The following is a 56849-nucleotide window of genomic DNA, read 5'->3' on the forward strand; positions in this document are numbered from 1 at the left end:
CCGCGGGGCTCAGACCATGTCGAAGTGGGCCGGGTCCGGGCCCAGACGCTCGCCCCGGTCCAGGCCCGCGAAGGCCGCGAGGTCGTCGGCGTCCAGCTCGAAGCCGAAGACGTCGATGTTCTCCGCGATGCGCGACGGCGTCACCGACTTGGGGATGACCACGTTGCCGGTCTCCAGGTGCCAGCGCAGCACCGCCTGGGCCGCGGTGACGCCGTGCTTGGCCGCGACCGACTCGACCACCGGGTCGGACAGCAGGCCCTTGCCCTGGCCGAGCGGGGACCACGCCTCGGTGGCGATGCCGTGCTTGGCGTGGAAGGCGCGCGCCTGCGCCTGCTGGAAGTACGGGTGCAGCTCGATCTGGTTGACCGCCGGGACGACGGTGGCCTCGTCGAGCAGCCGCCGCAGGTGCGGGAGCTGGAAGTTGGACACGCCGATCGCGCGGGCCCGGCCGTCGGCGTAGACCTTCTCCAGCGCCCGCCAGGTGTCCAGGTACAGGTCACGCGAGGGCAGCGGCCAGTGGATCAGGAACAGGTCCACCCGCTCCAGACCGAGCCGCTTCAGCGAGTCGTCGAACGCGCGCAGCGCGGAGTCGTAGCCGTGGTCGGCGTTCCACAGCTTCGTGGTGACGAACAGGTCCTCGCGGGGGATCCCGGAGGACGCCAGGGCCTTTCCGGTGCCTTCCTCGTTCTGGTACGCGGCGGCGGTGTCGATGCTGCGGTACCCCGCGTCGAGCGCGGTGGTGACCGCCCTGGTCGCCTCGTCGTCCGGCACCTGCCAGACGCCGAGACCGAGCTGCGGCATCGTGACGCCGTTGTTCAGGGTGATGAAGGGGACCTTGCTCACGAGCAGTGGCTTCCTTGTCTCGTCTCGTCGTCGTGACTGCTTTCCGCAGCTCACAACACTTCTCGACCCCCCTCGCATTCCCGCGCCGAGCTCTCTCACGCGCGGGAGGGCCCATCCGTTCGTGCGGCGTCACGCGTGGTACAGGGCCTCGATCTCGGCGGCGTACGCCTTCTCGATCGCCTTGCGCTTCAGCTTCAGCGACGGCGTGAGCAGGCCCTTCTCCTCGCTGAAGCGCGCCGCCAGGATGCGGAACGTGCGGATGGACTCGGCCTTGGACACCAGCGTGTTGGCGGCCACCACGGCGCGCCGCACCTCGGTCTCCACGTCCGGGTCGCGCACCAGTTCCTCCGGCGGCATCGACGGCTTGCCGCGCATCGACAGCCAGTGCTCCACCGCCTCCGGGTCCAGCGTGACCAGGGCCGCCACGTAGGGCCGGTCGTTGCCGACCACCACGCACTGCGCGACCAGCGGATGGGCGCGCACCCGGTCCTCCAGCGGCACCGGCGAGACGCTCTTGCCGCCGCTGGTCACCAGGATCTCCTTCTTGCGCCCGGTGATGGTCAGGTAGCCCTCGTCGTCCAGTGCGCCCAGGTCCCCGGTGGCCAGCCAGCCGTCATGCAGCACCTCGTCGGTGGCCTTGGGGTTGTTCAGGTACCCGGCGAAGACCTGGCCGCCGCGCAGCCACACCTCGCCGTCCTCGGCGATGTGCACCGTGGTGCCGGGCACCGGCTGCCCGACGGTGCCGTACCGGGTGCGCTCCGGCGGGTTGGCGGTCGCGGCGGCCGTGGTCTCGGTCAGCCCGTAGCCCTCGTAGATCGTCACGCCCGCACCGGCGAAGAACAGCCCGAGCTGCCGTTCCATCGCCGAGCCGCCGGACATCGCGTGCCGCAGCCGCCCGCCCAGCGCGTCGCGCATCTTCGCGTACACCAGCTTGTCGTACAACTGGTGCTGCATGCGCAACGAGGCGCCGGGTCCCGGGCCCGTGCCGAAGGCCTTGGCCTCCACCGCCTCGGCGTAGCGCACCGCGACCTCGACCGCCTTGTCGAACGGGCCCAGCTTGCCGCCGAGTTCGGCCTTGCGGCGGGCGGCGCCGAAGACCTTCTCGAAGACGTACGGCACCGCGAGCATGAACGTGGGGCGGAAGGCGGCCAGGTCGGGCATCAGGTCGTCCGCGGCCAGGCTCGGCTGGTGGCCCAGCTTCACCCCCGCCCGGATCGCGGCGACCTCCACCATGCGGCCGAAGACGTGCGCCAGCGGCAGGAACAGCAGGGTGGAGGCCTCGTCACCGGCCTTGGAGTGGAAGACCGGCTCCCAGCGCCCGACGACGTTGTCGGCCTCGGACATGAAGTTGGCGTGGGTGAGCACGCACCCCTTGGGGCGGCCGGTGGTGCCGGAGGTGTAGATGACGGTGGCGGTCGCGTCGGGGGTGACGGCGAGCCGGTGGCGGTCGACCACCTCGTCGTCGATGTGCGCACCGGCCGCCACGAGGTCCGGCACCGCGCCCGCGTCCAGCTGCCACAGGCGCTCCAGCTGCGGAAGCTGGTCGACGACGGCGCCGATCGTCATCGCGTGGTCCTCGTGCTCGACCACGCAGGCCACCGCGCCGGAGTCGTGCAGCATCCAGCCCACCTGGTCCGAGGAGGACGTCGGGTAGACCGGCACCGGCTGCGCGCCGATCGACCACAGCGCGTAGTCGAACAGCGTCCACTCGTAGCGCGTGCGGGACATGATGCCCACCCGGTCGCCGAACCGGACGCCCTCCGCCAGCAGGCCCTTGGCCAGCGCCACCACCTCGTCGCGGAACGACGCGGCCGGCACGTCCCGCCACCGGCCGTCCACCTTGCGCCCGAGCACGACCGCGTCCGGCGCCTCGGCGGCGTGCGCGAACACGGAGTCCGCCAGGCCTCCGGCCTGGGACGCCGTCTCGCACGGCGGCACGGTGAACTCGCGCACTGAACGCTCCTCGGCGGCGCTCCGCACGGCGCCTCGACGGTGGTGCTGTGCCGACGCGGGTCCAGACCGGCTGGTCGAGGGCCGGAGCTGGCGGGCGCGCCGGGCGGGGCCCGTAAGCTACCTGATCTCGCGCGCGCGGGGGAGGGGCCCGCCGCATCCCGAGACGTCCGGATTCTCCCGTCGCCTTACGCCCGTTGTGCGGTGATCACGACGCAAACGCCTGAACTGCCGTGCGGCTACGCAGTTGTGACAGACCGTGGATCTGCACCGAATCTGCTCCACGCGCTCACCCCCGCATTACAGCGGGCGACCCGGACGACAGCGGGGCGAAAGGTGCACCGCTTGCCGTCCGGGTCGAATGGGGCACATCGCACCGGGCGTGAGCCCGCACCGCGCCGTGCCACGAGGGGCGGGTCACACCCCGCTGGACGCCGCCGGTGCCGCCTGCCGTTCGGCCGGCGCGGGGGCCGCCGGGTGCCGTCGCGGCGCGTCGCGCACCATCAGCAGCACGAGCACGCCCGCCACGACGCCCACCGCGCCCGCGGTCAGCGCCGCCGCGTCCAGCCCGGAGGCGAACGCTGCGTGCACCGCGTGCGTGGCGGCCGGGCGGGCGGCCGGCGGGGTGTGCGCCAGCAGTTGCGGCGCCGCGCCCCCGGCCAGCGCGCCCGCGGTGCCGTGCGGGTCGGCGACGTGCCCGGTGAGCGAGTGCGTCATGCGGGAGGCGGCCAGCGTGCCGAACAGTGCCACGCCGAGCGCGTAGCCGAGCTGCCGGAAGGTGTTGACCGCGCCGCCCGCCATGCCCGCCCGGTGCGGCGGCACCGAGGCCAGCGCGGCCTGCGACATCGCCGGGGTGGCAAGGCCGACGCCGAAGCCCGCGACCGCGAGCCCCGGGGCGAGCGCCGCCCAGCCCGAGCCCGCGCCCAGGACCGCCTGGGCCAGCGAGCCCGCGCCGATCAGCAGCAAACCGACGCCGACCGTGTAGCGGGCCGGCACCCCGTGCAGCAGCCGCCCGCCGACCAGCGCCACCACGAACGAGCAGGCCGCCAGCGGCACGAGGACCAGACCGCCCTTGAGCGGGCTGAAGCCCAGCACCGTCTGCAGCCATATCGAGGTGTACGGCAGCACACCGAAGGCCGCCGCGTTCAGCGCGAACGCCGCCGCCATCACCGCCACGAAGGACCCGCTGCGAAACAGCCTCGGGTCCAGCATCGGGTGCGCCGCGTTCCGCTCCGCCAGCAGGAACGCCAGCAGCGCCACGGTGGCCACCGCGAGCGTGCCCAGGGTGCGCGCCGACAGCCAGCCCACCGAGTCGGCCCTGATCACCGCGTACGTCGCGGCGCCCGCGAAGGCCGTCCAGGTCAGCGTGCCGCCGATGTCGAGGCGCTGTCCCGCGTGGCCGCGCGACTCCTTGACCACGCGCAGCGTGAGCGCCACGGCCAGCACGGACACCGGCAGGTTGACGAAGAAGATCCAGCGCCAGTCCAGGCTCTGGGTGAGCAGACCGCCCAGTACCGGCCCGAGCGCGGCGGCGGCGCCGGAGACCGCGCCCCACACGCCGAACGCCAGGCCCCGGTCGCGGCCGGAGTAGTTGGCGCCCAGCAGGGACAGGGTGGTGGCGAACATCGCGGCGCCGCCGATCCCCTGCACACACCGCATCGCCACCAGCATCGTGGCCCCGGAGCTGAGCCCGCAGGCCAGCGACGCGCCCGCGAACAACACGGTGCCGGTCACGTAGACCCTGCGGCGCCCCCAGGCGTCCGCCGCCGAGCCCGCGCCCAGCAGCAGCGCGGCCAGCGCCAGCGCGTAGACGTCGATGACCCACTGGAGGTCGGACAGTGAGGCGTGCAGCGCCTTCGCCATGTCGGGCAGCGCCACGGTCACGATCGTGACGTCCAGCAGCAGCATGAAGGTGCCAAGACAGACCGCGATCAGCGGTCCCCACTTGCGCATGGGATGTTCCTCGTTCCCTTGGTTCGTCGTACGTCGATACGATGACCGCAGAACATGGAAAGCTGACAATCAGCGCCGGGTTTGCGGCGGAAACCGACACACCGAGGGCCGGCACGCATGAAATCCCACGCGCTCGACACCCTGGACCTCCAGCTGCTCCAAGCGCTCCAGATCGACGGCCGGGCGCCGTTCAGCAGGATCGCCACGGTCCTCGGCGTCTCCGACCAGACCGTCGCCCGCCGCTATCGCGGGCTGTGCGGGAGGGGGCTGCGGGTGATCGGCGTCGGCGACGAGGAACGGCTCGGCCAGACCCGCTGGTACGTGCGGCTGCGCTGCACCCCCGACGCCGCGGAACCGCTCGCCGACGCGCTGGCGCGCCGCCCCGACACCTCCTGGATCGGCCTGACCTCCGGCGGCACCGAGGTGATGTGCACCATGCGCGCCCGCGACCGCGGCGAACGCGACGAGTTGCTGTTCGGCAAGCTCCAGCGCACCCCAAGGATCGTGTCGCTCAGCGCGCACAGCCTGCTGCACACCTTCTACGGCGGCCCGCTCGGCTGGTTCAGCAAGTCCGACGCCCTCGAACCCGACCAGGTGGAGGCACTCGCCCCGCCCCCGGTCGAACCGGCGTCCGGCGCGATCACCCTCGACCCGGTCGACGAGTCGCTGCTGGAGGCGCTGGGCAGGGACGGACGGGCCACCCTCGCCGAACTGCAGGCGGCCACCCATCAGTCGGAGTCCGCGGTCAAGCGCAGGCTGGAGCACCTGCGCCGGATCGGAGTCCTGTACATCGACGTGCAGGCGGACTCGGCGCTGTACGGCCACGAGGTACGCGCGGTGCTGTGGCTGACGGTGGCGCCCAGCGCGCTGGCGTCGGTCGGCGAGGCGCTGGCCGGGCACCGCGAGGTCGCCTTCGCCTCGGCGGTCACCGGGCAGGCCAACCTGGTCGCGGTCGCCCTCTTCCGCGACAACGGCGCGCTGTACCGGTACCTCAGCGAGAAGATCGGCGCCCTGTCCGGCGTGCAGCAGGTCGAGACCGCGCCGATACTGCGACAGGTCAAGCAGCTGACGTACGAGGGCCGCCGCTGAGGGCCGTCCTGGGCGCCTGAAGCCCCTGCCGGTCGTCCCGCCGTCCCGCTACAGCGCGCGGTGCAGCCGGTCGCCGGCCGCCAGGATCGCGCGGGCCAGCGCGTCCGCCGGCTCGCGGCCGTCGCGCCGCCGGTCCTCGCGCCGGCCGCGCAGCAGCACGAAGTCGACGTCGCCCAGCTCCGGCAGCCCGTAGGCGTGCGGTGGCAGGCGGCGCAGCCCGGGCGGGACCAGGCCCTGCGCGTGCGGGACCACGCCGAGCCCGGCCAGCGCGGCGGCCCGCACGCCGCTCAGGCTGCCGCTGGTGCAGGTGATGTGCCAGCCGCGCCCGGCCCGCTCCAGGACGTCCAGCGCGCGGGCCCGGGTGATGCTCGGCGGGGGATAGACGATCAGCGGCACCGCGTCCTGAGCGTCCTCCTCCAGCCGCAGGCCGGGCCCCGCGATCCACACCAGCCGGTCGCGCCACACCAGCCGCCCGTGCGTCTCCCCGGCGCCGCGCTTGCCCAGCACCAGATCGAGGCGCCCGTCGGCCAGTTGCTCGTGCAGCGTGCCGGACCACTCCACGGTCAGCTCAAGGTCCACTTCCGGGTGATCGCTGCGGAAGCGCTCCAGGATCTCCGGCAGCCGGGTGAGCACGAAGTCCTCCGACGCCCCGAACCGCAGCCTGCCGCGCAGCCGCGTCCCGGTGAAGAACGCCGCGGCGCGCTCGTTGGCGTCCAGGATCGTGCGGGCGAAGCCGAGCATCGCCTCGCCGTCCTCGGTCAGCTCGACGCCGTGGGTGTCGCGCAGGAACAGCTGCCGTCCGGCCGCCTCCTCCAGCTTCCGCACGTGCTGGCTTACCGTGGACTGCCGCAGGCCCAGCCGCTGCCCTGCCCGCGTGAAGCTCAGCGACTGGGCGACCGCGAGGAACGTGCGCAACTGCCCGGGATCGAACATTCCCCCAAGCTATCGCGCTGCGTGATGACAGTCAGCGCGGCGACCGTACTTCACAATGATCGCGGCAGGCCGCAGGCTGGACCACGGGCCCGCCGCCTCCCCTCGCCGGGCGTCACGCCCGCGCCACCGCCGCCACTGCCGAGAGAAGCCATGCGCCGCCTGACCAAGCCCTCCTGGTTGCCCGTCGACCCGTACATCGCGCTGCTGGTCGCGACGGTGTGCCTGGCCGCGCTGCTGCCCGCCAGGGGCGCGGCGGCGACCGGCGTGGGCGGCGCCTCCTCGGTCGCCATCGGGCTGCTGTTCTTCCTCTACGGCACCCGGCTGTCCACGCGGGAGGCGACGCAGGGGCTCAGCCACTGGCGGCTCCACCTCACCGTCGTGCTCAGCACCTTCGCGGTCTTCCCGCTGCTGGGGCTCGCCGCCCGGGGGCTGGTGCCGTACGTGCTGACCCCCCAGCTGTACACCGGGCTGCTCTACCTGTGCGTCCTGCCGTCCACCATCCAGTCCTCCATCGCCTTCGCCTCCATCGCCCGCGGCAACGTCCCCGCGGCGATCTGCGCGGGCACCTACTCCAGCCTGCTGGGCATGGTCGGCACCCCGGCGCTGGCCGCGCTGCTGATGCACTCCAGCGGCGCCGGGTTCTCCGCGCACGGGCTGCTGGACATCGGCGCGCAGCTGCTGGCGCCGTTCCTCGCCGGGCAACTGCTGCGGCGCTGGATCGGCGGCTTCGTGGCCCGGCACAAGAAGGTCCTGGGGCTGGTGGACCGCGGCTCGATCCTGCTGGTCGTCTACACCGCGTTCAGCGAGGGCATGGTGCGCGGCATCTGGCACCAGGTGACCGCGGCGCGGCTGCTGGCGCTGCTGGGCGTGGAGGCGGTGCTGCTCGCCGTCGTGCTGGGCCTGACCGCGTTCACCTCACGGCGCCTCGGCTTCGGGCGCGGCGACCGGATCGCGATCGTCTTCTGCGGCTCCAAGAAGAGCCTGGCCAACGGGCTGCCGATGGCCAGTGTGCTGTTCGGCGGGCAGGCCGGTCTGATGATCCTGCCGCTGATGTTGTTCCATCAGATGCAACTCATGGTTTGCGCGGTGATCGCAAAGCGGTGGTCAAATGACGGGCACGCCGACGGGGAAGGTAGCCTGCCTGAAGGGCCGTCGTCGGCCGACACCGGGTCCGGTCCCGGTGGCGCCGCCCCGGCCCGCCCTGTCCCAGCCTGAGGAGCCCCGCGTGATCCGCGACCTGTTCACCCCGACCCACCTGCTGATCGTCGTCCTCGTCGCGATCGTCCTCTTCGGTGCCAAGCGCCTGCCCGACACCGCCCGTTCGCTGGGCAAGTCGCTGCGCATCCTCAAGGCGGAGACCAAGGCGCTGCGCGACGAGACGCCGGCGGGCGAGCAGCGCACCGTCGCCGGCCAGGTCGTCGACGGCACCCCGGCCCAGGAGGCCCGCGCCACCCGCTGACCCGGAGGGGTTCCGGCCCCGGCGCACGGGAGCCCGCTTACGCCTCGGCCTCGACCTCGACCTGCACCCGGTGCTCGCCCGCGTAGACGTTCATCGACGGCCCGCGCAGGAAGCCCACCAGCGTCAGACCGGTCTGAGCCGCCAGGTCCACCGCCAGCGAGGACGGCGCGGAGACCGCCGCCAGCACCGGGATCCCGGCCATCACGGCCTTCTGCGCCAGCTCGAACGAGGCCCGCCCCGACACCAGCAGCAGGGCCCGCGACAGCGGCAGCAGCCCCTGCTGGTACGCGCGGCCGATCAGCTTGTCCACGGCGTTGTGCCGGCCCACGTCCTCCCGCACGTCCAGCAGTTCCCCCTCGGGGGTGAACAGCGCGGCGGCGTGCAGCCCGCCGGTGCGTTCGAACACCCGCTGGGCGGAGCGCAGCCGGTCCGGCAGGACGGCCAGGGTCTCCGGCGAGATGCGCACCTCGGGGTCGTCCGCGATCGGCCATCGCGCGGTGGTGCGCACCGCGTCCAGGCTCGCCTTGCCGCACAGCCCGCACGAGGACGTCGTGTAGACGTTGCGCTCCAGCGTGATGTCGGGCAGCGGCACGCCGGGCGCGAGCGTCACGTCCACCACGTTGTAGGTGTTGCCCCCGTCCGACGTGGCCCCGGCGCAGTAGACGACGTTCGCCAGGTCGCCGGCGTCGCCGAGCACGCCCTCGCTGACCAGGAACCCGGCGGCCAGCGCGAAGTCGTCACCAGGGGTGCGCATGGTGATGGCAAGCGGCTTGCCGCCGAGCCGGATCTCCAGCGGCTCCTCGGCGACCAGCGTGTCGGCCCGGTGACCGACGGAACCGTCCCGGATGCGCAGTACGCGGCGGCGCTCGGTGACCCGTCCCATGGTGATCAGTCCCGCTTCCCGGCAGTCTGGACGACGTGCGCCCGTTCGGCGCACACAGCCCGATCATGACACCCCCCGGCGCTCGACGGTGCCGGCGGCCGTCCTCGGGTGCGGCGGCTCAGCCGATGCCCTGCCGGTCGGGCCGCAGCGCGAAGTCCTGCTCCGCGGGCTCGGGCACCGCGCGCTCCACCGCACGGGCCAGCAGTGCGTGGTGCCGCTCCAGCGGTGCCCTGCGCCCGGCGGGAGCCAGCCGCATCAGGTCGTCAAGCGCCGCGACCAGCCGCCGGGTGACCTGAGGGTTGCCCACGGCCGTGATCCGCACCTCCGCGAATCCCAGATCGACCAGGTCCGCCCAGTCCGGCACGTTGCGCACCAGCCGCACCGCCCCGGCCCGGTCCCGGTGGTGCACCGCGCCGAGCGGCCGGTCCGCGAGCGCGGCCAGCACGTGCGTGATGCGGTCGACGGCCTGCACGGCGGTCGTCGGGTCCTGGATCGCGGGGGAGGAGGCCCGCAGTGCGATGTCGGCGAGCTGGCGCAGGCCGAAGCCGAGGTCCTCGCGGTAGGTCCGCTCGACGCCCACGAAGACGGCGCGGCGCAGCGACCGCGCGGGCGGGACCGTGCCGCCGTGCGCCGTGAGCAGGGGGGTGCCCGGCACCACGAAGTCCCCGGCGCGCGGCTCCAGGCGCAGGACGGTGCCGTAGCGCCGGGCGACCCGGACCAGGCGGGCGGCGTTCACGTCCCGCACCACCCCGGCCCGGCCCCGGTACGCCACCGTCCCGACCGCCTCCGGCAGCGGCGCGTCGCCGGGACTTTCGAAGGCGTGGGCGCGGGCCGCCCGGAAGGACTCGCGGGCGATGCGGTCGATGATGTGGCTGACCCGGGTGAGCCGAAGCGTGGAGTTCACGTACGCGACGAACAGCACGAGGCTCACCATGACGAGCAGCACCGCGCACAGGCTGGACAGGAACGGCACCGTGCCGACCGTCGCCGGATCGGTGTCGCTGTCGTACGAGCTCTGCACCAGCAGGCAGAACAGGAACGTCGCCAGGAAGACCGAGAAGGTGCACTTGGTGATCCGGCTGCGCACGTACAGCCGCACCACCCGGGGCGAGAACTGCTGCCCGGCCATCTGGAGGGCCACGAGGCTGATGGAGAACACGACGCCGATGAAGGTCAGCATCGCCGCGCCCACGGTGGTCACGATCGACCGAGAGTCGTCGGCGACGGAGATCAGCCGCTTGACGGCGGCCAGGTCGCCTTCGTGCCGCAGCGCCGAGACCAGCCAGGCGTCTGCGGCGGTCGTCAGCCACGCCAGCAGCGCGGCCCCCACGAGCCCGGCGGCGGGCGCGAACCAGAAGGTGTCCCGCAAGTACTCCCGCACGGGCCCCGGGGCCCGTCGCGTCACCCGTCCCGACAGACGCATACGGGATGAACCAGGCGCACCACCCATAACACCCATGCGTGAAGCTTAGGCCGCCTTCCCCGCCCGGCCCTGGCGGAAGCGCAGGTGAAACGCACTCCGAATCCTTGGTATCGTTGACGCAGTCGCCGCGGCCACGCCGCGCGACGACACCTGGTCCGGGTGGCGGAATGGCAGACGCGCTAGCTTGAGGTGCTAGTGCCCTTTATCGGGCGTGGGGGTTCAAGTCCCCCCTCGGACACTTGTGAAAGCGTCTGGTCAGCGTGCTGACCAGACGCTTTTCCTGTGTGTGGCGCGGTCAGAACGGGAAGCAGTTGCCGCCTCCGGTCGTGGTGATCGTCTGGACCGAGCCCGTGCCGACCCGGTACTGGACGGTGGTCGTGTACGAGACGGTCACGATCTTGTAGCTGCACTGCTCGTCCGTGCCCGGCGTGCCGGCCGTGAGCTGGGTGCCGGAGGTGACGGTCTGCGTGGTGCTCGCCACGATCATGCTGGAACTGCCTTGCGTCCCGCCGGTGTTCTCCGTGAGCGTCACCTGGACGATGGTGATCCCGTGCCCGGTGTCCGCCGTGCCCTGCCCCAGGACCTGCGGCCCGGTGGTGGAGTCGCCCGGCTGCTCCTGGAGGTGCGCGCACACGTTCGCCGCGGTCGGCGCGCACGCGACGGCGAGGTCCGCGTAGCCTCCCGCGTCCGTCGCGGCGACGGCGTTCGGCGCCCCCGTACCCAATGCCAGCGCGGCCATCATTCCTGCCCCCGCCAGCGTCGCCCATCGACTCGTCATCGGAGTCCTCCTCGTGGTCGTCGAGGCAGCGACCCTGCCGCCGGGCCCTTGAGGACGACTCGATGCCATGCTCCGGGGTGGGGAGTCACTCGCCGCGGCGGTGCGGCTCTGCTCGGATGCCGCGTTCTGCGTCACCGGGATCGCGAATGCCGTGGACGGCGGGAGGCACGCCGGAGGTGCTCGGTGCCCAGGCGGCTCCCCCTACCCGGCCGGCGTGTAGTGGGAGGCGTCGCCCGTGATGGCGTGGCTGCGCCTTCCATCGATGGCGACCGGGACGTCGCCCGCCACGGTCACGCGGTGCAGGCGGCGGGGACGGTCGTCGTAGTTGTCGATGGCGTAGTGCTGGGTGATGCGGTTGTCGAACAGCAGCAGCTGGTTCGGGGACCAGCGCCACCGCAGGACGTTCTCCGGGCGTGTCACGTACGACTGGAGCAGGTCCAGGATCGTGCGGGACTCGGCCTTCGACAACCCGACGACCCGATGGGCGAAACCGCCGATGAACAGGCCGCGTTCGCCGGTGAGTGGATGCACCCGCACCACCGGGTGCGCGGTGCGGAACGTGATCGACGTGAACTGCGCGCGCCGCGCCGCGCCTTCGTCGTCCACGTCCTCCTCCGGCACCGCGTAGTCGTAGTCGTTGGTGTGCTCGGCCCACAGCGTGTCCGCGAGGTCCCGCAGCGGGGCGGGCAGGTCGCGGTAGCCGCCGGCCGCGTCGGCGACCAGGGTCTCGCCGCCGTACGGCGGGATCACGATGCTGCGCAACGTGCTCGCCTGCGGCGGATTGACCACGAACGTGACGTCCGTGTGCCAGTGGTTGGACCGGCCGCGTTCGCTGTCCACGGGCAGTACGTTCGGTGCGCCCTCGACCGCCGGGACCGTGGGGTGCGCGGTCGTCAGCTCGCCGAAGTAGCGGGCGAAGCGCTGCTGCCCCTCGTCGTCCAGGTCGACGTCGTCGAAGACGAGGGCCTTGTGCTCGTTCAACACCGTGCGCAGATCGGCGACGATGTCAGGGGCGAGCTGCCGGCCGAGGTCGACGCCCGAGACCCGGGCGCCGATGCGGGCGGTGAGCTTCTCGACGCGTAGGCCGGTCGCGGTCCGCCGCGCGGGGGCGGGGGCGGAGGTGGGGAGGACGGTGGTCATGGCGGATCTCCTGTCCGGTCGGTGACCTCAGAACGTGGCGGGCGGGTTGAGCCGGGAGGCGGGGATGCCCGTGCCGGGGACACCCCACTTGGCGAGGATCTCCTTGTACGTGCCGTCGGCGATCAGCTTGTTGACGGCGTCGCTGAGCGCCCTGCCGAGCGGCGACCCCTTGCGGGTCACGAAGCCGACCGGCGTCGTGCTGATCTGGCCGAGGAACTTCGTGCCGGCGATGTGCGCCGCGTCGTACTTCAGGCCCAGCGTGGGGCCGAAGTAGACGTCCACCGTGCCGTTGGCCAGACCGAGGAAGATCGGTGCGGTGTCGGTGAAGTACCGCACGCGGTACGGCTTGCGGCCCGCCGCCGCGCACTTGGCGGCACCGCTGGTCAGGATCTGCTGGAACGTCGAACCGGGACTCGTGGCGACGGTCAGCCCGCACAGGTCGGTGAGCCTGGTGACCGACGAGATCGTGGTGTCCCGGCCGCCGAGGAACGCCTGGCCGTCATTGAGGTACGTGGCGAAGTCCACCACCTTCTCGCGTGCCGCGGTCACCCCGAAGTTGGCCTGGCCGACGTCGAACCGGCCGTTCTGCACACCGGGGATGATGGTGGGGAACGTCCCGTAGCCCACCTTCCAGCTGACTCCCAGCACCTTGGCGACCGCGTCGCGCAGGTCCACGTCGAGGCCGACGGTGCTGCCGTCCGGCGCCTGGCCCGCGTGCGGCAGCCCGGAGACGCCGACCGCCTGGACGGTGCCCAGGGACAGGGCACCGCTGTCCCGTACGGCGGCGGGCAGTTCGGCTTTGAGGGCCGGGTCCGCGCGGATGCCGGAGACGACGTCCCGGGTGGGGATCGTGGTCGAACTCCCGCTTCCTGATGATGACTTGGCCGGCGAGTCAGAGTCGGAGCTTGAACCGCTGCCGCAGGCGGCGAGCAGGGTGAGGCCGGTGACCGCGGCGATCAGCGAGGCGGCCGGACGTGGGATGCGGTGATGTCGACGGTGGCCGTGGCGTTGGGAGGAGCCGGCGGTGGTCACGTTGCTGCCTTTCGGTGGTGGGATGGGGAACGGCGCCCGCGCCTCGTGTCCACGGCGCCCGTGGGTCTCACGGAACGGCGCCCACGCCTCACAGGACTGCCGCGAAGAAGGCCCGGGCGCGTTCGTGGCGTGGGGCGGTCAGGACCGCCTCCGGCGGACCGGACTCGACGACCCGGCCCCCGTCGAGGAAGACGACCGTGTCGGCGACCTCGCGGGCGAAGCCGATCTCGTGGGTGACCACGATCATGGTCATCCCGCTCACCGCGAGGTCCCGGACCACCGCCAGCACCTCGCCGACGAGTTCGGGGTCCAGCGCGCTGGTCGGCTCGTCGAAGAGCATCAGCCGCGGCTGCATCGCCAACGCCCGGGCGATCGCCACCCGTTGCTGCTGCCCGCCCGACAACTGCCCGGGAAGGGCGTCCTCGCGTCCGGCGAGGCCCACCCGGGCCAGCAGCTCGCGCGCGCGTTGCGCCGCCCGCTTCCTCGGCGTGCCGCGTACGGAGACGGGCGCCTCGGTGACGTTCTCGATCACCGTCAGGTGCGGGAAGAGGTTGAACTGCTGGAAGACCATGCCGATCCGGGACCGCTGCCTCATGATTTGCCGCGGTCGCAGTTCGTGCAGCCTTCCGCCGCTCGCCCGGTAGCCGATGATCTCGCCGGCCAGCTCCACGAAGCCGGCGTCCGGCTTCTCCAGGTGGTTGACGCAGCGCAGCAGCGTGGACTTGCCGGAACCCGAGGGGCCGAGCAGGACCGTCACCTCGCCCTCGCGCACGTCCAGGTCGACCCCGTCCAGCACCACCTGACCGCCGAAGCTCTTGCGCAGGCCCCGTACGCGTACCAACGGACGCTCGCCGCCGGTCACGACAGGCCCGCCAGGTCGCGCCGGGTGGCGCCGAAGAGCGAGAGGCCGGCCCGTGCCGTCTCCCACACACCGCGTCCCGTCCGTGCGGCACTCCCGCCGCTGCCGGATGTGCGGCCGCGTGCGTAGTGGCGTTCCACGTAGTGCTGCCCGATCGACAGCAGCGTGGTGAGGACGACGTACCAGATCGTCGCCACCACAAGCAGCGGGACGATCAGGAAGTTCTGGTTGTAGATGAGCTGCGCCGAGTACAGCAGGTCCTGCACGGCGATGACGCTCACGATCGAGGTGGCCTTCAGCAGGCCGATCAGCAGGTTGCCCGAGGCGGGCACGATCGCGGGCATCGCCTGCGGCAGCACGATCCGGCGGAAGACCCGCCCCCGGCCCAGGCCGAGCGCCTGGGCCGCCTCGGTCTGACCGCGGTCGACGGACAGGATGCCGCCCCGGACGATCTCGGCGGAGAAGGCGGCCACGTCCAGGGTCAGTCCCACGTACGCGGCGAGCACACCACTGAACATGTGGGCCGTGCGGAACGTGACGAACTCCCGGCCGAACGGAACGCCCAGCGACAACCGCGGGTACAGGGAGGCGAGTTCGTACCAGAAGAGCAGCTGCACCAGCGGCGGCACCGAGCGGACGATCCACACGTAGCCGAAGCTGAGCGCGCGCAGGACGCGGTTGCCGGACAAGCGCATGGCGGCGATTCCCACGCCCAGCAGGTAGCCGCTCACCATGACCGCGGCGGTCAGCCACAGGGTGAGCGCGAGGCCGTGCAGGATCGGGGCGCGGGTGAAGTACCGGTCCACCACGTCCCACTGGAAGCGGTCGTTGGTGAGCAGCGTGTGCACGAGCATCGCCAACAGCACCAGGGACGCCACCGCCGACACCCACTGCCCCGGCTTGCGCGACGGCACAAGCCGCGCGGCGAGCAACTGCTCGTCGCACGGCCGCCGGTCGAGCGCGGGCGGGGGTGCCCCCGCCGGTTCCGCCTCCTCGGGCGTGCGCGACGGTACGGACGTCATCGCCGGCTCCATTCCTCCGCCAGGAGCCGGTACGAGCGGACCCGGTCGGCGTGGTCGTGGGTGATCGTGGTGACGATCAACTCGTCGGCCTCGGTGGCCTCCTGAAGCTGCTCCAGCTGGTCGGCCACGCGTGCGGGCGATCCCACGAACTGCGTCTCCACGCGGTCGGCGACCAGCGCCCGGTCCGCGTCGGTCCACACGTGCGCCCGCGCCTCGTCCGGAGTGGGGAACGGGATCGCGCCCTCGGCGCTGCGGATGCCGCGCACCCACAGGCCGTAGCCGGTGGCGAGTTCACGGGCGGTCGCGTCGTCCTCGGCCACGACCACGTCGGCGGAGACGCCGACGTAGGGCTTGGCGAGGTCGTCCGACGGCTCGAACCCGGCCCGGTAGCCCTCGGCGGCCTCCAGCACGGTGGCCGGGCTGACGTGGTAGTTCGCCGCGAACCGCAGGCCGTTGCGTCCGGCGACCTGGGCGCTCGTGCCACCGCTGCTGCCCAGGATCCACACCTGGACGTCCGCTCCCTCGCCCGGCACGGCGTGCGCCTCGACGCCGTCGTCCGAGCGGTACGTGCCGCGCAGCAGCGCCAGGACGTCAGCGACCTGCTCGCCGTACTCCTGCGGTTCGGCGTTCGGCTGGCGCAGCAGGCGCTGGTGGAGCGCGAAGCGCGGGGATCCGAGCAGGTGCTCGAAGGAGAAACGCGGCGGTATCCGCAGCCCGTTGGGGGTACGGCCGTCGACGACCGGTGTGGTCGTCGGCGCGGGGCCGCCCGGCCGAGCCGGTGGGCGCCCGCCCGAGCGGCCGAGGCCGAGATCGAGCCGTCCCGGGTAGAGCGCGTCGATCAGCCCGAACTCCTCCACCGACGACAGCGCGGTGCGGTGGCCCAGCTGGAGGGCGCCGGAGCCCAGCCGGATCGTGGACGTCGCGGCGGCCGCCAGCGCCAGCACGACGGCGGGCGACGTCCCGGCGACGCCCGGGTTGAGGTGGTGTTCGGCGAACCAGTAGCGCGCGTAGCCGAACTCCTCGGCGCGCCGGGCGAGGTCGATGGAGTCGCGCAGCGCGTCGGCGGCGGTCGCGCCGGAGGGGATCGGGACCAGGTCGAGGATCCCGAGGGGTGTGTCCGACATGGTCGGATGCTCCTCAGTCGTCAGTCGTCAGTCGTCAGTCGTCGGTCGGCGGGGTGTCCGTCAGGGGTGTGGCCCTGCTTCAGTCGTCGGCGGGGGCGGGCGACGCCGGGCCCCAGACGAACGGAGGATCGGGGATCTCGCGGCGTAGCACGGGCGCGACGTCGGACTGGAACAGCTCCAGCGAGGCGCGGTGCTCCTTCTTGGGCAGTCCGCCCGCGTCGGCGCTCAGATGGAGCACGGTGTGGCCGAGCGCCTCGTGGTAGCGGTGGACCTTCTCGGCGATCTGCTGCGGACTGCCGATCAGCGCCGAACTGCGTTCCACGAAGTCCTCCAGCGTGGGGAAGACCGGTTCCAGGCCCAGTTGACGCTGGAACGCCAGTCGCGCGGCGAACACCGGCCGGTAGGCGGCGAGGGCCTCCTGCGAGGTGCGGGCCGCGTAGTACCCGGCGGTGCCCGCGCCGACGACCGCCAGGGCCGGGTCGTGGCGGTAGTGCTCCCACCGCTCCCGGTAGTGGCGCACGAGGTCGGCGTAAGGCTCGATGGGATTGGTGACGTTGGCGGAGAACAGCGGGTCGCCGTGTCGGGCCGCCAGGTCGGCGGACTCACGGCTGGTGGCGCTGCCGTGCCACACCCGGACCGGCCGCTGCCGGGGTCGCGGCCACACCTGGGCATCGACCAACGCCGGGCGGAAGCGCGGCGAGGCGGTGACCTTCTCCTCCCGCCAGATCCGGCGCAGGAGTTCGTACCCCTCGGCGTTGCGTTCCCACTGGTCCTCGGGCGTGACGTGGAACAGCTCGCGCTGCGCCGCGCCGTTGCCCTTACCGATGATCAGGTCCAGGCGCCCGCCGGACAGGTGGTCCAGGGTCGCGTAGTCCTCATAGGCGCGCACCGGGTCCAGCAGGCTCAGCGTGGTGACCCCGGTGAACAGCCGGATGCGCGAGGTCAGCGCGGCGATGTGGCTGAGCACCACGGGCGGCGAGGAGGACAGGAACGGCCACTCGTGCCGCTCGCCCACCGCGAAGCCGTCGAAGCCGAGCCGCTCCGCCTCCAGCGCGCTGTCTACCACCTCGCTGAAGCGCTCCGCGGTGGAGGTGCGCTCGCCGGTGACCGGGTCGGGCGCGTTGGCGATCAGGGTGAGCGCGAGGAACCTCACGACGCCGCCCGCTCGTCGACCGACTCCGTCCCCGAAGCCGTGTCCGCGACGGGTTCCGCGTCCGGGTGGGCCAGTCCGAGGTGGTCGCGCAGCGTCGTGCCCTCGTACTCGGTCCGGAACACCCCGCGTTCCTGGAGCAGCGGCACCACGGTGTCGGCGAACTCGTCCAGGCCGCCCGGGGTGATGTGGGGGACCAGGATGAAGCCGTCGGCCGCGTCGGCCTGCACGAACGCGTCGATGGTGGCGGCGACGGTGGCGGCCGATCCCACGAACGACTGGCGGCCGGTCTTGTCGATGATCAGCTCGCGGATCGACAGCTTGTGTGCCTCGGCGTACTCCCGCCACTCGCGCGCGGTGGCGAACGGGTCGCGGAACATCCGGACGCCGGCCCGGCCGCGGGCGATGGTGTGCTCCGTGAGGTCCGGGTCGACGTCGGGTAGCGGTCCGTCCGGGTCGTACGAGGACAGGTCGCGGTTCCACACCTGTTCCAGGTAATGGATCGCGGTCTGACCGCTGACCTGCTGCCGCCGCACCTCGTGGGCGAGTTCGCGCGCCTCGGCGTCGGTGTCGCCGAGCACGAAGGTCGCCGCGGGCAGGATGAGCAGCTGGTCGTGGGTGCGGCCGTGGCGGGCCAGGCGGCGCTTGACGTCGGCGTAGAACTCGCGGCCCGCGTCCAGCGTGCTGTGCCGGCTGAAGATGGCGTCCGCGTCGGCGGCGGCGAACTCGCGGCCCTCGTCGGAGTCCCCGGCCTGGAAGACGACCGGCCGGCCCTGCGGAGCGCGCGGGACGTCGAACCGCCCGGCGATGTCGAAGTGCTGACCGGTGTGCCGGAACGCGCCGGCCCTGGCGTCGCGCAGGAAGACACCGGCGGCCTGGTCGGCGGCGATCTCGTCGCCCTTCCAGGAGTCGAACAGCTCGTTGGCGGTGGCCAGGAACTCCCGCGCCCGCGAGTAGCGCTCCTCGCGCGGGAGGAAGCCGCCGCGCCGGAAGTTCTCGCCGGTGAAGGCGTCCCAGGAGGTGACCACGTTCCACGCGGAACGCCCGCCCGACAGGTGGTCGAGGCTGGCGAACTGGCGGGCCACCTCGTACGGCTCGTTGAACGTGGAGTTGATGGTGCCGGTCAGGCCGATGCGGTCGGTGACGGCGGCGAGCGCGGCCAGCACGGTGAAGGTGTCGGGCCGTCCCACCACATCCAAGTCGTAGATCTTCCCGCCCTGTTCGCGCAGCCGCAGGCCCTCGGCGAGGAAGAGGAAGTCGAACTTCGCGCGTTCGGCGGTGCGCGCGAAGTGGGCGAAGGAACTGAACTCGATGTGGCTTCCGGCTCTCGGGTCACTCCACACGGTGGTGTTGTTGACGCCGGGGAAGTGCGCGGCGAGGTGGATCTGCTTGGCGGGCTTGCCGGGCGTGACGGGCTTGCCAGGTGTGGCGGGCGTGCCGGTGGTGGCGGGCTTGCCGGTGGGCGGCTTGCTCATGGTGCGGCGGTCCTTCCCTGGTCAGGCGGTGGCGGCGTAGCGGCTCGCGGGGCGGGCGAGGCCGAGCAGACCGCGCAGGGTGCCGGCCTCGTAGGCGCGGCGGAACAGGTTCCGGCGCTGGAGCTCCGGCACCAGGCCACGGGTGATCCGTTCCAGGTCGTGACCGGCGACCGCGGGGCGCAGCCGGAATCCGGACAGCCCCGCCGCACTCAACTCCTCCAGCACGTCGGCCAGTTGGCCGGGCGTGCCGGTGAAGACGCGGGCGTCGGAGGTGTACGGCGTGCCCGCGAGGTCGTCCAGCCGTGCCCGGCGCGCGGTCGCCGCCTGGGCGTCGTCGTCCAGGAACACCACGAGGTCGCCGAAGACGTGCAGGGGATCGTTCGCCCTTCCCGCCGCCGCCCGTTCGGCGTGCACGGCCTCGACGGCCGCCCTGGCCGCGGCGGTGTCGTGCGGGGTGACGAAGCCGACGTCGGCGGAGCGGCCCACCAGCCGGTACGCGGCGGGACCGTGCGCCAGCGCGGCGACGACCGGCTGGCCCTGCGGCGGGCGCGGGGTGATGGACGGGCCCTTGACGCTGAACCGGGCGCCCTCGAAGTCGATGTAGTGCAGCTTGTCGCGGTCGACGAAGCGCCCGGTGGCCGCGTCGCGGATCTCCGCATCATCCTCCCAGCTGTCCCACAGCCGCCGGACCACCTCGACGTGGTCGGCCGCCTCGTTCAGCAGTTCGTCCACCAACTGCCGGGGAGGCGGGCTCCCTTCGTCGGAGCGGGGGAAGGTGCGGCGGCCGAAGTGCGCGGCTTCGTGCGGTCGCGCCGACACCAGGATCCGCAGTCCGGCGCGCCCCGAGCTGACGTAGTCGAGGGTGGCGACCGCCTTGGAGACGTGGAACGGCTCGGTGTGCGTGGCCACGACGGTGGGGACCAGCCCGATGTGGTGGGTCAGCGGCGCGATCCGGGCGGCGACCAGGACGGCGTCCAGCCGTCCGCGTACCTGGTCGGTGCGCTCGTCCGGTTCTGTGGGATGCGAGGACTGAAGGCCCAGCCCGTCCTCGAAGGTCACGAAGTCGAGCAGGCCGCGTTCGGCCTCGCCGACCAGGTCGGCCCAGTAGGCGGCGGTGAACAGGTCGTTCGGGCGCGCGCCGGGTTCGCGCCAGGCGGCGGGATGCCAGCCCGTGCCGTCGAGTGCGACGGCGAGGTGCAGCGGGGAGCGGGATGCGGATGCGGACACGGAGGGGCTGCCTTCCTGATCGGCCGTGTGTGGTCGCCTGACCGGTGGCTCGGGGCTCCGGCGGCACGGGAAGGAACTGGACGACGGACACGACGCTGGTGTGGACCACGTACCAGGCGGTGGCGGCCAGCAGCAGCGGCACGATGTCGCCCGGGTAGGTGCTGCCCATGCTCTGCACCGAGCCGAACAGGTCGAGCAGCGAGACGTAGAAGACCAGCGAGGTGCTCTTGACCAGGCCGATCAACTGGTTGACGTAGGACGGCACGATGGCGCGCAGGGCCTGGGGGAAGACGATCCGGCCGAACTGGTACCCCTTCGGCAGACCGAGCGCCGCGGCGGCCTCGTGCCGGCCCTGGTCCACCGACAGGATGCCGGCGCGCACCACTTCGGCGGCGTAGGCGGCCTCGTTGAGGCTCAGCCCGACGACCGCGATCACCAGGTCACTGGCGAGCCGCGACTCGTCGAACCGCACGAACGCGGGGCCGAACGGGATGCCGAGGCTGAGGGTGTGGTAAGGCGCGCTGAAGTTGTAGAGGAACAACAGCACGACGATCAGCGGCACCGAGCGGAAGAGCCAGACGTAGGTCCAACTCGCCGCCCGCAGAGCGGGGTTGGCGGACAGCCTGGCCAGCGCCAGGGCGATGCCGCCGAGCAGTCCGAGCACGGCGCTGAGCGCGGTCACCTCCAGGGTGATGAGCAGGCCGTTGAGGATCACCGGGCGGACCGACCAGTAGGCGAAGCGGTCCCACGCGAAGAAGCGGTTGGTCACCAGGCCGTGCAGGACCTGCGCGACCAGCACCAGGACGACGGCCGTGCTGATCCAGCGGCCGGGGTGCCGCCGGGGCAGGACGCGCGGTGGCGGCGTGGCAACGGCGACGAGGGCCGGCGGGCCCGGATCGGCCTGCGAGGCCGTGCCCGGGTGGCGCGGCGGTGATCAGGGGTTCGGTCATGAGAGGCTCCCGGGAAGGGCGTTCACGCGGGACCGGCCGGGTCGCCGCCGACAGCGACGACTTGTGGGCCGACGGCGGCCGACACGTACGCCGAGGTGGCGCACCCGGTGGGAGGCGCGAAGCACGGGACGAGCGGCGGAGGGGGGTACGCGGGCGGAGCCCACCGGATCACGGGCGGACAGACGCGGCCGGCCGGTCACGAACGAGTGAACGGGCGGAGCGTGTCGCCGTGGACGAGTGGACGGACCCGAGCGGGCGGACCTCACCGCCGGGGCGGACGGGCCGCCTCAGGACGCGGCCGGTGTGGCGTGGGCGGTCAGCGCCGCGGGGCGGCGGGGAGTCCGGCGGCGGTACACAGGGCGCTGCTGACCCGCAGCAGGTCGACGCAGCGGTTGGCTACGAGGTGTGCGGAGATCCGGCCGTGGCGCCGCCGCGCGGTCGCTCCCGGTCCTGTCTCCATCACCGTCACCGCCACCCGTCCGCCCTCGCGGGCCTCGCGCTTACCGAGAGTCTTCGGTCCGGTCGTCACCTGGAGCACACCACCGCGGAGCGAGGGTTGCCGGTCTGCGGGCCAGGGCCTGTCGCCGACACTCATGACCGTTGTGGGCCGTAACGTAGGCAGGGCGCCGAACGAATGTCAATGCGCCGGCGCCGTCCACCACACGCTCCCGGCCGCCTCGCCGCGCGGCCCGGTGGCCGATGTCGTCTCGGTCCTCGGAAGGCTTCTTGACGCCCCCAGGGGGCACGGCCACACTCGTGGACACGGTCATGATTGTCAGCGCCGGCGTCGCGGGAGCCCCGCGGCGGCGGTCACCGGCCCCGGCCCGCTGACAGGCAACCCTTCCACCGCGACGGGGTGCCCCGGGTGACGACCGGGTCCCGTCGGCGCGGCGGGGCAAGCGCGGTCTCGCGTCCCCGCGAGCCCGTGGGAGGGACCGGTGGAGATGTCCAGGATCCTGACCAGAAGGTTGCACATCGATCTGCTGCGGGTGTGCAGCGCCTACGACGAGGCGGCCTGACCCGCCCGTCACACGTCGTCCGTGTCGCGGGCGTGGTGCCACGCGTCGCCCGCACCGCCGCGCGCACCCACGCCGTCGAGCGTGACTGCCGCTACGGCTTCCGGGCGCGGCCTGACGTAGCGTCATCCCGGCTTGCGCAGCACGGCTGTTCCGGCACCGTCGCCTCCACGTTCCCGTGTCCGAGGTGTGCCACGCGGGTGCCCGGAGGCCTCTCACCACGCCTTGGAGAGTCATGTCCCATACCGTTCCCGGCTGTTCGGCGCCCTCTCGCAACCTCCAACTCGCCCCGGTTGGCACCGCGTTGACGGAAGGCGCGGCGCCCGAGCGGTTCCGTGCCCGGATCGGCGACCTGCGGGCGCGCGGCTTCTACCCGGCGCCGCACCGCTACCACCTGTACCTGGAGCAGGACTGCCCCCGCTCGCTGCGCGTGTCGATCACCCTGGCGCTGCTGGGCCTCCAGGACGTGGTCGGCGTCACCGTGCTGTCGTCGAGCGACGAGGGGGCTGAGGCGCTGCGCCGGGCCTACGACGCCACCTGGTACCGCTACCGGGGCCCGCTCACCGTCCCCGCGCTGTGCGACCAGTGGACCGGCCGTGTCGTGAGCAACCACACGCCCGACATCCTCCGCGACCTGGCCGAGCGCCTCGGGTCCCAAGGCCCGCACCCATCAACGGAGTTGCGCCCTGTGGCGCTCGCCGCACGCATCGACGCCTTCCGCGAGCTCCTGGACGAGGAGATCGCGTCGGCGCCGGCCCTGCCGGGGGAGCGGGCCGCGGCGCTGGACCGGCTCGACCGGCGGCTGGCCGGTCAACCGTACGCTCTGGGCGCGGAGTTGACCGCCGCCGACATCGACCTCTGGGTGGCCCTCCTCCACCTGGACTCGCAGCTGCCCGGCGCCGACGAGCCTGACGGTCGCCATCCGCACCTGTCGTCTTACGTGCGACGTCTGTCGGCGCACCCGGCGTTCGCGCAGGCGTACCGTCAGTCCAGTCCGGCCAGGAGCTCCTTGAGGAACGGCACGGTGCGGTCCGGCTGCTCGGCCGTCGCGCACAGCCGGTCCATCACCGCCATGTAGTCGTCCACCTCGTCCGGGTTGTCCAGGTACAGCGCGCTGGTGAGCTGTTCGAGGTAGACGACGTCGGGCAGGTGTGGTTCCTGGAAGCGGAGGATGGTGATCGGCCCGCCCGCCGCCGCCAGGCCGCCGGAGGCGAACGGGGCCACCTGGAGGATGACGTTGGGCAACTCGGCGACCTCCAGGAGGTGTTCGAGCTGCTCCCTCATCACCGCGACACTGCCCGGCACCCGGCGCAGGGCGGCCTCGTCGACCACCGCCCACAGCGTCGGCGCCTCCGGCCTGGTCAGCAACCTCTGCCGTTCCATGCGCAGTTGGACCCTGCGCTCGATCAGCCGGTCGGGATCGTCCGGGTGGCCGAGGAGTATGACCTCGCGGGCGTAGTCGGCCGTCTGCAACAGGCCGGGGACGAACTGGACCTCGTAGGTCCGGATGAAGTCGGTCGCCTCCTCCAGGCCGATCAACGTCTCGAACCAGTCGGTCATCACGTCGCCGTACCCCTGCCACCAGCCCGGCACCCGGGAGCGCCGGGCCAGGGCGAGGTAGTCGGCACGCTCGGTCTCGTCGGCCACGCCGTAGAGCGTGAGCAGGTCCGCGACGTCACGCTCCTTCAGGCCGACCTTGCCGAGTTCCAGGCGGCTGATCTTCGCGTGCGAACCGCGGATGGCCTTGCCGGCGTCCTCCGGCGTGATACCGCGTTCCTTGCGGAGCCTGCGCAGTTGGCTGCCCAGGACGATGCGCAGGACCGTGGGGCCGCTGCCCGGATTGTCCAGGTAGCGCCGCATGGGCTGCTCGCTGTTCGGCAGCGGCATGGCGGTCATTCCGGCTCCCCTGAGTTGCTGGGCGAGCACTCAGTCTGGCACCCACGGTCCCGTCCCGTACAGTCATCTGGTGCTGGCGTGCCCCGAACCGGGGTCACTGACCACCCGTGACCATCGCGTCGAAGTCGCCGTCCCTGGCGCCGCCGATGAACGCCACGATCTCCTCGCGCGTGTAGACGAGTGCCGGCCCCTCGGGGTGGCGGGAGTTGCGCACGGCGAAGCCGCCGCCGGGCAGCGCGGTCATCTCCACGCAGTTGCCGTTGGGGTTGCTGCGCCGGCTCTTGGTCCACACGGCGCCCTCGATCAGGGTGGCGGGCACCCCGTTGTCGTACGTCCGCATCGTCAGGTCTCTCCTTCTGGTCGGTCCACTCGGTGCCCGTGCGCGGGTTCGCGCCCAGGCCGCATCCGCAGGTGCACGCGGTGGCGGCGCCGCCTCCCGAACGGCGGGTGACAGACCGTCAACTCCCCGTGCACGTGCATCTGTACTTGCATGTGTACTTACCGATGCACTTACAGATGCGTTTACGCCCGACTGTAATTGCAGATGTGCTTGCAGCGGGAGCCGGGCGCGCGGAATAGTGGGGTTCGGCAGAGAAACCGTTCGTGACGACGACTGCCCCCAGGGTCTCCGTGGCGACCTGCGGGGGCCTCCGCGGAGAACGTGATGACAACGCATCCGGTCAGCTCATCGGCCGACCCCGCACAGCACGGATCAGGCAGGCACTGGCTGGCGTTGGCCGCGCTGAACGCGCTGCCCGCGGAGGGCGGCGAGCCCGGTCCGACCGGATTCGCCGCCTGCGGCCTGGAGGGTGAGCCCCAAGCGCCGTGCCACGCACGGCGGTTCACCCGCTCGACGCTCACCGGCTGGGGCATGCAGCCCCTCGTGGACGACGTCGCCGTCATCGTCTCGGAACTGCTGAGCAACGCGCTGCGCTACGGGCTGCCCTGTGCTCCCGCCGGCGCGTCGGCGCCCGGACGCATCTGGCTCGGCCTGCTGCGCAGGGGTGCGGGCGTGCTGTGCGCGGTCTCCGACCCCAGCAGCGCCGCGCCGGTCCGCAAGGATGCCGACCAACTGGCCGAGTCGGGCCGCGGGTTGCAGGTCATCGACTCGCTCAGCGACACCTGGGGCTGGACCACCCCGGACCGCTCGGGCAAGACGGTGTGGGCGTCGCTGTCGCTGAAGTGACGGTTGCCGGGTTGAAGTGAAGGCGATCGCTCCCGCCGCGTCCGCTGCGAGTCGTCCGAGGCCGCCGCGGCCCTGGTGCGGAGGACCTCGCGGCCCTGTTCCGCCGCGCGGATGAGTCCCTCGCCGACGAAGTCGGGGGAAGCGGGCGTCGTTCTCCAGGCGGACGGCGGCGGGCGTGCGGGGGCCGAGGATGCCTCCGACCGGGCCGGGCCTCGCCAGGGCGGGGCAGCGCATGAAGAGAGCGCGGGTGCCGGGAGGTCGTCCCCGGCACCCGCGCTCTCGTCGTCGTTCACCGGCCGCCGATCGGGAGGTCAGGCCGATCGGCGGCCCCGGGCTTCGCCGGTCAGCTGCCCAGCAGCTTCGCGGCCAGCGTCGAGGCGTTGTACGAGCCCCAGCCGGTGGTGAAGTCCCAGCCCTTGGCGGCCCGGTAGGCGCCGTTGCTGCCACTGGTGATGTCGTGGAAGCCGGTGCCGCCCGCCGCGTACAGGGTGGGGTTGGCGAAGCCGAGGTTCGCCTTGCCCTTGGCGGCCGCCTGCTGGTTGTACAGCGCGGCGAAGCCCGCCCACTCCGGCGCCGCGGCGCTGGTGCCGCCGACCGGCTCCCACTCGCCCTGGGAGTAGATCGACACGCCCGGGGTCGGGTCGGCCTCGGCCGAGACGTCCGGCACCTGGCGGTAGCCGCCGCCCTGGCTGAGCTGCACCGGGGTCTGCCAGCTCGGGATCTTGAAGACCGACGACTTGCCGCCGCCACCGTCCGACCACGCGGTCTCCTTGCTCCACGCGTTGGAGGAGGTGACGGTCAGCTGGGTGCCGCCGACGCCCGTGACGTACGGGTCGCTCGCCGGGTAGTCGACCGAGGTGCCGCCGTCGCCCGCGTCGTCGGAGCCGTCGTCACCGGAGGCCGCGTAGAAGCCCAGGCCCTCGGCCGCGCCCTGCTTGAAGACCGCGTCCACCGCGTTGATGTTGCTGGTGGTGCGCTGCGACTCCGCCGCGCCCCAGCTGCTGGACGTGGTCGGGATGCCGCTGTCGACGATGGCCTGGTAGGTGTCCACCTCGCCCGCGTCGGTGTTCGGGCCCTCGAAGACGGTGACGTTGGCCTTGGGGGCGATCGCGTTGATCACCTCGATGTCCAGCTCCACCTCGACCTGGCCGTCGCCGAGCGCGCCGGAACCGCCGTCCACCTCCTGCACGGTGGGCGCGGGCGACCCCAGGCCGTAGTGGCTGTCGTAGGTGCTGATGTTGGACTGCTGGAAGCCGTCGAACTCCAGCAGGGCGACCTTCTGCCCGCTGCCGGTGTACGAACTCGGCACGTTGTAGCCGCCCTTGAGCTGCGCCGGGGTGTAGCCGCCGTTCGGGCCGTTGTGCGGGGAGGCCGCCTTGGTGACCGGCGCGTGCGTCAGCTGGGCGTGGTTGTTCAGGCCCGATACGTCGCTGACGATCGAGGCGATGGAGGCCGGCAGGGTGGGCGCCGAGTCGTTGGCGTAGAAGGAGCGCCCGGTCCTGGCGTCCTTGTACGTCGACAGCTTGGTGCCGAAAGCCTTCTCCAGCTGGGCGGCGGTGCCGCTGGCGTCGATCAGCAGGTTGCCGGAGTGGACGGTGCCCACGGTCAGGCCCTGCGAGCGCAGGTAGTCCTTGACCTGCGCGACCTCGGCGTCGCTGCGGCCGAAGCGTGCGGTGAACTGAGCCTTCGTCAGGTAGTGCCCGTACCGGGCCGAGTGCGGGTCGGTGACCTGGGCGACGAAGGTGTCGAGCGCCCTGTCGTTTCTGGGCGCCAGGCTGACGGCGACCGATATGCGGTCGTTCGCCGACACGCTGCCGGTGCGGTGGGCCTGCGTGCCCAGGCCCGGCACCACGTCACCGCTGACCGCGGCGCGGGCGGTGTGCGACTGCGGGACGGCGGCGTAGGCGGCGGGGACGGCGGCGAGCAGCAGGGCGGGGGTCGTCGCCAGGGCGAGCAGCTTCAGACGTGACGTCACTTGGCGTTCCTCCATGGGGGGATGGCGTTCACGAGCGGAGCGGGACGACCACCACGCTAGGAACGCCGAGCCCTCGCCATAAGCGGGGGAACCCTTGCCCCATGTGTTAACGGTGCGTGTCGTATGACGTACGCGTATCGCACGAGGGTCGTACGAGGGCATGGCGTGACGTAGGTGCGAAGAAGGCAGCAGGCGCACGGGGGATCGCGACGCATGTGCCAGGTCGCGGGCCGGGTCAGCGGCGGACCGGCGGCACCGCCGTCAACTGCCGGACCACGCGGCCCGGTTCGGCCGGTTCCGGTCCTTGCGGCGACCGGTCGTCACCGCTCACCGCCCGCGCGGTGCGGGCCGAGGACATCACCCGGGACAGCGCGGTGCGCGACCGCACCCCGAGCTTGCGGTAGACCCGCGACAGCGTGCCCTCGACCGTCTTGACGCTGATGAACAGCTCCGCCGCCACCTCGCGGTTGGTCGCGCCCTCGCCGACCAGCTCCGCGATCCTCGCCTCGGTGGCCGTCAGTTGGGGACCGCCGCCGCGCTCGACCGCGTCCAGCCGGGCCAGTTCCTCGCCGGCCCGGGCGGCCAGCGGCACGGCTCCGGTTCGGTCGGCGATCTGAAGCGCCTCGGCGAGCGCGGCCCGCGCCGCCGTACGGCGCCGGGCTCTTCGCTCCACCGCGCCCAGCGCGATCAGGGTACGGGCCAGGTCCACCGGCAGCGCCAGCTCCCGCAGCCGCCCGGCCGAGGACAGCAGCAGCGCCGCGCCCTCCCGGGCCCGCCCGACCGCCGCCGCCCGCAGCCCTTCGGCGCGCTCCAGGGAGGCCAGCACGCTCCCGGGCACCTGCTCGGGCGCGCGGCGGTAGGCCTCCTCGACCACGCCGGCCGCCGCGTCCGTCTCGCCCAGCATCACCAGCGCCTCGGCCAGATCACCGTGCCAGTGCAGCAGCGGGGGATCGGCGGCGCCCATCGCCTCGCCGATCTGCCGTACCCGGCGCAGCGCCTCCACGGCCTGCGCGGCGCCCTGCGGGTCCCCGGTCTGCAACGCCGACTGCCCCAGCACCGCCAGCGCCCGCAGCAGGAACAGCCGGTCGCCGTCCGCCTCCGAGGCCCGCACCGCCCGCTCGGCCAGGTGCCGCGCCTCCTCGGGGCTGCCGCCGGTGGTCGCGGCCAGCGCGGCGGCGTACAGCGCGGGCGCCGACTCCACCCCGGCCTCCTCGACGGTACGGGTGCAGCGCTCCGCGGTGCGCAGCGCCTCCCGGCACTCACCGGCGCGCACCTGGACGCGCGTCAACGCCACCAGGGCCGCGGTGACCTCCTCGAAGCCGGCGAACTCGTCCATGCAGGCGAGCAGTTGGCCCACCTGCTCGCGGGCCTCGGCCACCCGGTCGGCGTCCAGTGCCAGGATCGCGCGCATCCGCAGCAGACCCCAGCTGCCGGGCCCGCCGTCCTCGCCGCCGGCCAGCGCCAGCGACCGCTCCAGCGCGTGGTCGGCCGCGGCGGTCTCACCGGACAGCGACCGCGCCCTGGCCAGCGTGAACAGCGCCGTGATCCGGGCCTGGACGTCGCCCGCCGCCGCCGCGCGCCGCGCCGCCCGCTGGGCGTGGTCGGCGGCCTGCTCCAACTCCCCGCACAGCAGCCCGCGCACCGCGGCCCACTGCCGCAGCCACGCCTCCAGTTGCGGATCGCCCTCGGCGTCCCGCAGACCGTCCTCGATCAGCGCCTGCGCGCCTTCCAGCGCCTGGCCCACGTTGCGCAACAGCACCAGGCGGGCGCGCACCCGATGGCGTGGCGTGAGCGCGTCGGCCAGCACGAGGCGCGCGACGCGGTCGGTCTCCTGGCGGTCCCCGGCGTCGCAGGCGTACTCCGCCGCCGACAGCCACCGCTCGACCCGATCGCCCGGTCGGTCCTGCGGGGTGCGGCGGGCGGCGAGCGCGGCCAGTTCCGCGGCGGTCGCGGGCGCGCCGCGGTGCCGCGCGGAGTCGGCCGCCGCCATCAGCGTCGCGGCCGTCGCCTCGTCCTCGTGCGGCCGGGCCAGCGCCAAGTGCCGTGCCTGCTCGACCGGTTCGGTGACCGCCGCCGCCAGCAGGGCGTGCGCCTGTCGGCGTTCCTGGCCCGAGGCGTCGGCGTAGACGGCGGCCCGCAGGAGCGGATGGGTGAAGCGCACGGCACCGGCGGCGTCCGCGCTCGCCACCCCCAGCCGCTCCGCCTCGGCCAGCCCGGACCCGGCGTCGTCCAGGCCCGCGGCGCGCAGCAGGGTCAGGCTGGGGCGCGCTGCGGCGCTGCTGACCAGCAGGGTACGGCGGGCGGAGCCGGGCAGCGTACGGACCCGCTCCAGCAGCAGGGTGCGCAGTCGAGGCGGCACCGGCAGGGCGCCGCCGTGCTCGCGGGGGCCGCCGTCGCGCAGCGCGGCGCGGCCCAACTCCAGGGCGTACAACGGGTTCCCGGCCGCGGTGCGCTGGATGGCACGCAGCACCGGCAACGGCAGGTCCCCTCCTGTGACGCCGCCCAGCAGGCGGGCCACGTCGTCGGCGGCCAGCGGCGGCACGGGGATCTCGGCGGTCCCCGGCGGGCAGCAGCGCAGACGTTCCGGCTGACCTCCCTCGGCCACCCGCTCGGCGGCCACCATGCGCACCGGCAGGCCGTCCAGGCGGCGCGCGACGAAGGCCAGCACCTCGGCGCTGGGCTCGTCCAGCCACTGTAGGTCGTCCACCACGAGCAGCACGGGCCCGGTCCGCGCGAGGCGGCGCAGCGACTCCAGCACGGCCAGCCGCACCGCGAGCGTGCTGTGGCCGCCGTCCGGTTCCACACCCCGCAGCAGTGCGGCGCGCAGGGCGGCGCGGGGCTGCGGCGGCAGGCCGTCGACGACCTCCTCCGGCACGTACGCGAACAGGTCGATCAACCCGACGAACGGCAGCCGCGCGTCCTCCGGCGCGGGCGCGCACCGCAGCACGGCCCCGCCCGGGCTCTCCGCGGCCCAGGCGACCAGCGCGGCCAGGAGTGTCGACTTGCCGATACCCGCGGGCCCGCAGAACAGCACCGCCCGGTCCGCCGCGAGGCGGGCGTAGGCGTCGTCCAGTAACCCCCTGCGGCCGGTCAGCGAGGCGTGACCCTCGTTGCCTCGCGTCCCCGGCAGCGCGAGCAGGGCGCCGGGGCGGGCGAGGGCCGGATCCTCGGGGACCAGTGGTGGGGCGGCGTCGTGCGCGGGGCCGCCGGAGCCGTCGCGCGGGCCAGCGGGCCCGGAGGCGGAGGCAGGCAGGGCGGTGCTCCCGATCGAGGGCACGGCGGAACGCGGTCCCGTGGACCCGCCGCCCCAGGCGGCCGACTCCCGCATGACAGCTGCCCACCCTTCGCCCGGCCGGACGTGACGACGTGAGGACGTCACTGACACCGTTGGGCGGCACCGGTCGGGTGCTCTCGCGCCCACGTGTGTGCTCATGACAACCTTGCGGGAAACTCGTTGTCAATGAGGCGTTTCACGCCCGCAACATCGCGGCGCGCGCACCTGCCGCCTTGCGGTTCTGCGGCGCCGCTCAGCGCGGCCACCGCGAACGGTCGCGCCCGGAGCGCCGGTATGGCGGGATATCGCGGTCCACCGGCCAGTACGGCGGGACGTCGCGGCCCGGCTGGTAGTGCGGGCCCTGATGCAGGTGGTGGACGATCACCAGCAGGTCCACCGAAGCCACCAGCGCGATCGCGGCGAAGACGGCCACCCATCCCGGATGACCGGTGGCGAGGAAGATCGCCATCCCGCCGAACGCCCACGCCAGGCCGAAGACGGTCAGCGCGAGCCGCGCCCGCAGCGGACTGCGGGCCTGAGTCGGTTCACTCCCGGTACGCATCGGTACACAGCTCCTCCTTCAGCGTACGTCAGTACGCCGCGGTCGGAGGAGGCCGCGAGGCCGGGGCGGGGAGAGGCCGCCGGCGGCCGTCCGGGCGGGTCAGCCGTGCAGGGTGGCCTGGAGGACCCGGGACCACTGGGCGACGACCGCGGTGCGGCGCGGGGTGTCGTCGCGCAGCAGCGTGGCGAGCCCCAGCCCGCGAGCCATGTCCAGCGTGGCCTGGACGGTCTCCCGCACCCCCGGCAGGCTCTCGTCCGCCTCCAGGAGTTCCACCGCGACCCGGTGCGCCTCCCGTCCGATGCGGCTCTCCAGCGCGGCGACCCGGGGACGCAGGCCCGGCTCGTCGGCCGCCGCGACCCACAGGTGCAGCGCCGCCCGGAACAACTGGCCGGTGAAGACCTCGACCAGCAGCTCCACGACGGCGTGGGTGCGCTCGGGCCCGTGCGGAGCGAGCGGCCGCTCCCGCCGCCGGATCGTGGTCAGCCACTCCTCCGCGACGTGTTCGACGGCGGCGGTGAACAGCTCCTCCCGGGTGCGGAAGTGGTGCTGCGCCGCACCGCGCGACACGCCCGCGTGCTCGGCGACCACGGTGACCGTGCTGCCGCTCCAGCCGCGTTCGGCCAGGCACGCGACGGCCGCCTCCAGCAGCCGCCGCCGGGTCGCCCGGCTGCGGTCCTGCTTGGGGGAGCGGTCGGCGTCGGCGGACGCGGTCCTCACAACGCCCAAGGGGCCTCCCTTCGTTCGAGGAACGCGCGCACGCCCTCGGCCGCCTCGGCGGAGGCGAACAGCCGGGCCGACTGCTCGGCCAGGGCGCGCGCGTCGCGGTCGAAGGACCGTAGCACCGCCGCGCCGGTGAGCCGCTTGGACTCCGCGAGCCCCTGCGGCGAGGCCGCCCGCAGGCCGTCCAGGATGCCGTCAAGCGCCTCGTCACGCGCGCTGACCAGGCCGGTGCGCACGGCCTCGGCGGCGTCGAAGACCTCGCCGGTCAGGTAGTAGCGCTCGGCGTCCCTGGGCCGCATCCGCGGCAGCACGGTGAGCGAGATCACCGAGGGCGCGAGTCCCAGCCGCGCCTCGGTGAAGGCGAACGTGGCGCGGGGTCCGGCCACCGCGATGTCGCAGGCCGCCAGCAGACCCAGCCCCCCGGCGCGCACGTGCCCGGTGGTGTGGCCGACGACCGGCTTGGGCGACTCCACCAACGACCGCAGCAGCGCGGTCAGTTCGGCAGGCCCCGTGGGACGGTCTTCGGTGAGGTCGGCGCCCGCGCAGAAGGTGTTGCCGGTGTGCGTGAGCAGCACGGCCCGGGTGCCGGGATCGCCTGCCGCCTCGTCGAGCGCCGCACTCACCCCGGCCACCAGGGCGGACGACAGCGCGTTGCGGTTGTGCGGCGAGTCGAGCGCGACCACCGCGATTCCGCGATCGTGGGTCACGCGGACGGGTGCGGACTTCTGCGTCATCAGGCGTCCTCAGTACGACTTGGGCAGGCCGAGGGTGTGGTGGCAGACGAAGTTGAGGATCATCTCCCGGCTCACCGGCGCGATCCGCCCCACCCGGGACGCGGTGAGCAGCGACGCCAGCCCGTACTCCGTGGTCAGGCCGTTGCCGCCGAGGGTGTGCACGGCCTGGTCGACCGCGCGGGCGCCGGCCTCCGCGGCCGCGTACTTCGCCATGTTGGCCGCCTCGCCCGCCGCCATGTCGTCGCCCGCGTCGTAAAGGAACGCCGCCTTGCGCGTCATCAACGAGGCCAGCTCCAGGTCGATGCGGGCCTGGGCCAGCGGATGCGCGATGGCCTGGTGCGCCCCGATCGGCGCCTTCCACACCTGCCGGACCCGCGCGTACTCGACGGCGGCCTCCAAGGCGTAACGGCCCATGCCGAGGGAGAAGGCGGCGGTCATGACGCGTTCCGGGTTGAGCCCGGCGAACAGTTGCAGCAGCCCGGCGTCCTCGTCGCCCACCAGCGCGTCGGCGGGCAGCCGCACGTCGTCGAGGAAGAGCTGGAACTGCTTCTCGGGAGCGGCCAGTTCCATCGGTATGTGCCGGTACTCGAAGCCGGGCGTCTCGCGCGGCACGACGAACAGGCACGGCTTGAGCCTGCCGGTGCGCGCGTCCTCGGTGCGGCCGACGACCAGCGTGGCGTCGGCGACGTCCACCCCTGAGACGAAGACCTTCCGGCCGGTGAGCACCCACGTGTCGCCGTCACGGCGGGCGGTGGTGGTGATCCGGTGCGAGTTGGACCCGGCGTCCGGCTCCGTGATGCCGAACGCCATCCGCGTCGTGCCGTCCGCGAGCCCCGGCAGCCAGCGGCGCTTCTGCTCCTCGGTACCGAAGCGGGCGACGACCGTGCCGCAGATGGCGGGGGAGACCACGAGCAGCAGCAGCGGGCAGCCGGTCGCGCCCAGCTCCTCCAGCACGATGGCGAGTTCGGACAGCCCCGCCCCGCCGCCTCCGTACTCCTCGGGCAGGTTCACGCCCAGGTAGCCGAGCTTCGCGGCCTCCCGCCACAGCTCGTCGGTCTGCCGGCCCTCGCGGACGGCGGTGGTGAAGTACTCCCGGCCGAAGCGGCGGCCCAGTGCGGCGACCGAGGCGCGCAACTCGCGGCGTTCCGCGCTCTCCACCAGGGCGTTGTCGAAGGTGACGCTCATGACAGGTGCCTTCCTTCTCCGTCGGCTGCTGCGGGCTCCGCCGTTCGGCGGTCCGTGCTCCCCGGCCCCGCGACGACCGCGAGGACGGCGCCCAACTCCACCTGGCGCCCCGGCTCGACGTGCAGGGCGGTGAGGGTCCCGTCGGCGGGGGCGCTGACGCGGTGCTCCATCTTCATCGCCTCCAGCCACAGCAGCGGCTGCCCGGCGGTCACCCGGTCCCCGACCGCGACCTCGGCGATCCGCACGACCGTGCCCGGCATCGGCGCGAGCAGCGACCCCGGCGCGGTGCCCGCCTCCGGCTCGGGGAAGCGCGGCAGCGCGGTGAACGCCCGGGAGCCCAGGGAGGAGTCCACGAACACCTGGTCCCCGTAGACCGCCACCTCGAACTTCCGTCGTACGCCCGCCACTTCGAGGACCGTGCCGCCGGTCGCGTACGACAGCACCCGCACGTCCTCGTGCCCCACCGGCACCGGGCCCCTGCGGGTGTGCCGGTAGCGCACCTCGTGAACCGCGCCGTCCCGCACCGCCGCGTACCTCTTGAGCTGCGGCTGCGAGGGGACGTTGCGCCAGCCGCCCAGCGGGTGGCGTCCCGCCGCGTCGGCGAGCGCGGCGGCCAGCGCGGACAGGCCGTCGAGTGACGGGTCGTCAGGACCCGCGAGGTCGAAGTCGGCGAGGAACGCCGTGGACACCCCGCCGCGCACGAACCGGGGATCGCGCAGCACCCGCACCAGCAGGTCCCGGTTGGTCAAGGGGCCGTGCAGCCGGGCGCGTTCGAGGGCGCGGGCCAGCAGGCGCAGGGCCTCCTCGCGGGTGCCGGCGTGCGCGACGACCTTCGCCAGCATCGGGTCGTAGCGCACTCCGACCTCGTCGCCGTCCTCCACCCCGGAGTCCACCCGCAGCCCCGGGCCCGGCTCGATCCGGAAGCGGTGCACGGTGCCGGCCTGCGGGCGCCACTCGTGCGCCGGGTCCTCCGCGTACAGCCGGGCCTCGACGGCGTGACCGCGCGGCGCCGGGGGCCGCCCGGTCAGCCGCGCGCCCTGCGCGACGCGGATCTGCTCGCGCACCAAATCCAGCCCGGTCACGCACTCGGTGACCGGATGCTCCACCTGTAGGCGGGTGTTCATCTCCAGGAAGTACGGGCGGCCCGCGCCGGAGACCAGGAACTCCACGGTGCCCGCGCCCACGTAGCCGATCGCCTTGGCCGCCTCGCGCGCCGCGTCGTGCAGCGTACGGCGCAGGTCGTCGCCGACGCGGGGCGCCGGGGTCTCCTCGACGACCTTCTGGTGGCGCCGCTGCACCGAGCAGTCGCGTTCGCCCAGGGTCCACACCGTGCCGTGGGCGTCCGCCAGCACCTGCACCTCGATGTGCCGGCCGTCCTCCACGTACGGTTCGACGAAGACCTCGTCATCGCCGAAGGCCGCCCGCGCCTCCGCCCGTGCCGCCGCCAACTCCTCGTCCAGCGACCCGAGTTCGCGCACCACGCGCATGCCCCGGCCGCCGCCGCCCGCGGCCGCCTTGATCAGCAGCGGAGGCGGCGCGCCCGTGCCGTCCAGCACCGGCACCCCCGCGTCGCGCATCAGCCGCTTGGCCCGCGTCTTCGACCCCATCGCCTCGATCGCCTCGGGCGAGGGGCCGATCCAGACCAGCCCCGCGTCCAGCACCGCCCGCGCGAAGCCCGCGTTCTCCGACAGGAACCCGTACCCCGGGTGCACCGCGTCCGCGCCAGCCGCCAGGGCCGCCGCCACCACGGCCTCGCCCCGCAGATACGTATCCGCCGACGACTCGCCGGGCAGTCGCACCGCCGCGTCCGCCTCCCGCACGTGGGCCGCCGAGGCGTCCGCGTCGGAGTACACCGCCACGGTGGCGATGCCCAGGGCGCGGCAGGTGCGGAAGACGCGGCGGGCTATCTCGCCGCGGTTGGCCACCAGGACGGAAGAGATCGTCATCGTCCGCTCCCTCACATCCGGAAGACGCCGAAGCCGCCGCGCGCGCCCTCGACCGGCGCGCTGTGCACCGCGGACAGGCACACGCCCAGCACCGTGCGGGTGTCGCGGGGGTCGATCACCCCGTCGTCGTACAGCCGGCCCGACAGGAACGCGGGCAGCGACTCCTCCTCGATCTGCCGCTCCACCACGGCCCGCAGGCCCGCGTCCGCCTCCTCGTCGTACGGCAGACCGCGCGCCGCCGCCGACTGGCGCGCGACGATCGACAGCACGCCTGCCAGCTGCGCGGGACCCATCACCGCGGACTTGGCGCTCGGCCAGGCGAACAGGAACCGCGGATCGTACGCCCGGCCGCACATGCCGTAGTGGCCGGCGCCGTAACTCGCCCCGACCAGAAGGGAGATGTGCGGGACGCGGGAGTTGGAGACCGCGTTGATCATCATGGCGCCGTGCTTGATGATGCCGCCCTGCTCGTACTCCCGGCCCACCATGTAGCCGGTGGTGTTGTGCAGGAACAGCAACGGGATGTCGCGCTGGTTGGCCAACTGGATGAACTGCGCGGCCTTCTGCGACTCCGGGCTGAACAGCACACCTTGCGCGTTGGCCAGCACGCCCAGGGGGTAGCCGTGCAGCTCGGCCCAGCCGGTCACCAGGCTCGGCCCGTACAGCGGCTTGAACTCGTCGAAGCGTGAGCCGTCCACGATCCGGGTGACGACCTCGCGCGGGTCGAACGGGGTGCGCAGGTCGCCGGGGACGATGCCGAGCAGCTCCTCCTCGTCGTGCAGCGGCGGCTCGGGGTCGGGACGCGGACCCGGGCCCCGCTTGCGCCAGTTGAGGCGGGCGACGACGCGGCGGGCGGTGCGCAGCGCGTCCGGCTCGTCCAGCGCGAAGTGGTCGGCGAGACCGGAGACCCGGGCGTGCATGTCGGCGCCGCCCAGCGACTCGTCGTCGGCCTCCTCACCGGTGGCCATCCTGACCAGCGGCGGGCCGCCGAGGAAGACCTTGGCGCGCTCCTTGACCATCACGACGTGGTCCGACATCCCCGGCACGTAGGCGCCGCCCGCCGTGGAGTTGCCGAAGACGACCGCGATCGTGGGGATACCGGCCGCCGACAGCCGGGTCAGGTCGCGGAAGAGGGCACCGCCCGGGATGAAGATCTCCTTCTGGCTCGGCAGGTCGGCGCCGCCCGACTCCACCAGGCTCACCAGCGGAAGCCGGTTGGCGTACGCGATCTCGTTGGCCCGCAGCGCCTTCTTCAGCGTCCAGGGGTTGCTGGCACCGCCGCGCACGGTCGGGTCGTTGGCGGTCACCACGCACTCGACGCCCTCGACCACGCCGATCCCGGTCACGATCGAGGCGCCCACCGGGTAGTCGCTGCCCCAGGCGGCGAGCGGGGAGAGTTCGAGGAAGGGCGAGTCGGGATCGAGCAGCAGCTCTATGCGCTCACGGGCCGTCAACTTCCCCCGCTCGCGGTGGCGCTGGACGTACTTGGGCCCGCCGCCCGCGATCGCCTTGGCGTGTTCGGCCTCCAGCTCGGCGAGGCGGGCCAGCATGGTCTCCCGGTTGCCGCCGGCGGTCGCGGTCACGCCGCACCCCCTCCCGGCTCCCGGCCCGCTCCTGGTGGCCCGGCGAACGCCTGCGCGAGGTCCAGCCAGCGGTCGGCGTCCGCTCCTTCCGCCCGCAGCGCGAGGTCGGCGCGGTGGCGGCGCCGGGTGGCCAGCAGGCACAGGTCGAGCGCGGCCCCGGTCACTCGCTGCGCGGCGTCCTCCGGCCCGTACGCCCACAACTCATCGCCCGGCGCGGTCAGTTCGATCCGGAACTCGGACTCGGGCGGGGGCAGGCCGCGAAGCCGGAAGGCGAAGTCCCGGGTGCGCACGGCGATGTGCGCGACGTGACGCAACCGGGCGGTGGGCTGCCGCGTGGTCCCGAGCGCGTCCGCGACGTCCTGGCCGTGCGCCCACGTCTCCATCAGCCGCGCGGTCGCCACGGACGCGGTGGCCATCGGGGGGCCGAACCACGGGTGGCGGGCGCCCGGCGGCTGCTCGGCGAGCGTGCCGCGCAGGACGGCACGCCCGTCCCGCCACCGCCGCAGCAGCTCACCGGGCGGTCCGGCCGCCCCCTCGGCGGCGGCGTCGTCCACGAACGCGGGCGTCGCCCGCTCCACCTCGCGCCGGAACGCGTCGGGGGCGGTGACCGCCAGCAGGGCCTGGCGGTCCGACCAGGCCAGGTGCGCGATCTGGTGGGCGACCGTCCAGCCCGGCGCGGGTGTCGCACGCCGCCACTCCCACTCCGGCAGCCCCGCCACCAGCCGGTCGAGCTCCTCGCCCTCGTCCCGCAGGTCGTCCAGCACCTCGCACACGGCACGCGTCTGCACCACGCAGGCCCCTCGTCTGACGAACGGTCACCAACGCCTCGCTCCCGAGCAGGCTGGCACCGGCCGCGACAACAATCAAGCGTGCTTGCATGATTCTCGGCCCCGGTGGCCCGGCCCGGTGGTCTCACCCGACCGCCCGACCCGGCCCGCCTTCCCCGCGGCCGGGCATGCCCGACGGCAGGCGGGCGACAGACCTGGTGGCCGCGTGCGCCCGATAGGATCTGCCCCCTTATGACTGCCACCCTCGTCGTCAAGGACCTCGCCGCCGCGCACGGCGACCGCGTGCTCTTCTCCGGGCTCGACCTCGTCGTCGCGCCCGGGGACGTGGTGGGGCTCGTCGGGGCCAACGGGGCTGGCAAGTCCACCCTGCTGCGGATGCTCGCCGGGGTGGCGCGGCCCGAGGCCGGCACGCTGCGGCTCTCGCCGTCCTCCGCGGCCGTGGGCCACCTGCCCCAGGAGCCGGAACGCCTCCCGGGCGAGACCGTGCGGGACTTCCTGGCCCGCCGCACCGGCGTCGCCGCCGCCCAGGCCGCGATGGACTCCTCCACCCAGGCGCTCGCCGACGGCACCCCGGGCGCGGACGACGCCTACGCCGCCGCGCTGGACCGCTGGCTCGCCCTCGGCGCCGCGGACCTGGACGAACGCGCCGAGCAGGTCACCGCCGACCTCGGCCTCGCCATCGGGCTCGACCAGCCGATGACCTCCCTGTCCGGCGGCCAGGCGGCCCGCGCGGGCCTGGCGTCACTGCTGCTGAGCCGCTACGACGTCTTCCTGCTCGACGAGCCCACCAACGACCTCGACCTCGACGGCCTGGAACGCCTGGAGGCGTTCGTGCGCGGCCTGCGCGCCGGCGTTGTCGTGGTCAGCCACGACCGCGAGTTCCTCACCCGCACGGTCACCCGGGTCGTGGAGCTGGACCTCGCCCAGCAGCAGGTCAACACCTATGGCGGCGGCTACGCGTCGTACCTGGAGGAGCGCGAGGTGGCCCGCCGGCACGCCCGCGAGGAGTACGAGGAGTACGCCGACACCAGGGCGTCCCTCGAGGCCCGTGCGCGCACCCAGCGCAACTGGCTGGAGCACGGCGTGCGCAACGCCCGCCGCAAGTCCGGCGACAACGACAAGATGGGCCGCAAGGTGCGCGCCGAGTCCACCGAGAAGCAGGCCGCCAAGGCCCGCCAGACCCAGCGCATGATCGAGCGCCTCGACGTCGTCGAGGAACCGCGCAAGGAGTGGGAGCTGCGCATGGAGATCGCCGCCGCGCCCCGCTCCGGCGCGGTGGTGGCCACCCTGCGCGGAGCCGAGGTCGCGCTCGGCGGCTTCCGGCTCGGCCCGGTGGACCTCCAGATCGACTGGGCCGACCGGATCGCCGTCACCGGGGCCAACGGCTCCGGCAAGTCGACCCTGCTCGCCGCGCTCCTCGGCCGCCGCCCGCTGGACGCCGGGAGCGCCGCGCTCGGTCCCGGCGTGGTGGTCGGCGAGGTGGACCAGGCCCGCGGGCTCTTCCACGGCGACGCCACGCTGCTCGACGCGTTCTGCGCGACCGTCCCCGACACCCCGCCCGCGGACGTACGGACACTTCTGGCCAAGTTCGGGCTGAAGGCCGCCCACGTGCTGCGGCCCGCCGCGACGCTGTCGCCCGGCGAACGCACCCGGGCCGCACTGGCGCTGCTCCAGGCGCGTGGCGTGAACCTGCTGGTGCTGGACGAGCCCACCAACCACCTGGACCTGCCCGCCATCGAACAGCTGGAGTCCGCCCTCGCCTCCTACGACGGCACGCTGCTGCTGGTCACCCACGACCGGCGAATGCTGGAGGCGGTCCACACCACCCGGCGCTTCGAGGTCGAGGCCGGAAAAGTCACCGAGGTCTGAGCCCGGCCGCGGTCCGCCCGGCCGCGTCCGGCATGATCGTGCCACCGGCCGACTCCGAGGGGGACCGATGAGCGCCGTCGCGCTGGAACTGATACCCGTGGCCGCCGCGGCGGGCTGGATCGACGCGGTGGTGGGTGGCGGCGGGCTCCTCCAGCTGCCCGCGATGCTGATCGCGTTCCCCACCCTGCCCACCGCCACCGTCCTGGGCACCAACAAGGCCGTCGCCATCACCGGCACGTCCTCGGCCGCCACCACCTACCTGCGCAGGACCGACGTCGACTGGAGCTTCCTGGGCCTGGCCGCGGCGATCGCGCTGCCCGCGGCGGCCGGCGGCGCCCTGGTCGCCACCGCGCTGCCCGGTTCCGTCTTCCGCCCGGTCATCATGATCGCGCTGCTGGCCGTGGGCGCCTTCGTCACGCTGCGCCCCGACTTCGGCCGCACCCACACGCCGGTGCGCCTGAGCAGGCGCAAGGCGGTCACCGCGGCGATCCTGTGCGGCGGCGGCATCGGCTTCTACGACGGCGTGATCGGCTCCGGCACCGGCACCTTCCTGATCATCGCGTTCCTGCTGGTGCTCGGCGCCGACTTCGTGCACGGCTCGGCGATGGCCAAGGTCGTCAACGTCGGCACCAACCTCGGCGCCCTGATCGTCTTCGTCGCCGAGGGCCACGTCATGTGGCTGACGGCTGCCGCGATGGCGGTGGGGAACGTCACCGGGGGCGCGCTCGGTGCCCGGATGGCCCTGAAACGCGGCGCCTCCTTCATTCGTTACGCACTCATGGTGGTGGTCGTCGCGCTGGTCGCGAAGCTCGGCTACGACCAGTGGGGCTGACGGAGCGAGGCGGTCGCTGACATCCGGCGGGGGCGCTATCGTCGGCAGCACTTCGACAAGCCGCCGGTGCGGTGCGCCCGGCTCGCTGGGAAGGGTGACGTCGTGGCCGTGTTCCTGCTCGGTATCGGCGCCGCGTGCTGCCTCGGCTTCGGCTTCGTGCTCCAGCAGCGGGCGGCCCAGCGCGCCCCGCTGGCCGACTTCCTCTCCTTCCGGCTGCTGCTCGACCTGCTGAAGATGCCCGAATGGCTGCTGGGCATCGCCGCCATGGTCGCCGGACAGGTGCTCGGCGCGCTCGCCCTCACCCACGGCGAGGTCTCCCAGGTCGAACCGCTGCTCGCCACCAACCTGCTGTTCGCCATGGCGCTGTCGCGCTGGCTGAGCGACCAGCCGCTCGGCCGCAGCGGCTGGGGCGGGGTGCTGGTGCTGGCACTCGGCGTCACCGCGTTCATCGTCGCCGGCCGGCCCTCCGGCGGCGGCCACCTCGCCTCGCCGCTGCGCCACTGGCTGGTCTTCGGCGTCGTCGTGGGCCTCGCGATGCTGCTGACCGCCATCGGCAAGCGGCTGCGGCCCACCCGCGAGGCGACTCTGCTGTCCCTGGCCGCCGGCACCCTCTACGGCCTCCAGGACGCCCTGACCCGGGTCGTCGGCACCCTCATCCACGACGGCGGCATCGCCGCGGTCTTCACGCACTGGCAGCCGTACGTCATCGTGGGCTGCGGCCTGACCGGGCTGCTGCTGGTGCAGAGCGCCTTCGAGACCGCGCCGCTGCGCTCCTCGCTGCCCGCGCTCACCGCCGCCGAGCCGATCGTCGGCATCGCCTGCGGCGTCGGCTTCCTCGGCGACCGGCTGCGGGTCACCCCCGGCGCGCTGGCCTGGCAGGTCATCGGCCTGATCGCGATCGTCGTCGGCGTCGTCCTGCTGGGCAGCCACCCGGCGATGCCGGAGGGCCCCTGCGCCACCCGCGACCCGCACCAGGTCCAGCCGCGCCAGCATCTCGGCCGCCGCGCCTCCGCCCGCCGCTGAGCCGCACGCCCCCCCCGCGCGGCCGCTACCGTCCGCGCGGCACGTAGACCGCCCAGCCGGTCACCAGCGGCGAGCCGGTCAGCGGGCGCCGCCGCCAGCCGGGGGCGTAGGACGGCGCGGGGGAGCCGGGCCCGACCAGGACCGCCACGCTCTCCCGGCGCGCTGCGCGCAGCACGTCCGCGCCGGACGCCTCGGACGCGTCGGTGCGCGGGTTGGAGCTCACCGACGAGGCACAGCGCGCGTCGTAGGCGATCGGCTGGGTGTCACCGGCCAGCAGGCACGGAGGTTCCACGCCCACCCGCCGTACCGCGTCGGCCAGCGCCTGGTACTGGTCGACCGTGCGCCGGGCCGAGGCGATCTGGCGGTGCAGCAACCGCTCCTGGATCTGCCAGTGCCCGGCGAGCACCACGCAGGCCAGCGCGGCGGCCGTCAGGCGCCACCCGGTCGGCCGCAGCCGCACCGCCCGCGCCCCCCGGGTGACCAGCCCGGCCACCGGCAGCGCCAGCAGCGCGTAGGCGGGCAGCAGGAAGCGCGGGGCGGCGTACGGGATCAGGAACAGGTACGGGACGGACAGCGCGACGGCGCAGGCCACCGGGAGCATCGCGGTCGCCGTGCGCCCGGTGCGGCGGGCCACCACCAGCCCGGCCGCCGCGAGCACCGGCAGCGCAAGCCACCAGGCGGTGTCCAGGGCCGGGGGATACCCCACGGCGCACGGTCTGCACAGCAGCGGGCCGTCGGCGCTGCGCAGCGCGTTGCCGACGTTCCACGACAGCCCCATGCCGCCCTCGATCGCGCTGGAGTCGGACAGCCGCTGCCCGATGCCGCCGAACCGCGCGTACGCCTCGGCGACCCACTCCGCCAGCCCAGCCGCCAGGCCCAGCACGATCGCGGCGGCGGGGCGCACCGAGCGCCAGGACGGCACCAGCGTCACGGCGGCCAGCAGCGGAAGCGCGAGCCAGACCCCGTCCGGCGCCCGCACCAGCGCCGGCCACCCGACGCTCAGCGCCAGCCCCAGCAGATACCGCCCGCGCGGCCCCTCGCGCACCGCCAGCAGCAGGAACCCGGCGGCGGCCACGGCACCGAAGGCCACCCACAGGTTCGGCATCATCTGGGCGCCGTACTCCACGCTCACCCACAGCGTGCCGAACAGCAGCGCGGCCAGCGCCGCCGTCCCGCCGCCCACCAGCCGCCGCCACACCGCGAACGCCCCGAACAGCGCCAGGCCCGACAGCACGGCGAGGAAGACCCGGATCGCCAGGGGATCGGAGGTGAAAAGCGCGACCGGCGCGCCCAGCAGCGTCACCCCGCGCGAGCGTGGAGCAGAGAAGAACGCGGCGGGCGCGCGCGGGTCGACCTGCGAGAAGTAGATCGACTCGTCCCAGGCGAGCGAGCGCCCGGGCGCGGCCAGCAGCAACTGGAGCACGGTGTACACCAGGCACACCAGTGCGAGCCGCGGGTCGCGGGCGGCGGTGCCGATACGACGCCACGCCGGTGACAGCGGCGTGCGCCGGGCCGGCGCTCCGGCGAGTGTCATCCTCATGCCCTTCCGCGGTCCGCGGGCGAGCCCGTCAGCCCTTGCCGAGGTGCTTGAGCGGCAGCGCGTCCGCCGCGAGCACCGCCTGCGTGAACGGTCCGGCCAGCTCCATCAGCCGTTCCGCGTACTCGGCGCCGAGATGGCGGTACGGCGCGAAGCCCAGCCGGTCGGTGTCCTCCTCCACCTCGCGCCGCAACTCCGCACCGCGCTCGGTCAGTTCGCCCTCTCCGTCCAGCAGCCCGCGCTCGCGCAGCCGGGCCTCGGCCGCCGCCCACTGCTCGGCCGACCAGCCCCGGGTGGCCTGGAAGAAGTACGACGTGAAGCCCTTGCCGGTGGCGGTGTGCGTCACCAGCGCCTCCAGACCGTCGAGTTCGGCGGTCGCCAGCGCGATCAGATGCCCGTCGCCGCGGTGCTCGCGCAGCAGCGTGACCGCGTGCCACAGCGCCAGGTGCGGTTCGTCCGGCACCGGCAGGTCGGCGTTGGCCGCGTACAGCGGACGGCCGGGCGCCTCGCACGCCTCGGCGGCGCGCAGCGCCAGCTCGGCGGCCTCCGTCATCTGGCGCGAGCCGATCGCCTCGTCGCCCAGCAGCCGCCGCAGGTACGCGTCGGTGATCCGCAGCCGCGCCGCCAGGACCTCCCGCGGCGTGGTCAGCTCCCAGGCGCGCGGGATGTCGCGGGCCACGAGATCGGGGCTGAAGTTGTAGAACGTGGCGGTGACCGTCCCCGCGCCGACCGCCCCCATCGGGGCCGACCGCCCGGCGAAGTAGGCCATCGAACCGCGTTCGAGACCGAGGGCGGACAACTGCTCGTCATGCTCGGGCGCGAAGTAGAAGGCCGAGTGCAGCGGGTTGAGCGCGTTGTAGCAGCGCCGGGCCGCCCGCAGGGTCAGGGTAGTCATGCGCCTCACGTTACCCGGGGGTAGTCCGCACGCACACGGTCCACGCCCGCCGCGACCGCGCCGCCGGCGGCCCGCGTCACGCGCTCCACGTGAACCGCGGCTCGCGCCGCTCCAGGAACGCGGCGACGCCCTCCGCGCGGTCCCCGCTGCCGCGCGCCTCGCGGTCCCAGTGCGCCACGCGGTCGGCGCCGGCCTCGCCCCGCAGCGCCTGTGCGGTGAACTCCTTCGCCGCGGCCTGGGTCAGCCCCGACCGGCTCGCCAGTACGGCGGTGAACCGCTCGACGCGCGCGGCCAGTTCGCCGGCGTCCAGCAGCTCGTCGACGAGACCGGTGCGCAGCGCCCGCTCGTCGTCGATCAACTCGGCGGAGAACAACAGGTACTTGGCGGTCGCGGGACCCACGAGGGAGACCAGCCGCCGGGTGGAGGAGGCCGGGTAGACGATGCCCAGCCGGGCCGGGGTCACCCCGAACCGCGACCCGCGCGCCGCGAACCGCAGGTCGCAGGCGGCGGCCAACTGGCACCCGCCGCCCACGCAGTAGCCCCGGACCACCGCCAGCGTGGGCTTGGGGAAGGCGGCGAGCGCCTCCTCGGCGACGGCAGCGGCGCCCTCGGTGCCGGGCTCGCGCAGCGCCGAGATGTCCGCGCCCGCGCAGAATGTGTCGCCCGCGCCGGTCAGCACCAGCGCCCGCACCTGCCGCTCGGCCGCGAGACCGTCCAGCAGCCCGGGCAGCTCGCGCCACATCCCGGGCGTCATGGCGTTGCGCTTGGCGGGGTTGGCGATGGTGACGGTGGCGACGCCGTCCCGTCGCTCCAGCAGCAGACCGGGCTCCGCCATGCGCGTACCTCCAGATGATCGCCCGCCCGGATCCTATCCACCGCCGGGCGACCGTCCCTTGAACTGCGACGGCAACGCAAGAAGAACAAAAGCCGCACAACCGCTCGTTCCAGCCGGTGAATACGTTCATTACCGGTCACGACACGCCAAGAGGTACAGACTTGCGGTCAGCGCTTCGGTAAGCGCTTCCTGCGTTCAACACTCATGGAGAGTGAGGCGGTTCCACATCGGCGGAACTGCGGGGAACGTCACGCGAAGCGGGTGCTGCTGTCATGACGGTCTGCGGAAGAATCCCACCCGATCCGGTCCCGGCCGATCGCGTCCCGCCCGGCCCGGTGCCCGTCGGCCCGGTGCCGGGGGCGGCCGGCGCCGCCTCGCCCGCCGCCGCGCCGCGGGTCCCGTACGAGGGGACCTGGCGGTTCACCGCGCCCGCCCTGGACTCCTCCGTGCCGCAGGTCCGGCACGCGGTGCGCGACCTGCTGGACCGGCAGCGGGTGCCGGTCCGCGACGAGACCGTCGACGGGCTGCTGCTGATCGTCTCCGAACTGGTGACCAACGCCGTGCGGCACGCCGCCGTGCTCTCCCCGCGCATCACCGTCGAGGTCGCCGTGACCACCGGGTGGGTACGGGTCGCGGTCGCCGACGACCACCCGTACCGGCCCAAGGCGCTGGAGGCCGACCACGTCAGGACCGGCGGGCGCGGGCTGCTGCTGGTGAAGGCGATCACCGTCGAGGCGGGCGGCAGTTGCGACGTCGAGCACACCCCGCAGGGCGGCAAGGTCGTGTGGGCGGCGCTCCCCCTGCACGCCGCCTCCTGACCGCCTCCGGCTCAGCCGGTCACCAGCCCGCTTCCGCGCCGGTCAGCTCCCGCGCCGCCGGGCGCGCCGCGTCCAGCACGGTGCCGAACCACGCGGACAGCGTCGCCCCCGCGCCCAGCTCGGCCAGCTGCGCCGGGGTCACGAAGGTGGTCTCCATGACCTCCTGCGGGTCCGGCCGCGGCTCGGCACGGACCAGCCCCACGAACAGGTGGTTGAACTCCTGCTCCACCAGCCCGGACGCCGGGTCCGGATGGTTGTAGCGCACCGTCCCCGCCTCGCGCATCAGCACCGGCGCGACGCCCAGCTCCTCCGCCGTGCGCCGGGCGGCGGCAACGAACGGCTGCTCGCCCGGGTACGGGTGACCGCAGCAGGTGTTGGACCACACCCCGGGGGAGTGGTACTTGCCCAGCGCCCGCCGCTGCATCAGCAGCCGCCCGGCGTCGTCGAACAGGAAGACGGAGAAGGCGCGGTGCAGCCTGCCGGGAGGCAGGTGTGCGGAGAGTTTCTCCGCGGTCCCGATCGTCGTCCCGGTCTCGTCGACCAGTTCCAGCAGGATCGCCTCCGCGCTGCCGTTGACGGTCGAGCTGCCGTTGGAGGCCGGCCCGGTTGACGCTGAGCCGGTGGCGGGAGAGATCGGCATGGCCATCCTTCGCTGTTGAACCTCGGTAACGCCCTGCTTCTTGCCGCTCACACCGTGACGTTCACGACGTACGCGAAGGCCCCAGTCTGCCGCACTCCGTCCCGCCCGCGAGAGTGATCACGGTCGTCGTCACCCCCGTGTCAGCCCCGGCGCCTCCCCTCGGCACGCACAGGGCGGCGTGCCATGATGCGCCTGCCGAGCCCGGGGTGAACCTGCGGTGAACGCCGCCTTCCGCCGATCCGATAGCCTCTGCCGTCGAGCCCGTCCCGGCGTCACGGGGGCGTGGTGGCCGTCGCGCCCGCGTCCCGGCCGTGCCGCGGGCGGCCTCGCACCAGATCACATCCAGGGGAGTGAGTTCGTCTGTCGACCGCCATCCTCACCGGCCCGCCGGTCGCGGGCTCGCCGCTCACCGAGGACCTGCGCGCCCTCGGCTTCGACGTCACCGTGGCGGACGGCCCCGGGCGGCTGGCGGCCGAGCTGGCGGCGGCGCCCGCCGGGGCCAGGGTCGCCGTGGTCGACCCCCGGTTCACCGGCCACCGGCACGCCCTGCGGCTGGCGCTGACCGACCCCCGTTTCCCGGCGGGCGCGATCCCCGGCGCCCTCGGCGCGACCGGCGCCGCCCGCGCCGAGCTGGCCTGCGCCGTCCGTGAGCCCGCCGCGGCGGCCACCGGCAACGGCAACGGCACCGGCCAGGGCGGCACGCCCACCCCCGACGCCCTGGCCGCCGCGCTGGAGGGCGCCGGGATCGACGTGCACCGTCCGGAACTCGGCGTCCTGGTCGCCGCCGTGCCCGCCGACGAGACGGCCCGCGCGCGGGCCCGCGAGGCCACCGCGGGCGTGGACGACGAGGCGGTGCGGCTGCGCAGCGCGGTCAAGTCCCGCGACGGCTTCTTCACCACCTTCTGCGTCAGCCCCTACTCGCGCTACCTCGCCCGCTGGTGCGCCCGGCGCGGGCTCACCCCCAACCAGGTCACCACCGCGTCGCTGCTGGTCGCGCTGATCGCCGCCGCCTGCGCCGCCACCGGCACCCGCCCCGGCTTCGTCGCCGCCGGCGTGCTGCTGATCGCCTCGTTCGTGCTGGACTGCACCGACGGCCAGCTGGCCCGCTACTCCCTCCAGTACTCCACGCTCGGCGCCTGGCTGGACGCCACCTTCGACCGGGCCAAGGAGTACGCCTACTACGCGGGCCTGGCGCTGGGCGCCGCCCGCGGCGGTGACGACGTGTGGGCGCTGGCCCTGGGCGCGATGGTGCTCCAGTCCTGCCGCCACATCGTCGACTTCTCCTTCAACGAGGCGAACCACGACGCGACCGCCAACACCAGCCCGACCGCCGCCCTGTCCGACCGGCTCGACAGCGTCGGCTGGACGGTGTGGGTGCGGCGGATGGTCGTGCTGCCGATCGGCGAGCGCTGGGCGCTGATCGCCGTGCTGACGGCCGTCACCACGCCCCGGATCGTCTTCCTGGTGCTGCTGGTCGGCTGCGCGCTGGCCGCCTGCTACACCACCGCCGGGCGTCTGCTGCGCTCGCTGACCCGCAGGGCCCGCCGCACCGACCGCGCCGCCCAGGCCCTGGCCGACCTCGCCGACACCGGGCCCGTCGCCGAAGCCGTCGCGCGGGTCGCCCCGAAGCGGCTGCCGTCCTTCGCCGCCCCCGCGGTCGCGCTGCTCGGCGCCGCCGCCGTGGTCGCCACCGCCTGGCTGACCCCGCACGGCTCCTGGTGGCCGCTGCTCGCCGCCGCCCTCTACGCGGTCACCTCGGGCGTGGCGGTCGCCGCGCCGCTGAAGGGCGCGCTGGACTGGCTGGTGCCGCCGCTCTTCCGGGCGGCCGAGTACGTGACGATCCTGGCGCTGGCCGCCCGCTCGGGGCTGCACGGCGCGGTCCCGGCGGCGTTCGGGCTGGTCGCGGCCGTCGCCTACCATCACTACGACACGGTGTACCGCATCCGCGGCGGCACCGGCGCGCCACCGCGGGCCCTGGTCCGCGCGTCCGGCGGGCACGAGGGCAGGGTGCTGGTCGTGACCGCGCTCGCCGCCCTCCTCGCGGACCGTACGACGTTCACTTGGGCGCTGGCGGCTCTGGCCGGGCTGCTCGCGCTGACGGTGCTCACCGAGTCCATCCGTTTCTGGGTCTCGGCCGGGGCGCCCGCGGTACACGACGAAACAGGAGAACCCACATGATCGGCCTCGTGCTGGCGGCCGGCGCCGGACGGCGTCTTCGCCCCTACACCGACACCCTGCCGAAGGCCCTGGTGCCGGTGGACGGGGACACCACCGTCCTGGACCTGACCCTGGGCAACTTCGCCGAGGTCGGCCTGACCGACGCGGCCGTGGTCATCGGCTACCGGGGCGAGGCCGTCGTCGAGCGCAAGGCCGCGCTGGAGAAGAAGTACGGCGTCAAGCTCCACCTCGTCGTCAACGACAAGGCCGAGGAGTGGAACAACGCCTACTCCCTGTGGTGCGCCCGGGACGTCATCAAGGAAGGCGTCATCCTCGCCAACGGCGACACCGTGCACCCGGTCTCGGTCGAGAAGACCCTGCTGGCCGCGCGCGGCGCCGGACAGCGCATCATCCTGGCCCTCGACACGGTCAAGTCGCTGGCCGACGAGGAGATGAAGGTCATCACCGCGCAGGGCAAGGGCGTCCAGCGGATCACCAAGCTGATGGACCCGGCCGGCGCCACCGGCGAGTACATCGGTGTCACCCTGATCGAGCCGGAGGCCGCCGAGCCGCTCGCCGACGCGCTGCGCGCCACCTACGAGCGCGACCCGCAGCTGTACTACGAGGACGGCTACCAGGAACTGGTCGACCGCGGCTTCACCGTGGACGTGGCGCCGATCGGCGAGGTCTCCTGGGTCGAGATCGACAACCACGACGACCTCGCCAAGGCCCGGGGGATCGCGTGCCAGTACTGACCCGGCTGATCCCCTCGCCGGTCGTCGTGGACATCCGGCGCGGCGCGCTGGACGACCTCGCGGGTCTCCTCGCCGACCAGCGCATCTCCAGCTCCGGCAGGCTGGCGGTGGCGATCAGCGGGGGCTCCGGGGCGGCGCTGCGCGAGCGGCTCGCCCCGGCCCTGCCGGACGCCGACTGGTTCGAGGTGGGCGGCGGCAGCATCGACGCGGCGGTGAGGCTCTCCAACGCGATGAGCGGCAAGAACTACGACGCGCTCGTGGGCCTCGGTGGCGGGAAGATCATCGACGCTTCGAAGTACGCGGCCGCCCGGGTCGGCCTGCCCGTCGTCGCCGTCGCCACCAACCTCTCGCACGACGGCATCTGCTCTCCGGTGGCGACGCTCGACAACGACCACGGCCGGGGCTCTTACGGCGTGCCGACCCCGATCGCGCTCGTCATCGACCTCGACGTGGTCCGTCAGGCACCGCAGCGCTTCGTCCGGTCAGGTGTGGGCGACGCGATCTCCAACATCAACGCGATGGCCGACTGGGAGCTGTCGAACCAGGTGACCGGCGAGCGCGTCGACGGTCTCGCGGGCGCGATGGCCCGGACCGCCGGAGAGGCGGTGCTGCGGCACACCGGCGGCATCGGCGACGACGACTTCCTCACCACGCTCGCGGAGGCGCTGGTGCTCTCGGGCATCGCCATGTCCGTGAGCGGTGACAGCCGTCCGGCGTCCGGCTCCTGCCACGAGATCCTGCACGCCTTCGACATCCTCTACCCGCAGCGCGCGCCGGCGCACGGCGAGGGCGCCGGTATCGGGGCCGCGTTCGCCATGCATCTGCGCGGTGCCGCCGAGGAGTCCGGGCAGATCGTCGAGGTGTTGCGGCGCCACGGCCTGCCGGTGCTGCCGGGCGAGGCCGGTTTCTCGGACGAGGAGTTCGTCCGGGTCGTCGAGTACGCCCCTCAGACCCGCCCCGGCCGGTTCACCATCCTCGAACACCTCGATCTCGACTCCGACGCCATCAGGGATGCGTACGCCGACTATGTCAAAGCCATCGGTAGCTGAACTGCGGCCGGTCGTGCACCCCGCGGGGGTGAAGGACCGGCGCAGCGGTGAGCACTGGGCCGGGCGCATGTACATGCGGGAGATCTCGCTGCGCATCGACCGGCACCTTGTCACCACCCGGGTCACCCCCAACCAGCTGACCTACCTGATGACCGTCTGCGGCGTGCTGGCCGCCCCGGCGCTGCTGGTGCCGGGCATCCCGGGCGCCGTGCTGGGCGTCGTGATGGTCCAGCTGTACCTGCTGCTGGACTGCGTGGACGGCGAGGTCGCCCGCTGGAAGAAGCAGTTCTCGCTGTCCGGGGTCTACCTCGACCGCGTCGGCGCCTACCTCACCGACGCCGCGGTCCTGGTCGGCTTCGGCCTGCGCGCCGCCGACCTGTGGGGCTCGGGGCGCATCGACTGGCTGTGGGCGTTCCTGGGCACCCTCGCCGCGCTCGGCGCGATCCTCATCAAGGCCGAGACCGACCTCGTCGGCGTGGCCCGGCACCAGGGCGGGCTGCCGCCGGTCAAGGAGGCGGCCGCCGAGCCGCGTTCGTCCGGTGTGGCGCTCGCCCGGCGGGCCGCCGCCGCGCTGAAGTTCCACCGGCTGGTCCTCGGCGTCGAGGCGTCCCTGCTGATCCTGGTGCTCGCGGTCGTCGACCAGATCCGCGGCGACCTGTTCTTCTCGCGGCTGGGCGTGGCGGTGCTCGCGGGCATCGCGCTGTTGCAGACGCTGCTGCACCTGGTGTCCGTCCTGGCGTCGAGCAGGCTGCGGTGAGCGCGGCCATGAAACTCGGCGCGGTCGTGCTGACCATGGGCAACCGCCCCGACGAACTGCGCGCGCTGCTGGACTCGGTGGCCAGGCAGCGCGGCGACGCCATCGAGGTCGTCGTCGTCGGCAACGGCTCGCCGCTGCCCGAACTCCCGCACGGCGTAAGGACGGTGGAGCTGCCGGAGAACCTCGGCATCCCGGCCGGGCGCAACGTCGGCATCGAGGCGTTCGGCCCCGGCGGCAGCGAGGTGGACGCGCTGCTGTTCCTCGACGACGACGGGCTGCTGCCCCGGGACGACACCGCCGAGCTGGTGCGCGAGGCGTTCGCCGCCGACCCCAGGCTGGGCATCATCTCGTTCCGCATCACCGACCCGCAGACCGGCAGCACGCAGCGCCGCCACGTGCCGAGGCTGCGCGCCTCCGACCCGTTGCGCTCCTCGCGCGTCACGACGTTCCTCGGCGGCGCCAACGCCACCAGGACGGCGGTCTTCCAGCAGGTCGGCGGGCTGCCCGGCGAGTTCTTCTACGCGCATGAGGAGACCGACCTGGCCTGGCGGGCGCTGGACGGCGGCTGGCTGATCGACTACCGCGCGGACATGGTGCTGGAGCACCCGGCGACCGCCCCGAGCCGGCACGCCGTCTACCACCGCATGGTGGCCCGCAACCGGGTCTGGCTGGCCCGCCGCAACCTCCCGGCGCCACTGGTCCCGCTGTACCTGACCACGTGGATCCTGCTGACACTCGCCCGACGCCCGTCCCGTCCCGCGCTGCGGGCCTGGCTGGGCGGGTTCAAGGAGGGCTGGACGAAGCCGTGCGGACCGCGCCGGCCGATGCGCTGGCGCACGGTGTGGCGGCTGACCAGGCTGGGAAGGCCGCCGGTCATCTGACGACTCCGGCGTTACGCGCCCGGTTGGGCGGCTGCTCGGCCCGAATCCGCCTCGCGTTCACCTTTCCCTGATGTGCTGCCTACCGCGGCGCTTCAGGGGAAGGTACGGATGACGGACGCGGTACGGGACGAGCGGGTGCCCACGGTCGTCGTGCAGGGACTGCACATCGTCTACCGGGTGCACGGCGGCGGTGGCGGCAAGCGCAGCGCGTCGGCGGCCCTCGGGCGCCTGGTGCGCCGCCAGGCCACTCCCCACCTGCGCGAGGTGCACGCCGTGCGCGGGGTGAGCTTCGTCGGGTACCGCGGTGAGGCGGTCGGGCTGATCGGCACCAACGGCGCGGGCAAGTCCACGCTGCTGCGGGCGATCGCCGGGCTGCTGCCGCCCGAGCGCGGCCGGGTGTACGTCGAGGGCCGCCCGTCGCTGCTGGGCGTCAACGCGGCCTTGATGAACGATTTGAGTGGCGAGCGCAACGTCATACTCGGCGGCCTGGCGATGGGCATGGGCCACCGCGAGATCCGCGAGCGCTACCAGGACATCGTTGACTTCTCCGGCATCGACGAACGCGGCGACTTCTCCTCGCTGCCGATGCGCACCTACTCCTCCGGCATGGGCGCCCGGCTGCGGTTCGCCATCGCCGCCTGCAAACGGCACGACGTACTGCTCATCGACGAGGCGCTGGCCACCGGTGACGTGGCGTTCCAGCGGCGGTCGCTGGAACGCATCCGTGAGCTGCGCGAGCAGGCCGGCACGGTCTTCCTGGTCAGCCACAACAACCGCTCGATCCGCGAGGTGTGCGAGCGGGTGCTGTGGCTGGAGCGCGGTGAACTGCTGATGGACGGACCCACGGAAGCGGTGCTGGCCGCCTACGAGGAGCACACCCGCGGCTGACCGAACGCCCCGGCCTCGACCCGATCGTGAGCGAGCCGTCGCGAATCCGTTGCGGTAATCGCGCCGTCCGCGCGGGAGCCTGCCGATACGGTCGGCAGGGGCCGTACGTGTGACAGCGATCAACTCATGTGGCGGAGGGGAAGATTCGCGGCCCCCGTGTTGTTCGACGTCATGGGTGAATGACCGGGAGACCCGGGCGTACGCCGGATCCCTGTACGGCGTACGCTGAGTCAATGCCCACCGCCGGACCGCCCACGACCTGCCCTTCGGCGCGCGGGGTGCGGGGGCGCACGGCGGCGACGGCAGGAACGGAGGGCGGTATTGGGTGCGGCGTGTCCGAAATGGGAAGAACCTGAGGATCAGTGTAGAACGGGGGGTGTGGCGGCCATGAACACGGAACCCATCCAGCTCCGGGGCACGTCCGCCGCTGCGACATGGGGCGACCCATGGTGACCGCGGGGACGCAGGAGACCCAGTCGCGCGCCGTCCTCGACAAGGCCGCCCGGGAAAACTTCCCCGTGGCGCCGTTCTTCCTGCCCCGCGCCTGGCGTGACGACCTGATGGCGGTGTACGGCTACGCCCGCCTGGTCGACGACATCGGCGACGGCGACCTGCCGCCCGGCCGCGACGACGCCCGCCTGCTCGGCCTCGACCCGGCCGCCGGCGACGACCGGCTCGCCATGCTGGACGCCTTCGAGCGGGACCTGCGCCGGATCTTCGACGGCGGCACCCCGGGCCATCCCATCCTGCGCACCCTCGCCCCGGTCGTCCGCGCCCGCGGACTGACCCCCGAGCCGTTCCTCGGCCTGATCGAGGCCAACCGGCAGGACCAGCGGGTGCGCCGCTACGCCGACTACGACGAACTGCTGGCGTACTGCGAGCTGTCCGCCAACCCCGTCGGCCGCCTGGTGCTCGCCATCACCGGCACCGCCACCCCGGAACGGATCCGGTGCTCCGACGCGGTGTGCACCGCGTTGCAGATCGTCGAGCACCTCCAGGACGTCGCCGAGGACCTGGCCCGCGACCGGATCTACCTGCCCGCCGACGACATGGCGCGGTTCGGCGTGACCGAGGCCGACCTCGCCGCCCCCACGGGGGGCGCGCAGGTGCGTGCGCTGGTGAAATACGAAGCGGAACGCGCCCGCGATCTGTTGAATGAAGGCACCCCGCTGGTGGGTAGCGTCCACGGCAGGCTGAAGCTGCTGCTCGCCGGATTCGTGGCGGGGGGCCGTGCCGCGCTCGCGGCGGTCGCGGCGGCCCGCCACGACGTCCTGGCGGGACCGCCGAAGGCCACCAAGCTCGGACTGCTGCGCGAGGTGGGGTCCACATTGCGACGAGAGGGGTGAGCCGGATCGTGGACGGTTCCGCGCACACGTCCGCACCGGTACTGGCCGCGTACCGGTACTGCGAGACCGTGACCGGGCAGCAGGCACGCAACTTCGCGTACGGCATCAGACTGCTGCCGCAGGAGAAGCGGCAGGCCATGTCGGCGCTGTACGCGTTCTCCCGCCGGGTCGACGACATCGGCGACGGCGACCTGGACCCCGCCACCAAGCGGGTCCGGCTGGAGGAGACCCGGGCGGTGCTCGGCCGGGTGCGGGACGGCGAGGTGTCCGAGGACGACACCGACCCGGTCGCCGTGGCGCTCGCCGACACGGCGCGCCGCTTCCCGATCCCGCTCGGCGGGCTCGACGAACTCATCGACGGCGTCCAGATGGACCTGCGCGGCGAGACCTACGAGAGCTGGGACGACCTGAAGGTGTACTGCCGCTGCGTCGCCGGTGCCATCGGCCGGCTGTCGCTCGGCATCTTCGGCACGGTGCCCGGCGCCCGTGACGCGGAGCAGGCGCCGACCTACGCCGACACGCTTGGCTTGGCCCTGCAACTGACCAACATCCTGCGGGACGTTCGCGAGGACGCGGGCAACGGGCGCACCTACCTGCCCGCCGAGGACCTCGCCAAGTTCGGCTGCTCCGCCGGGTTCTCGCAGCCGGTACCGCCCGCGGGGGCGGACTTCGCGGGCCTGGTCCACCACGAAGTGCGGCGCGCCAGGGCCCTGTTCGCGGAAGGCTACCGGCTGCTGCCGATGCTCGATCGGCGCAGCGGCGCCTGCGTGGCCGCCATGGCCGGCATCTACCGCCGCCTGCTGGAACGCATCGCCTCCGACCCCGAGGCGGTGCTGCGCGGCCGGGTCTCGCTGCCCGGACGCGAGAAGGCCTACGTCGCGCTGCGCGGGCTCGCCGGGCTCGACACCCGGCACGCGGCCAGGGGGCGTGCCTGAGATGAGGCCCTCACCAGCGCCGACGTCCTGCCCGGCCCACCCGGCCGGGCGCCGCTCAACCCCGCGGACGATCATCGCGTCCCTCCTGCCGACGGCACCCGGGGACGCCGCGGAGGGAGCAAGCGCATGAGCCGGACATCGATGCCGCGAGGCGGCCACCGCGACCAGCCCGGCGCCGCCACCGCGGTCGTCGTGGGCGGCGGCCTGGCGGGCACCACGGCCGCGCTCACCCTGGCCGACGCGGGAGTACGGGTCACGCTGGTGGAAGGCAGGCCGCGCCTCGGCGGTCTCGCCTTCTCCTTCCAACGCGACACCCCGGCAGGCGAGTTGACCGTCGACAACGGCCAGCACGTCTTCCTGCGCTGCTGCACCGCCTACCGCTGGTTCCTCGACCGGATCGCGGCGAGCGACCTGGTCACCCTCCAGGACCGGCTGCACGTGCCCGTACTGGACGCGGGACGGCAGCGGATGGGGCACCTGCGGCGCACCGCCCTGCCCGTCCCGCTGCACCTGGCCGCCTCGCTCGCCACCTATCCGCACCTGTCGCTCGCCGAGCGGGCCACGGTGGGCCGCGCCGCCCTCGCGCTGCGCGGACTCGACCTGGACGACCCCGCGCTCGACGCGGTCGACTTCGCGAGCTGGCTGCGCGCCCGCGGCCAGTCGCGGCGCACCGTCGAGGCGCTGTGGGACCTGGTCGGCGTCGCCACCCTCAACGCCACCGCCGACCAGGCGTCACTGGGCCTGGCCGCCATGGTCTTCAAGACCGGGCTGCTGTCCGACCCCGGGGCCGCCGACATCGGCTGGGCCCGCGCCCCGCTCGGCGACCTGCACGACACCCGCGCCCGCGCCGCCCTGGACGCGGCCGGGGTCACCACCGTGCTGCGCGGCCGGGCCGGCGGACTGCGGGCCGCACCGGACGGGGGCTGGCTGGTGGACGTGGCCGCCGGCCCCGGTCGCGCCGAGGAAGTGGCCGCCGGCACCGTGGTGCTCGCGGTGCCGCAGCGCGAGGCGCACGGCCTGCTGCCGGACGGCGCGCTGGCCGATCCCGGAGCGCTGCTGCGCATCGGCACCGCGCCGATCCTCAACGTCCACGTCGTCTACGACCGCACGGTGCTGCGCGAGCCGTTCCTCGCGGCGCTCGACAGCCCCGTGCAGTGGGTCTTCGACCGCACCGGCGCCTCGGGGCTGGCCGAGGGGCAGTACGTGGCGCTGTCGCAGTCGGCCGCCCACGACGAGATCGACCTGCCGGTCGCCGAGCTGAGAGCCCGCTACCTGCCGGAGCTGGAGCGGCTGCTGCCGGCCGCCCGCGCCGCGACCGTACGGGACTTCTTCGTCACCCGGGAACGCACCGCCACCTTCGCCCCCGCGCCGGGCGTCGGCAGGCTGCGCCCGGCCGCCCGCACCCGCGCCCCGGGCCTGTACCTGGCGGGCGCGTGGACCGCCACCGGGTGGCCCGCGACGATGGAGGGCGCCGTGC

General features: G+C 73.5%; 49 protein-coding genes, 1 tRNA gene, 1 pseudogene and 2 riboswitches (1 of these 53 cut by a window edge). Of the genes and pseudogenes, 19 read left to right on the forward strand and 32 right to left on the reverse strand.

What is annotated here, in order from left to right; genetic code table 11:
* Positions 1 to 9 precede the first annotated feature (9 nt).
* The 3 genes from CK485_RS22060 to CK485_RS22070 form a co-directional block, all read right to left on the reverse strand.
* The gene (locus CK485_RS22060; RefSeq protein WP_109453600.1) at positions 10 to 843 is read right to left on the reverse strand and encodes an aldo/keto reductase; all 834 of its coding nucleotides are present in this window, start codon (positions 841 to 843) and stop codon (positions 10 to 12) included.
* Positions 844 to 972: 129 nt separating this feature from the next.
* Positions 973 to 2796, reverse strand: coding sequence for an AMP-dependent synthetase/ligase (locus tag CK485_RS22065; RefSeq protein ID WP_109453601.1), 1824 nt, complete (start codon positions 2794 to 2796; stop codon positions 973 to 975).
* Positions 2797 to 3210: 414 nt separating this feature from the next.
* On the reverse strand, positions 3211 to 4746 hold the full coding sequence (locus CK485_RS22070; RefSeq protein WP_109453602.1) for an MFS transporter: 1536 nt from the start codon (positions 4744 to 4746) through the stop codon (positions 3211 to 3213).
* Positions 4747 to 4863: 117 nt separating this feature from the next.
* Between CK485_RS22070 and CK485_RS22075 the strand changes: the two genes are divergently transcribed.
* Entirely contained in the window at positions 4864 to 5835 is a 972-nt protein-coding gene (locus tag CK485_RS22075; protein WP_109453603.1) for an Lrp/AsnC family transcriptional regulator, read from the forward strand.
* A gap of 48 nt (positions 5836 to 5883) precedes the next feature.
* Here the strand turns inward: CK485_RS22075 and CK485_RS22080 are convergent, their stop codons facing one another.
* The gene (locus CK485_RS22080; RefSeq protein WP_109453604.1) at positions 5884 to 6768 is read right to left on the reverse strand and encodes a LysR substrate-binding domain-containing protein; all 885 of its coding nucleotides are present in this window, start codon (positions 6766 to 6768) and stop codon (positions 5884 to 5886) included.
* Between the two features lie 150 nt (positions 6769 to 6918).
* Here CK485_RS22080 and CK485_RS22085 point away from each other — a divergent pair, with 150 nt between their 5' ends.
* Positions 6919 to 7983 (forward strand): bile acid:sodium symporter family protein, encoded by a 1065-nt coding sequence (locus CK485_RS22085; RefSeq protein WP_109453605.1) that lies wholly within the window; start codon positions 6919 to 6921, stop codon positions 7981 to 7983.
* Positions 7984 to 7993: 10 nt separating this feature from the next.
* Positions 7994 to 8227 (forward strand): Sec-independent protein translocase subunit TatA, encoded by a 234-nt coding sequence (gene tatA, locus CK485_RS22090; protein WP_109453606.1) that lies wholly within the window; start codon positions 7994 to 7996, stop codon positions 8225 to 8227.
* Between the two features lie 37 nt (positions 8228 to 8264).
* Here the strand turns inward: tatA and fdhD are convergent, their stop codons facing one another.
* Positions 8265 to 9110: a formate dehydrogenase accessory sulfurtransferase FdhD gene (fdhD, locus tag CK485_RS22095; RefSeq protein WP_109453607.1), complete on the reverse strand. Its 846-nt coding sequence runs from the start codon at positions 9108 to 9110 to the stop codon at positions 8265 to 8267.
* A gap of 118 nt (positions 9111 to 9228) precedes the next feature.
* Positions 9229 to 10533, reverse strand: a complete 1305-nt coding sequence (locus CK485_RS22100) for a DUF2254 domain-containing protein (protein WP_109453608.1) — start codon at positions 10531 to 10533, stop codon at positions 9229 to 9231.
* Positions 10534 to 10686: 153 nt separating this feature from the next.
* Here CK485_RS22100 and CK485_RS22105 point away from each other — a divergent pair.
* Positions 10687 to 10771 (forward strand) — tRNA-Leu (locus tag CK485_RS22105).
* A gap of 57 nt (positions 10772 to 10828) precedes the next feature.
* On the opposite strand, the gene CK485_RS22110 is transcribed toward CK485_RS22105, so the two are convergent.
* The 11 genes and pseudogenes from CK485_RS22110 to CK485_RS28830 all read right to left on the reverse strand — a co-directional run bounded on the left by CK485_RS22110 (position 10829) and on the right by CK485_RS28830 (position 21819).
* On the reverse strand, positions 10829 to 11311 hold the full coding sequence (locus CK485_RS22110; protein ID WP_146214572.1) for a hypothetical protein: 483 nt from the start codon (positions 11309 to 11311) through the stop codon (positions 10829 to 10831).
* A gap of 201 nt (positions 11312 to 11512) precedes the next feature.
* The gene (locus CK485_RS22115; protein WP_109453611.1) at positions 11513 to 12451 is read right to left on the reverse strand and encodes a TauD/TfdA family dioxygenase; all 939 of its coding nucleotides are present in this window, start codon (positions 12449 to 12451) and stop codon (positions 11513 to 11515) included.
* A 27-nt stretch (positions 12452 to 12478) separates the two neighbouring features.
* Entirely contained in the window at positions 12479 to 13483 is a 1005-nt protein-coding gene (locus CK485_RS22120; RefSeq protein ID WP_199239475.1) for a transporter substrate-binding domain-containing protein, read from the reverse strand.
* Positions 13484 to 13571: 88 nt separating this feature from the next.
* The gene (locus CK485_RS22125) at positions 13572 to 14345 is read right to left on the reverse strand and encodes an amino acid ABC transporter ATP-binding protein (protein WP_109453612.1); all 774 of its coding nucleotides are present in this window, start codon (positions 14343 to 14345) and stop codon (positions 13572 to 13574) included.
* Positions 14342 to 15364: an amino acid ABC transporter permease gene (locus CK485_RS22130; protein ID WP_109454332.1), complete on the reverse strand. Its 1023-nt coding sequence runs from the start codon at positions 15362 to 15364 to the stop codon at positions 14342 to 14344. The genes CK485_RS22125 and CK485_RS22130 overlap by 4 nt, the downstream gene beginning before the upstream one ends.
* Positions 15361 to 16488: an LLM class flavin-dependent oxidoreductase gene (locus tag CK485_RS22135; protein ID WP_109453614.1), complete on the reverse strand. Its 1128-nt coding sequence runs from the start codon at positions 16486 to 16488 to the stop codon at positions 15361 to 15363. The genes CK485_RS22130 and CK485_RS22135 overlap by 4 nt, the downstream gene beginning before the upstream one ends.
* Positions 16489 to 16567: 79 nt before the next feature.
* Positions 16568 to 17641: an LLM class flavin-dependent oxidoreductase gene (locus CK485_RS22140; protein ID WP_109453615.1), complete on the reverse strand. Its 1074-nt coding sequence runs from the start codon at positions 17639 to 17641 to the stop codon at positions 16568 to 16570.
* Positions 17638 to 19113 carry an NtaA/DmoA family FMN-dependent monooxygenase gene (locus tag CK485_RS22145; protein WP_109453616.1) on the reverse strand — a complete coding sequence of 492 codons (1476 nt, stop codon included), beginning with the start codon at positions 19111 to 19113 and terminating at the stop codon, positions 17638 to 17640. Before CK485_RS22145 ends, CK485_RS22140 begins: the two co-directional genes overlap by 4 nt.
* Before the next feature lie 21 nt (positions 19114 to 19134).
* Positions 19135 to 20340 carry an LLM class flavin-dependent oxidoreductase gene (locus CK485_RS22150; RefSeq protein ID WP_109453617.1) on the reverse strand — a complete coding sequence of 402 codons (1206 nt, stop codon included), beginning with the start codon at positions 20338 to 20340 and terminating at the stop codon, positions 19135 to 19137.
* A 73-nt stretch (positions 20341 to 20413) separates the two neighbouring features.
* Positions 20414 to 21193 (reverse strand): annotated as a pseudogene (locus CK485_RS22155) (amino acid ABC transporter permease); the annotation flags it as partial.
* A gap of 413 nt (positions 21194 to 21606) precedes the next feature.
* On the reverse strand, positions 21607 to 21819 hold the full coding sequence (locus CK485_RS28830; RefSeq protein ID WP_158288235.1) for a hypothetical protein: 213 nt from the start codon (positions 21817 to 21819) through the stop codon (positions 21607 to 21609).
* Positions 21782 to 21889, reverse strand: a riboswitch (SAM riboswitch). It overlaps the preceding gene by 38 nt.
* 165 nt (positions 21890 to 22054) lie before the next feature.
* Positions 22055 to 22198: riboswitch (SAM riboswitch) on the forward strand.
* Positions 22199 to 22541: 343 nt separating this feature from the next.
* Between CK485_RS28830 and CK485_RS22160 the strand changes: the two genes are divergently transcribed.
* A complete protein-coding gene (locus tag CK485_RS22160; protein ID WP_109453618.1) occupies positions 22542 to 23384 on the forward strand; it encodes a glutathione S-transferase C-terminal domain-containing protein in 843 nt (280 codons plus the stop codon).
* On the opposite strand, the gene CK485_RS22165 is transcribed toward CK485_RS22160, so the two are convergent.
* Together CK485_RS22165 and CK485_RS22170 are read right to left on the reverse strand one after the other, a co-directional pair.
* The gene (locus tag CK485_RS22165) at positions 23291 to 24202 is read right to left on the reverse strand and encodes a helix-turn-helix transcriptional regulator (RefSeq protein WP_109453619.1); all 912 of its coding nucleotides are present in this window, start codon (positions 24200 to 24202) and stop codon (positions 23291 to 23293) included. The two genes, CK485_RS22160 and CK485_RS22165, sit on opposite strands and share 94 nt — an antisense overlap.
* Before the next feature lie 94 nt (positions 24203 to 24296).
* Positions 24297 to 24542 carry a DUF397 domain-containing protein gene (locus CK485_RS22170; protein ID WP_109453621.1) on the reverse strand — a complete coding sequence of 82 codons (246 nt, stop codon included), beginning with the start codon at positions 24540 to 24542 and terminating at the stop codon, positions 24297 to 24299.
* A 324-nt stretch (positions 24543 to 24866) separates the two neighbouring features.
* On the opposite strand from CK485_RS22170, the gene CK485_RS22175 reads away from it, so the two are divergent.
* Entirely contained in the window at positions 24867 to 25388 is a 522-nt protein-coding gene (locus tag CK485_RS22175) for an ATP-binding protein (RefSeq protein WP_109453622.1), read from the forward strand.
* 343 nt (positions 25389 to 25731) lie between these two features.
* Here the strand turns inward: CK485_RS22175 and CK485_RS22180 are convergent, their stop codons facing one another.
* From CK485_RS22180 to CK485_RS22220, 9 genes are all read right to left on the reverse strand, one after another.
* Positions 25732 to 27363 carry a S53 family peptidase gene (locus CK485_RS22180; protein WP_109453624.1) on the reverse strand — a complete coding sequence of 544 codons (1632 nt, stop codon included), beginning with the start codon at positions 27361 to 27363 and terminating at the stop codon, positions 25732 to 25734.
* 235 nt (positions 27364 to 27598) lie between these two features.
* Positions 27599 to 30691, reverse strand: coding sequence for a LuxR family transcriptional regulator (locus CK485_RS22185; RefSeq protein WP_109453626.1), 3093 nt, complete (start codon positions 30689 to 30691; stop codon positions 27599 to 27601).
* A gap of 199 nt (positions 30692 to 30890) precedes the next feature.
* Positions 30891 to 31199: a DUF6343 family protein gene (locus CK485_RS22190; RefSeq protein ID WP_109453627.1), complete on the reverse strand. Its 309-nt coding sequence runs from the start codon at positions 31197 to 31199 to the stop codon at positions 30891 to 30893.
* A 99-nt stretch (positions 31200 to 31298) separates the two neighbouring features.
* Positions 31299 to 31925, reverse strand: coding sequence for a TetR/AcrR family transcriptional regulator (locus tag CK485_RS22195; protein WP_109453628.1), 627 nt, complete (start codon positions 31923 to 31925; stop codon positions 31299 to 31301).
* Positions 31913 to 32653: an enoyl-CoA hydratase family protein gene (locus tag CK485_RS22200; protein WP_109453629.1), complete on the reverse strand. Its 741-nt coding sequence runs from the start codon at positions 32651 to 32653 to the stop codon at positions 31913 to 31915. Before CK485_RS22200 ends, CK485_RS22195 begins: the two co-directional genes overlap by 13 nt.
* Positions 32654 to 32662: 9 nt before the next feature.
* Positions 32663 to 33838, reverse strand: a complete 1176-nt coding sequence (locus CK485_RS22205; protein ID WP_109453630.1) for an acyl-CoA dehydrogenase family protein — start codon at positions 33836 to 33838, stop codon at positions 32663 to 32665.
* Complete coding sequence (locus tag CK485_RS22210; RefSeq protein WP_109453631.1) at positions 33835 to 35784, reverse strand: biotin carboxylase N-terminal domain-containing protein; 1950 nt, start codon at positions 35782 to 35784, stop codon at positions 33835 to 33837. The genes CK485_RS22205 and CK485_RS22210 overlap by 4 nt, the downstream gene beginning before the upstream one ends.
* An 11-nt stretch (positions 35785 to 35795) precedes the next feature.
* On the reverse strand, positions 35796 to 37334 hold the full coding sequence (locus CK485_RS22215) for a carboxyl transferase domain-containing protein (RefSeq protein WP_109454333.1): 1539 nt from the start codon (positions 37332 to 37334) through the stop codon (positions 35796 to 35798).
* Between the two features lie 29 nt (positions 37335 to 37363).
* Positions 37364 to 38155 carry a TIGR03084 family metal-binding protein gene (locus CK485_RS22220; RefSeq protein ID WP_109454334.1) on the reverse strand — a complete coding sequence of 264 codons (792 nt, stop codon included), beginning with the start codon at positions 38153 to 38155 and terminating at the stop codon, positions 37364 to 37366.
* Positions 38156 to 38386: 231 nt separating this feature from the next.
* On the opposite strand from CK485_RS22220, the gene CK485_RS22225 reads away from it, so the two are divergent.
* The 3 genes from CK485_RS22225 to CK485_RS22235 all read left to right on the forward strand — a co-directional run bounded on the left by CK485_RS22225 (position 38387) and on the right by CK485_RS22235 (position 41879).
* Positions 38387 to 40024, forward strand: coding sequence for an ABC-F family ATP-binding cassette domain-containing protein (locus CK485_RS22225; RefSeq protein WP_109453632.1), 1638 nt, complete (start codon positions 38387 to 38389; stop codon positions 40022 to 40024).
* A 67-nt stretch (positions 40025 to 40091) separates the two neighbouring features.
* Positions 40092 to 40856 (forward strand): TSUP family transporter, encoded by a 765-nt coding sequence (locus CK485_RS22230; RefSeq protein WP_109453633.1) that lies wholly within the window; start codon positions 40092 to 40094, stop codon positions 40854 to 40856.
* 102 nt (positions 40857 to 40958) lie between these two features.
* Positions 40959 to 41879, forward strand: a complete 921-nt coding sequence (locus tag CK485_RS22235; protein ID WP_109453634.1) for a DMT family transporter — start codon at positions 40959 to 40961, stop codon at positions 41877 to 41879.
* Positions 41880 to 41904: 25 nt separating this feature from the next.
* Here the strand turns inward: CK485_RS22235 and CK485_RS22240 are convergent, their stop codons facing one another.
* From CK485_RS22240 to CK485_RS22250, 3 genes are all read right to left on the reverse strand, one after another.
* Positions 41905 to 43413 carry a glycosyltransferase family 39 protein gene (locus tag CK485_RS22240; protein WP_109453635.1) on the reverse strand — a complete coding sequence of 503 codons (1509 nt, stop codon included), beginning with the start codon at positions 43411 to 43413 and terminating at the stop codon, positions 41905 to 41907.
* Positions 43414 to 43447: 34 nt separating this feature from the next.
* Entirely contained in the window at positions 43448 to 44311 is an 864-nt protein-coding gene (locus CK485_RS22245) for a hypothetical protein (RefSeq protein ID WP_109453636.1), read from the reverse strand.
* 76 nt (positions 44312 to 44387) lie between these two features.
* The gene (locus tag CK485_RS22250; protein WP_109453637.1) at positions 44388 to 45146 is read right to left on the reverse strand and encodes an enoyl-CoA hydratase/isomerase family protein; all 759 of its coding nucleotides are present in this window, start codon (positions 45144 to 45146) and stop codon (positions 44388 to 44390) included.
* Between the two features lie 272 nt (positions 45147 to 45418).
* Between CK485_RS22250 and CK485_RS22255 the strand changes: the two genes are divergently transcribed.
* Entirely contained in the window at positions 45419 to 45964 is a 546-nt protein-coding gene (locus tag CK485_RS22255) for an ATP-binding protein (protein ID WP_109453638.1), read from the forward strand.
* Positions 45965 to 45983: 19 nt separating this feature from the next.
* Here CK485_RS22255 and idi read toward each other — a convergent pair whose 3' ends face one another.
* Positions 45984 to 46604: an isopentenyl-diphosphate Delta-isomerase gene (idi, locus tag CK485_RS22260; RefSeq protein ID WP_109453639.1), complete on the reverse strand. Its 621-nt coding sequence runs from the start codon at positions 46602 to 46604 to the stop codon at positions 45984 to 45986.
* Positions 46605 to 46964: 360 nt separating this feature from the next.
* On the opposite strand from idi, the gene CK485_RS22265 reads away from it, so the two are divergent.
* The 9 genes from CK485_RS22265 to hpnE all read left to right on the forward strand — a co-directional run.
* Positions 46965 to 48782 (forward strand): DUF5941 domain-containing protein, encoded by a 1818-nt coding sequence (locus CK485_RS22265; RefSeq protein WP_109453640.1) that lies wholly within the window; start codon positions 46965 to 46967, stop codon positions 48780 to 48782.
* Complete coding sequence (locus tag CK485_RS22270; protein ID WP_109453641.1) at positions 48779 to 49516, forward strand: phosphocholine cytidylyltransferase family protein; 738 nt, start codon at positions 48779 to 48781, stop codon at positions 49514 to 49516. The genes CK485_RS22265 and CK485_RS22270 overlap by 4 nt, the downstream gene beginning before the upstream one ends.
* Positions 49504 to 50565 (forward strand): iron-containing alcohol dehydrogenase family protein, encoded by a 1062-nt coding sequence (locus tag CK485_RS22275; protein ID WP_109453642.1) that lies wholly within the window; start codon positions 49504 to 49506, stop codon positions 50563 to 50565. Before CK485_RS22270 ends, CK485_RS22275 begins: the two co-directional genes overlap by 13 nt.
* On the forward strand, positions 50543 to 51322 hold the full coding sequence (locus CK485_RS22280) for a CDP-alcohol phosphatidyltransferase family protein (RefSeq protein ID WP_109453643.1): 780 nt from the start codon (positions 50543 to 50545) through the stop codon (positions 51320 to 51322). Before CK485_RS22275 ends, CK485_RS22280 begins: the two co-directional genes overlap by 23 nt.
* An 8-nt stretch (positions 51323 to 51330) precedes the next feature.
* Positions 51331 to 52203 carry a glycosyltransferase gene (locus CK485_RS22285; RefSeq protein ID WP_109454335.1) on the forward strand — a complete coding sequence of 291 codons (873 nt, stop codon included), beginning with the start codon at positions 51331 to 51333 and terminating at the stop codon, positions 52201 to 52203.
* Positions 52204 to 52311: 108 nt separating this feature from the next.
* Complete coding sequence (locus tag CK485_RS22290) at positions 52312 to 53091, forward strand: ABC transporter ATP-binding protein (RefSeq protein ID WP_109453644.1); 780 nt, start codon at positions 52312 to 52314, stop codon at positions 53089 to 53091.
* 446 nt (positions 53092 to 53537) lie between these two features.
* A complete protein-coding gene (hpnC, locus tag CK485_RS22295) occupies positions 53538 to 54437 on the forward strand; it encodes a squalene synthase HpnC (RefSeq protein WP_109453645.1) in 900 nt (299 codons plus the stop codon).
* Positions 54434 to 55372, forward strand: a complete 939-nt coding sequence (hpnD, locus tag CK485_RS22300; RefSeq protein WP_199239476.1) for a presqualene diphosphate synthase HpnD — start codon at positions 54434 to 54436, stop codon at positions 55370 to 55372. Before hpnC ends, hpnD begins: the two co-directional genes overlap by 4 nt.
* A 126-nt stretch (positions 55373 to 55498) precedes the next feature.
* On the forward strand, positions 55499 to 56849 hold the 5' portion of the coding sequence (gene hpnE, locus CK485_RS22305; RefSeq protein ID WP_109453646.1) for a hydroxysqualene dehydroxylase HpnE. It continues 80 nt past the right edge of the window; 1351 of the gene's 1431 nt are visible here — the first part of the coding sequence; its start codon is at positions 55499 to 55501; its stop codon lies beyond the right edge, outside the window.

It is taken from the genome of Streptomyces sp. ICBB 8177 (genome assembly GCF_003144095.1).
Classification (GTDB): Bacteria; Actinomycetota; Actinomycetes; order Streptomycetales; family Streptomycetaceae; genus Streptantibioticus_D.

What these genes read in the sequence shown, in the direction of transcription:
- CK485_RS22070 (WP_109453602.1), bottom strand. Translation starts at nt 4,746, where the DNA reads ATGCGCAAGTGGGGACCGCTGATCGCGGTCTGTCTTGGCACCTTCATG.
- CK485_RS22075 (WP_109453603.1), top strand. Translation starts at nt 4,864, where the DNA reads ATGAAATCCCACGCGCTCGACACCCTGGACCTCCAGCTGCTCCAAGCG.
- CK485_RS22080 (WP_109453604.1), bottom strand. Translation starts at nt 6,768, where the DNA reads ATGTTCGATCCCGGGCAGTTGCGCACGTTCCTCGCGGTCGCCCAGTCG.
- CK485_RS22085 (WP_109453605.1), top strand. Translation starts at nt 6,919, where the DNA reads ATGCGCCGCCTGACCAAGCCCTCCTGGTTGCCCGTCGACCCGTACATC.
- fdhD (WP_109453607.1), bottom strand. Translation starts at nt 9,110, where the DNA reads ATGGGACGGGTCACCGAGCGCCGCCGCGTACTGCGCATCCGGGACGGT.
- CK485_RS22100 (WP_109453608.1), bottom strand. Translation starts at nt 10,533, where the DNA reads ATGCGTCTGTCGGGACGGGTGACGCGACGGGCCCCGGGGCCCGTGCGG.
- CK485_RS22110 (WP_146214572.1), bottom strand. Translation starts at nt 11,311, where the DNA reads ATGACGAGTCGATGGGCGACGCTGGCGGGGGCAGGAATGATGGCCGCG.
- CK485_RS22115 (WP_109453611.1), bottom strand. Translation starts at nt 12,451, where the DNA reads ATGACCACCGTCCTCCCCACCTCCGCCCCCGCCCCCGCGCGGCGGACC.
- CK485_RS22130 (WP_109454332.1), bottom strand. Translation starts at nt 15,364, where the DNA reads ATGACGTCCGTACCGTCGCGCACGCCCGAGGAGGCGGAACCGGCGGGG.
- CK485_RS22135 (WP_109453614.1), bottom strand. Translation starts at nt 16,488, where the DNA reads ATGTCGGACACACCCCTCGGGATCCTCGACCTGGTCCCGATCCCCTCC.
- CK485_RS22145 (WP_109453616.1), bottom strand. Translation starts at nt 19,113, where the DNA reads ATGAGCAAGCCGCCCACCGGCAAGCCCGCCACCACCGGCACGCCCGCC.
- CK485_RS22160 (WP_109453618.1), top strand. Translation starts at nt 22,542, where the DNA reads ATGTCCCATACCGTTCCCGGCTGTTCGGCGCCCTCTCGCAACCTCCAA.
- CK485_RS22165 (WP_109453619.1), bottom strand. Translation starts at nt 24,202, where the DNA reads ATGACCGCCATGCCGCTGCCGAACAGCGAGCAGCCCATGCGGCGCTAC.
- CK485_RS22170 (WP_109453621.1), bottom strand. Translation starts at nt 24,542, where the DNA reads ATGCGGACGTACGACAACGGGGTGCCCGCCACCCTGATCGAGGGCGCC.
- CK485_RS22175 (WP_109453622.1), top strand. Translation starts at nt 24,867, where the DNA reads ATGACAACGCATCCGGTCAGCTCATCGGCCGACCCCGCACAGCACGGA.
- CK485_RS22185 (WP_109453626.1), bottom strand. Translation starts at nt 30,691, where the DNA reads ATGCGGGAGTCGGCCGCCTGGGGCGGCGGGTCCACGGGACCGCGTTCC.
- CK485_RS22190 (WP_109453627.1), bottom strand. Translation starts at nt 31,199, where the DNA reads ATGCGTACCGGGAGTGAACCGACTCAGGCCCGCAGTCCGCTGCGGGCG.
- CK485_RS22200 (WP_109453629.1), bottom strand. Translation starts at nt 32,653, where the DNA reads ATGACGCAGAAGTCCGCACCCGTCCGCGTGACCCACGATCGCGGAATC.
- CK485_RS22205 (WP_109453630.1), bottom strand. Translation starts at nt 33,838, where the DNA reads ATGAGCGTCACCTTCGACAACGCCCTGGTGGAGAGCGCGGAACGCCGC.
- CK485_RS22210 (WP_109453631.1), bottom strand. Translation starts at nt 35,784, where the DNA reads ATGACGATCTCTTCCGTCCTGGTGGCCAACCGCGGCGAGATAGCCCGC.
- CK485_RS22215 (WP_109454333.1), bottom strand. Translation starts at nt 37,334, where the DNA reads ATGCTGGCCCGCCTCGCCGAGCTGGAGGCCGAACACGCCAAGGCGATC.
- CK485_RS22225 (WP_109453632.1), top strand. Translation starts at nt 38,387, where the DNA reads ATGACTGCCACCCTCGTCGTCAAGGACCTCGCCGCCGCGCACGGCGAC.
- CK485_RS22230 (WP_109453633.1), top strand. Translation starts at nt 40,092, where the DNA reads ATGAGCGCCGTCGCGCTGGAACTGATACCCGTGGCCGCCGCGGCGGGC.
- CK485_RS22240 (WP_109453635.1), bottom strand. Translation starts at nt 43,413, where the DNA reads ATGACACTCGCCGGAGCGCCGGCCCGGCGCACGCCGCTGTCACCGGCG.
- CK485_RS22245 (WP_109453636.1), bottom strand. Translation starts at nt 44,311, where the DNA reads ATGACTACCCTGACCCTGCGGGCGGCCCGGCGCTGCTACAACGCGCTC.
- CK485_RS22250 (WP_109453637.1), bottom strand. Translation starts at nt 45,146, where the DNA reads ATGGCGGAGCCCGGTCTGCTGCTGGAGCGACGGGACGGCGTCGCCACC.
- CK485_RS22255 (WP_109453638.1), top strand. Translation starts at nt 45,419, where the DNA reads ATGACGGTCTGCGGAAGAATCCCACCCGATCCGGTCCCGGCCGATCGC.
- idi (WP_109453639.1), bottom strand. Translation starts at nt 46,604, where the DNA reads ATGCCGATCTCTCCCGCCACCGGCTCAGCGTCAACCGGGCCGGCCTCC.
- CK485_RS22270 (WP_109453641.1), top strand. Translation starts at nt 48,779, where the DNA reads ATGATCGGCCTCGTGCTGGCGGCCGGCGCCGGACGGCGTCTTCGCCCC.
- CK485_RS22280 (WP_109453643.1), top strand. Translation starts at nt 50,543, where the DNA reads ATGTCAAAGCCATCGGTAGCTGAACTGCGGCCGGTCGTGCACCCCGCG.
- CK485_RS22285 (WP_109454335.1), top strand. Translation starts at nt 51,331, where the DNA reads ATGAAACTCGGCGCGGTCGTGCTGACCATGGGCAACCGCCCCGACGAA.
- CK485_RS22290 (WP_109453644.1), top strand. Translation starts at nt 52,312, where the DNA reads ATGACGGACGCGGTACGGGACGAGCGGGTGCCCACGGTCGTCGTGCAG.
- hpnC (WP_109453645.1), top strand. Translation starts at nt 53,538, where the DNA reads ATGGTGACCGCGGGGACGCAGGAGACCCAGTCGCGCGCCGTCCTCGAC.